General features: G+C 30.1%; 65 protein-coding genes and 1 pseudogene (1 of these 66 running past the window's edge). 23 read left to right on the plus strand and 43 right to left on the minus strand.

Annotation, left to right across the window (positions count from 1 at the left end):
* From K354_RS14200 to K354_RS0109825, 5 genes are all read right to left on the minus strand, one after another.
* On the minus strand, positions 1 to 772 hold a 772-nt coding region (locus tag K354_RS14200; RefSeq protein ID WP_037940633.1), incomplete at its 3' end, for an Ig-like domain-containing protein.
* 141 nt (positions 773 to 913) lie between these two features.
* Complete coding sequence (gene hisD, locus K354_RS0109810) at positions 914 to 2203, minus strand: histidinol dehydrogenase (RefSeq protein WP_024955321.1); 1290 nt, start codon at positions 2201 to 2203, stop codon at positions 914 to 916.
* A gap of 16 nt (positions 2204 to 2219) precedes the next feature.
* Positions 2220 to 3092 carry a 1-aminocyclopropane-1-carboxylate deaminase gene (locus tag K354_RS0109815; protein WP_024955322.1) on the minus strand — a complete coding sequence of 291 codons (873 nt, stop codon included), beginning with the start codon at positions 3090 to 3092 and terminating at the stop codon, positions 2220 to 2222.
* A gap of 38 nt (positions 3093 to 3130) precedes the next feature.
* Entirely contained in the window at positions 3131 to 4207 is a 1077-nt protein-coding gene (fbaA, locus tag K354_RS0109820; RefSeq protein WP_024955323.1) for a class II fructose-bisphosphate aldolase, read from the minus strand.
* A gap of 10 nt (positions 4208 to 4217) precedes the next feature.
* The gene (locus K354_RS0109825; protein WP_024955324.1) at positions 4218 to 5030 is read right to left on the minus strand and encodes a peptidylprolyl isomerase; all 813 of its coding nucleotides are present in this window, start codon (positions 5028 to 5030) and stop codon (positions 4218 to 4220) included.
* A gap of 113 nt (positions 5031 to 5143) precedes the next feature.
* On the opposite strand from K354_RS0109825, the gene nth reads away from it, so the two are divergent.
* Together nth and K354_RS0109835 are read left to right on the plus strand one after the other, a co-directional pair.
* Positions 5144 to 5791 carry an endonuclease III gene (gene nth, locus K354_RS0109830; RefSeq protein ID WP_024955325.1) on the plus strand — a complete coding sequence of 216 codons (648 nt, stop codon included), beginning with the start codon at positions 5144 to 5146 and terminating at the stop codon, positions 5789 to 5791.
* A complete protein-coding gene (locus K354_RS0109835) occupies positions 5784 to 6749 on the plus strand; it encodes a sensor histidine kinase (RefSeq protein WP_024955326.1) in 966 nt (321 codons plus the stop codon). Before nth ends, K354_RS0109835 begins: the two co-directional genes overlap by 8 nt.
* Positions 6750 to 6887: 138 nt before the next feature.
* Here K354_RS0109835 and K354_RS0109840 read toward each other — a convergent pair whose 3' ends face one another.
* The 3 genes from K354_RS0109840 to K354_RS0109850 are packed head-to-tail and all read right to left on the minus strand — an operon-like array spanning position 6888 to position 9413.
* Entirely contained in the window at positions 6888 to 7595 is a 708-nt protein-coding gene (locus tag K354_RS0109840; protein WP_169733430.1) for a response regulator, read from the minus strand.
* A complete protein-coding gene (locus tag K354_RS0109845; RefSeq protein WP_024955328.1) occupies positions 7571 to 8134 on the minus strand; it encodes a thioredoxin family protein in 564 nt (187 codons plus the stop codon). The genes K354_RS0109840 and K354_RS0109845 overlap by 25 nt, the downstream gene beginning before the upstream one ends.
* 1 nt (position 8135) lies before the next feature.
* On the minus strand, positions 8136 to 9413 hold the full coding sequence (locus tag K354_RS0109850) for a zinc-binding metallopeptidase family protein (RefSeq protein WP_024955329.1): 1278 nt from the start codon (positions 9411 to 9413) through the stop codon (positions 8136 to 8138).
* Between the two features lie 116 nt (positions 9414 to 9529).
* On the opposite strand from K354_RS0109850, the gene K354_RS14925 reads away from it, so the two are divergent.
* From K354_RS14925 to K354_RS0109860, 3 genes are read left to right on the plus strand one after another with little or no spacing between them, the layout of a single operon-like run.
* A complete protein-coding gene (locus tag K354_RS14925; protein WP_084607362.1) occupies positions 9530 to 9763 on the plus strand; it encodes a hypothetical protein in 234 nt (77 codons plus the stop codon).
* Between the two features lie 13 nt (positions 9764 to 9776).
* Positions 9777 to 10676 (plus strand): tRNA 5-methoxyuridine(34)/uridine 5-oxyacetic acid(34) synthase CmoB, encoded by a 900-nt coding sequence (cmoB, locus tag K354_RS0109855; protein ID WP_024955330.1) that lies wholly within the window; start codon positions 9777 to 9779, stop codon positions 10674 to 10676.
* A 42-nt stretch (positions 10677 to 10718) separates the two neighbouring features.
* Positions 10719 to 11246: a hotdog domain-containing protein gene (locus K354_RS0109860; RefSeq protein ID WP_156928228.1), complete on the plus strand. Its 528-nt coding sequence runs from the start codon at positions 10719 to 10721 to the stop codon at positions 11244 to 11246.
* 25 nt (positions 11247 to 11271) lie between these two features.
* Here the strand turns inward: K354_RS0109860 and K354_RS0109865 are convergent, their stop codons facing one another.
* The gene (locus tag K354_RS0109865) at positions 11272 to 11865 is read right to left on the minus strand and encodes an MBL fold metallo-hydrolase (RefSeq protein WP_024955332.1); all 594 of its coding nucleotides are present in this window, start codon (positions 11863 to 11865) and stop codon (positions 11272 to 11274) included.
* A gap of 160 nt (positions 11866 to 12025) precedes the next feature.
* On the opposite strand from K354_RS0109865, the gene K354_RS0109870 reads away from it, so the two are divergent.
* The 6 genes from K354_RS0109870 to kdsB all read left to right on the plus strand — a co-directional run bounded on the left by K354_RS0109870 (position 12026) and on the right by kdsB (position 18029).
* A complete protein-coding gene (locus K354_RS0109870) occupies positions 12026 to 12829 on the plus strand; it encodes an NAD+ synthase (RefSeq protein ID WP_024955333.1) in 804 nt (267 codons plus the stop codon).
* A 9-nt stretch (positions 12830 to 12838) separates the two neighbouring features.
* Positions 12839 to 13972, plus strand: a complete 1134-nt coding sequence (locus K354_RS0109875; protein WP_024955334.1) for a DegT/DnrJ/EryC1/StrS family aminotransferase — start codon at positions 12839 to 12841, stop codon at positions 13970 to 13972.
* On the plus strand, positions 13953 to 14882 hold the full coding sequence (locus K354_RS0109880; RefSeq protein WP_037940635.1) for a tetraacyldisaccharide 4'-kinase: 930 nt from the start codon (positions 13953 to 13955) through the stop codon (positions 14880 to 14882). Before K354_RS0109875 ends, K354_RS0109880 begins: the two co-directional genes overlap by 20 nt.
* A 91-nt stretch (positions 14883 to 14973) precedes the next feature.
* Positions 14974 to 15840 carry an acetylglutamate kinase gene (gene argB / locus K354_RS0109885; RefSeq protein WP_024955336.1) on the plus strand — a complete coding sequence of 289 codons (867 nt, stop codon included), beginning with the start codon at positions 14974 to 14976 and terminating at the stop codon, positions 15838 to 15840.
* Position 15841: 1 nt separating this feature from the next.
* On the plus strand, positions 15842 to 17320 hold the full coding sequence (gene thrC, locus K354_RS0109890; RefSeq protein ID WP_024955337.1) for a threonine synthase: 1479 nt from the start codon (positions 15842 to 15844) through the stop codon (positions 17318 to 17320).
* A 1-nt stretch (position 17321) separates the two neighbouring features.
* Positions 17322 to 18029, plus strand: coding sequence for a 3-deoxy-manno-octulosonate cytidylyltransferase (gene kdsB / locus K354_RS0109895; RefSeq protein WP_024955338.1), 708 nt, complete (start codon positions 17322 to 17324; stop codon positions 18027 to 18029).
* Positions 18030 to 18060: 31 nt separating this feature from the next.
* On the opposite strand, the gene K354_RS0109900 is transcribed toward kdsB, so the two are convergent.
* Both K354_RS0109900 and dsbD read right to left on the minus strand, forming a co-directional pair.
* Positions 18061 to 18354 (minus strand): hypothetical protein, encoded by a 294-nt coding sequence (locus tag K354_RS0109900; RefSeq protein ID WP_024955339.1) that lies wholly within the window; start codon positions 18352 to 18354, stop codon positions 18061 to 18063.
* Positions 18355 to 18422: 68 nt separating this feature from the next.
* The gene (gene dsbD / locus K354_RS0109905; protein WP_024955340.1) at positions 18423 to 20180 is read right to left on the minus strand and encodes a protein-disulfide reductase DsbD; all 1758 of its coding nucleotides are present in this window, start codon (positions 20178 to 20180) and stop codon (positions 18423 to 18425) included.
* Between the two features lie 104 nt (positions 20181 to 20284).
* Here dsbD and ppk2 point away from each other — a divergent pair, with 104 nt between their 5' ends.
* Positions 20285 to 21103, plus strand: a complete 819-nt coding sequence (gene ppk2, locus K354_RS0109910; protein ID WP_024955341.1) for a polyphosphate kinase 2 — start codon at positions 20285 to 20287, stop codon at positions 21101 to 21103.
* Positions 21104 to 21146: 43 nt separating this feature from the next.
* On the opposite strand, the gene dnaK is transcribed toward ppk2, so the two are convergent.
* From dnaK to rpsO, 6 genes are all read right to left on the minus strand, one after another.
* Positions 21147 to 23027: a molecular chaperone DnaK gene (dnaK, locus tag K354_RS0109915; protein ID WP_024955342.1), complete on the minus strand. Its 1881-nt coding sequence runs from the start codon at positions 23025 to 23027 to the stop codon at positions 21147 to 21149.
* Positions 23028 to 23134: 107 nt separating this feature from the next.
* Positions 23135 to 23719: a nucleotide exchange factor GrpE gene (grpE, locus tag K354_RS0109920; protein ID WP_084607360.1), complete on the minus strand. Its 585-nt coding sequence runs from the start codon at positions 23717 to 23719 to the stop codon at positions 23135 to 23137.
* 10 nt (positions 23720 to 23729) lie between these two features.
* On the minus strand, positions 23730 to 24527 hold the full coding sequence (locus K354_RS0109925) for an HrcA family transcriptional regulator (protein WP_024955344.1): 798 nt from the start codon (positions 24525 to 24527) through the stop codon (positions 23730 to 23732).
* Between the two features lie 196 nt (positions 24528 to 24723).
* Positions 24724 to 24888 carry a hypothetical protein gene (locus tag K354_RS15025; protein WP_156928229.1) on the minus strand — a complete coding sequence of 55 codons (165 nt, stop codon included), beginning with the start codon at positions 24886 to 24888 and terminating at the stop codon, positions 24724 to 24726.
* On the minus strand, positions 24885 to 25055 hold the full coding sequence (locus K354_RS0109935; RefSeq protein ID WP_425426680.1) for a hypothetical protein: 171 nt from the start codon (positions 25053 to 25055) through the stop codon (positions 24885 to 24887). The genes K354_RS15025 and K354_RS0109935 overlap by 4 nt, the downstream gene beginning before the upstream one ends.
* 342 nt (positions 25056 to 25397) lie before the next feature.
* The gene (rpsO, locus tag K354_RS0109940) at positions 25398 to 25670 is read right to left on the minus strand and encodes a 30S ribosomal protein S15 (RefSeq protein WP_024955346.1); all 273 of its coding nucleotides are present in this window, start codon (positions 25668 to 25670) and stop codon (positions 25398 to 25400) included.
* 181 nt (positions 25671 to 25851) lie between these two features.
* Between rpsO and K354_RS0109945 the strand changes: the two genes are divergently transcribed.
* The 4 genes from K354_RS0109945 to K354_RS0109960 are packed head-to-tail and all read left to right on the plus strand — an operon-like array spanning position 25852 to position 29816.
* Positions 25852 to 26253: an Rrf2 family transcriptional regulator gene (locus K354_RS0109945; protein ID WP_024955347.1), complete on the plus strand. Its 402-nt coding sequence runs from the start codon at positions 25852 to 25854 to the stop codon at positions 26251 to 26253.
* 53 nt (positions 26254 to 26306) lie between these two features.
* A complete protein-coding gene (gene flhA, locus K354_RS0109950) occupies positions 26307 to 28514 on the plus strand; it encodes a flagellar biosynthesis protein FlhA (RefSeq protein WP_024955348.1) in 2208 nt (735 codons plus the stop codon).
* 8 nt (positions 28515 to 28522) lie between these two features.
* Positions 28523 to 29563 carry a DHH family phosphoesterase gene (locus tag K354_RS0109955; RefSeq protein ID WP_024955349.1) on the plus strand — a complete coding sequence of 347 codons (1041 nt, stop codon included), beginning with the start codon at positions 28523 to 28525 and terminating at the stop codon, positions 29561 to 29563.
* Positions 29553 to 29816, plus strand: coding sequence for a hypothetical protein (locus K354_RS0109960; protein WP_024955350.1), 264 nt, complete (start codon positions 29553 to 29555; stop codon positions 29814 to 29816). The genes K354_RS0109955 and K354_RS0109960 overlap by 11 nt, the downstream gene beginning before the upstream one ends.
* Before the next feature lie 16 nt (positions 29817 to 29832).
* On the opposite strand, the gene cmoA is transcribed toward K354_RS0109960, so the two are convergent.
* The 12 genes from cmoA to K354_RS0110020 all read right to left on the minus strand — a co-directional run bounded on the left by cmoA (position 29833) and on the right by K354_RS0110020 (position 39662).
* Positions 29833 to 30534, minus strand: a complete 702-nt coding sequence (gene cmoA / locus K354_RS0109965; protein ID WP_024955351.1) for a carboxy-S-adenosyl-L-methionine synthase CmoA — start codon at positions 30532 to 30534, stop codon at positions 29833 to 29835.
* Complete coding sequence (locus K354_RS0109970; RefSeq protein WP_024955352.1) at positions 30527 to 31360, minus strand: bifunctional riboflavin kinase/FAD synthetase; 834 nt, start codon at positions 31358 to 31360, stop codon at positions 30527 to 30529. The genes cmoA and K354_RS0109970 overlap by 8 nt, the downstream gene beginning before the upstream one ends.
* Positions 31326 to 32039 (minus strand): 23S rRNA (cytidine-2'-O)-methyltransferase TlyA, encoded by a 714-nt coding sequence (gene tlyA, locus K354_RS0109975; RefSeq protein ID WP_024955353.1) that lies wholly within the window; start codon positions 32037 to 32039, stop codon positions 31326 to 31328. Before tlyA ends, K354_RS0109970 begins: the two co-directional genes overlap by 35 nt.
* Positions 32036 to 33982 carry an NAD-dependent DNA ligase LigA gene (gene ligA, locus K354_RS0109980; RefSeq protein ID WP_024955354.1) on the minus strand — a complete coding sequence of 649 codons (1947 nt, stop codon included), beginning with the start codon at positions 33980 to 33982 and terminating at the stop codon, positions 32036 to 32038. The genes tlyA and ligA overlap by 4 nt, the downstream gene beginning before the upstream one ends.
* Positions 33983 to 34044: 62 nt before the next feature.
* Positions 34045 to 34443 (minus strand): thioredoxin family protein, encoded by a 399-nt coding sequence (locus K354_RS0109985; protein WP_024955355.1) that lies wholly within the window; start codon positions 34441 to 34443, stop codon positions 34045 to 34047.
* 32 nt (positions 34444 to 34475) lie between these two features.
* Entirely contained in the window at positions 34476 to 35240 is a 765-nt protein-coding gene (locus K354_RS0109990; RefSeq protein WP_024955356.1) for a TSUP family transporter, read from the minus strand.
* Complete coding sequence (locus K354_RS0109995) at positions 35240 to 35674, minus strand: hypothetical protein (protein ID WP_024955357.1); 435 nt, start codon at positions 35672 to 35674, stop codon at positions 35240 to 35242. Before K354_RS0109995 ends, K354_RS0109990 begins: the two co-directional genes overlap by 1 nt.
* Positions 35675 to 36820 carry a dihydropteroate synthase gene (folP, locus tag K354_RS0110000; RefSeq protein WP_024955358.1) on the minus strand — a complete coding sequence of 382 codons (1146 nt, stop codon included), beginning with the start codon at positions 36818 to 36820 and terminating at the stop codon, positions 35675 to 35677.
* Positions 36820 to 37440 carry a DNA polymerase III subunit delta' gene (locus K354_RS0110005; RefSeq protein WP_024955359.1) on the minus strand — a complete coding sequence of 207 codons (621 nt, stop codon included), beginning with the start codon at positions 37438 to 37440 and terminating at the stop codon, positions 36820 to 36822. Before K354_RS0110005 ends, folP begins: the two co-directional genes overlap by 1 nt.
* Positions 37433 to 37984 (minus strand): HobA family DNA replication regulator, encoded by a 552-nt coding sequence (locus K354_RS0110010; RefSeq protein WP_024955360.1) that lies wholly within the window; start codon positions 37982 to 37984, stop codon positions 37433 to 37435. Before K354_RS0110010 ends, K354_RS0110005 begins: the two co-directional genes overlap by 8 nt.
* A gap of 3 nt (positions 37985 to 37987) precedes the next feature.
* The gene (locus K354_RS0110015) at positions 37988 to 39190 is read right to left on the minus strand and encodes an aspartate kinase (protein WP_024955361.1); all 1203 of its coding nucleotides are present in this window, start codon (positions 39188 to 39190) and stop codon (positions 37988 to 37990) included.
* A gap of 1 nt (position 39191) precedes the next feature.
* The gene (locus tag K354_RS0110020; RefSeq protein ID WP_024955362.1) at positions 39192 to 39662 is read right to left on the minus strand and encodes an RNA pyrophosphohydrolase; all 471 of its coding nucleotides are present in this window, start codon (positions 39660 to 39662) and stop codon (positions 39192 to 39194) included.
* Positions 39663 to 39723: 61 nt separating this feature from the next.
* On the opposite strand from K354_RS0110020, the gene hemW reads away from it, so the two are divergent.
* The 4 genes and pseudogenes from hemW to queA all read left to right on the plus strand — a co-directional run bounded on the left by hemW (position 39724) and on the right by queA (position 43135).
* Positions 39724 to 40764 (plus strand): radical SAM family heme chaperone HemW, encoded by a 1041-nt coding sequence (hemW, locus tag K354_RS0110025; protein WP_024955363.1) that lies wholly within the window; start codon positions 39724 to 39726, stop codon positions 40762 to 40764.
* 46 nt (positions 40765 to 40810) lie between these two features.
* Positions 40811 to 41218 (plus strand): Sec-independent protein translocase protein TatB, encoded by a 408-nt coding sequence (tatB, locus tag K354_RS0110030; protein ID WP_024955364.1) that lies wholly within the window; start codon positions 40811 to 40813, stop codon positions 41216 to 41218.
* Positions 41218 to 41967 (plus strand): annotated as a pseudogene (tatC, locus tag K354_RS0110035) (twin-arginine translocase subunit TatC); the annotation flags it as partial. The gene tatB and the pseudogene tatC, both read left to right, overlap by 1 nt.
* Positions 41968 to 42091: 124 nt before the next feature.
* A complete protein-coding gene (gene queA / locus K354_RS0110040) occupies positions 42092 to 43135 on the plus strand; it encodes a tRNA preQ1(34) S-adenosylmethionine ribosyltransferase-isomerase QueA (RefSeq protein ID WP_425426681.1) in 1044 nt (347 codons plus the stop codon).
* Here queA and K354_RS0110045 read toward each other — a convergent pair.
* A complete protein-coding gene (locus K354_RS0110045; RefSeq protein WP_024955367.1) occupies positions 43132 to 43416 on the minus strand; it encodes a hypothetical protein in 285 nt (94 codons plus the stop codon). The genes queA and K354_RS0110045 overlap by 4 nt on opposite strands.
* Positions 43417 to 43494: 78 nt before the next feature.
* Between K354_RS0110045 and K354_RS0110050 the strand changes: the two genes are divergently transcribed.
* Positions 43495 to 43833 (plus strand): arsenate reductase family protein, encoded by a 339-nt coding sequence (locus K354_RS0110050; protein WP_024955368.1) that lies wholly within the window; start codon positions 43495 to 43497, stop codon positions 43831 to 43833.
* Here the strand turns inward: K354_RS0110050 and ruvX are convergent.
* The 13 genes from ruvX to ilvC form a co-directional block, all read right to left on the minus strand.
* Positions 43826 to 44215 (minus strand): Holliday junction resolvase RuvX, encoded by a 390-nt coding sequence (ruvX, locus tag K354_RS0110055; protein WP_024955369.1) that lies wholly within the window; start codon positions 44213 to 44215, stop codon positions 43826 to 43828. The two genes, K354_RS0110050 and ruvX, sit on opposite strands and share 8 nt — an antisense overlap.
* Positions 44216 to 46099, minus strand: coding sequence for a methyl-accepting chemotaxis protein (locus tag K354_RS0110060; RefSeq protein WP_024955370.1), 1884 nt, complete (start codon positions 46097 to 46099; stop codon positions 44216 to 44218).
* A 98-nt stretch (positions 46100 to 46197) separates the two neighbouring features.
* Entirely contained in the window at positions 46198 to 47004 is an 807-nt protein-coding gene (locus tag K354_RS0110065) for a glycerophosphodiester phosphodiesterase (protein WP_024955371.1), read from the minus strand.
* A gap of 10 nt (positions 47005 to 47014) precedes the next feature.
* On the minus strand, positions 47015 to 47869 hold the full coding sequence (locus K354_RS0110070) for an ABC transporter permease (protein ID WP_024955372.1): 855 nt from the start codon (positions 47867 to 47869) through the stop codon (positions 47015 to 47017).
* The gene (locus tag K354_RS0110075; RefSeq protein WP_425426682.1) at positions 47866 to 48624 is read right to left on the minus strand and encodes an ABC transporter permease; all 759 of its coding nucleotides are present in this window, start codon (positions 48622 to 48624) and stop codon (positions 47866 to 47868) included. Before K354_RS0110075 ends, K354_RS0110070 begins: the two co-directional genes overlap by 4 nt.
* 91 nt (positions 48625 to 48715) lie before the next feature.
* Positions 48716 to 49783, minus strand: a complete 1068-nt coding sequence (locus K354_RS0110080; RefSeq protein WP_024955374.1) for an ABC transporter ATP-binding protein — start codon at positions 49781 to 49783, stop codon at positions 48716 to 48718.
* Between the two features lie 43 nt (positions 49784 to 49826).
* Positions 49827 to 50888: an extracellular solute-binding protein gene (locus K354_RS0110085; protein WP_024955375.1), complete on the minus strand. Its 1062-nt coding sequence runs from the start codon at positions 50886 to 50888 to the stop codon at positions 49827 to 49829.
* Between the two features lie 55 nt (positions 50889 to 50943).
* Entirely contained in the window at positions 50944 to 52518 is a 1575-nt protein-coding gene (locus K354_RS0110090) for a glycerol-3-phosphate dehydrogenase/oxidase (protein WP_024955376.1), read from the minus strand.
* A 33-nt stretch (positions 52519 to 52551) separates the two neighbouring features.
* Positions 52552 to 53325, minus strand: a complete 774-nt coding sequence (locus K354_RS0110095; RefSeq protein WP_024955377.1) for a DNA-processing protein DprA — start codon at positions 53323 to 53325, stop codon at positions 52552 to 52554.
* On the minus strand, positions 53325 to 54395 hold the full coding sequence (locus tag K354_RS0110100; RefSeq protein ID WP_024955378.1) for a divergent polysaccharide deacetylase family protein: 1071 nt from the start codon (positions 54393 to 54395) through the stop codon (positions 53325 to 53327). The genes K354_RS0110095 and K354_RS0110100 overlap by 1 nt, the downstream gene beginning before the upstream one ends.
* Complete coding sequence (gene minE, locus K354_RS0110105) at positions 54382 to 54624, minus strand: cell division topological specificity factor MinE (protein ID WP_024955379.1); 243 nt, start codon at positions 54622 to 54624, stop codon at positions 54382 to 54384. Before minE ends, K354_RS0110100 begins: the two co-directional genes overlap by 14 nt.
* A complete protein-coding gene (gene minD, locus K354_RS0110110) occupies positions 54621 to 55430 on the minus strand; it encodes a septum site-determining protein MinD (RefSeq protein ID WP_024955380.1) in 810 nt (269 codons plus the stop codon). The genes minE and minD overlap by 4 nt, the downstream gene beginning before the upstream one ends.
* An 81-nt stretch (positions 55431 to 55511) precedes the next feature.
* Positions 55512 to 56534, minus strand: coding sequence for a ketol-acid reductoisomerase (gene ilvC / locus K354_RS0110115; protein WP_024955381.1), 1023 nt, complete (start codon positions 56532 to 56534; stop codon positions 55512 to 55514).
* Between the two features lie 154 nt (positions 56535 to 56688).
* Here ilvC and K354_RS0110120 point away from each other — a divergent pair, with 154 nt between their 5' ends.
* Both K354_RS0110120 and K354_RS0110125 read left to right on the plus strand, forming a co-directional pair.
* On the plus strand, positions 56689 to 57501 hold the full coding sequence (locus K354_RS0110120; RefSeq protein ID WP_024955382.1) for an HDOD domain-containing protein: 813 nt from the start codon (positions 56689 to 56691) through the stop codon (positions 57499 to 57501).
* Positions 57498 to 57671, plus strand: the 5' portion of a protein-coding gene (locus K354_RS0110125; RefSeq protein WP_024955383.1) for an RNB domain-containing ribonuclease. The gene runs 1767 nt beyond the window's last position; only the first 174 of its 1941 coding nucleotides appear in the window; the start codon lies at positions 57498 to 57500; the stop codon falls past the right edge of the window. Before K354_RS0110120 ends, K354_RS0110125 begins: the two co-directional genes overlap by 4 nt.

Below are 57671 nucleotides of genomic sequence, written 5' to 3' on the forward strand. Positions count from 1 at the left end.
ATACTACTACTGTTGAAGTTGTTTGAGCTGTTGCTCCATCATCATCTGTTGTAGTAAGTGTAATTGTTGCATCACCATTAAAGTTTTCAGCTGGTGTGAATGTATATGTATTATCAGCATTTACTACTACTGTTCCTTGCTCTGCTGGTACTGTAGCTGTTGTTGATACGATTGTTCCATCTACATCTGCTGGAGTAAATGCTACTGTTACACTTGTATCTTCATCTGTTGTACTATTATCTGCAGTGATTGTTGGTCCATCATTTACATCTGATACTACTACTGTTGAAGTTGTTTGAGCTGTTGGAATTATAGTTTCTATAGGTTCATTATTGCCATCAACTAAAGGTGAAGTTCTTTGAAATTCTGTTCTATCTAATTCATATCCATCATCACCAAAATTTAATCTATCATGATAGTATGCACTTCCTAATCCACCTGCAACTGCACCTTCTTGACCTGCTGCTGTTCCTTCTTCGTCATTTGCTAATAAATCTTCTACGGCTTTTATGTCATTATCCGTACTTGTTACAGCTACTTCAGGGGTAAATGAGTTTATATATTCATCAGTTAAAACTGTTGATGTATCTCCATCAATTATAACTTCTTTTCCATTATTTAATGTTATCGTTGCCTGGCTTGAAACCATTGCATCTATTATGTCATTTTCATGGATTTGATCACCCATTGAAAGTATTTTTACTGCTCCATCTTCTGTTGTAACCTTGATAGTCCCAATTATTTCTTTTACTATTCCTATAACTTTTGACATAAAACAGCCTTTTATTAGTTTTTATAACTATTATATTACTAAAATACTACTTTATTATCTATTGTACTAAGGTACATATATGAAGAAGAAGTTGAGAATTTATCCCAACTTTTTTATAGAGGTATTAAATACTTTTTTGCCTTATTTCAATCTTTCCAAAACAGCAGCAGCATGTGCACCCAATCCCTCTGTTTTTGCAAGTAATGCACACTCTTTTCCAATGTTACTTATACCTTCTTTGCTCATACTTATTATTGAAGATTTTTTTATAAAATTTTCTACACCAAGAGGAGAATAAAACTTTGCAGTTCCTCCTGTTGGTAAAGTATGATTTGGTCCAGCTATATAATCACCTATTGGCTCAGGAGTATATCTTCCCATAAAAATTGCCCCTGCGTGTTTTATAGTAGGCAATAAATCAAAAGGATGTTCTGTCATAACTTCTAGATGTTCTGGTGCGATTTCATTCATAAGCTCAATCGCTTCATCCATATCTTTTGTCACAATGATTGCACCTCTGTCTTTTATAGAAGCCATAGCAATATCTTTTCTATTTAATTTTTCTAACCACTCATATACTTTTTTACTTGTCTCATCAGCAATACGTTGTGAAGGAGTTATCAAAATCGAACTTGCCATTTCATCGTGTTCTGCTTGACTTAACAAATCTATCGCTAAAAAGTTTGTATCAGCACTCTCATCAGCTAAAATACCAATTTCACTAGGACCTGCTATCATATCGATATGTACTTCACCAAAAACTAGTTTTTTTGCAGTTGCTACAAAAATATTACCTGGGCCTGTAATAACATCCACTTTAGGAATACTCTGTGTTCCATAAGCCATAGCTGAAATTGCACTAGCACCTCCAACTTTATAAGCTTTTTTAATGCCACAAAGATGCATAGCAGCGAGTAAAAGTGAGTTTAATTCATTATTTGGAGCCGGTGTACATACTACTATCTCTTTTACACCTGCTACTATTGCAGGAATTGCATTCATGAGTAAAGAACTAGGATATGCTGCTTTCCCTCCAGGAATATATAAACCTGCCCTATCTACAGGAGTTACTTTTTGTCCTAGAACATTACCATTTTCTTCAAAATCTAACCAAGATGTAGGTTTTTGTTTTTCATGATAAGTTTTAATTCTATCATAGGCTAGTTGCAAAGCATCTTTTAAATCTTTATCTAAATCTTCATAAGCATTTTTCATAGAAATTTGTGATATTTCTAAATCTTCATCATTTTTTGGTAACCACATATCAAACTTTTCTATATGATTTTTAAGAGCTTCATTTCCATCTTTTTTTATCTCAGAAATTATATTTAAAACTATTTTTGAGACATTATCCATGTCCATATGTCCACGTTTTAATAGTTCATTAAACTCTTCTTTAAAATTATTATTATTTGTTGCTATTTGTTTCATTTTCTTCCTTATAATCTCAAATTATACCATACTTGCGTTTATATCTCTCAAGCATAGATTCATTGCCTTTAACTCCTCCTTGATGAATAAAGATAGGAGTTCCATTTATTTGCTTTACATGTAACAAAAATTTCTTCCAGCCAACAGGGTCATACATCAAATCAAATGTTATTCCCATATCGCTTTTTAACTCACTCCAAAGTGCATATAACTCTTTGTCTAATTTACCATAATGATACTTCTTTGGACTACTTAAAATTATAGGAAATATACTCTCATCATCTTCTACCATTTTCCACTGTTCTTTTAAGTATTCATCACTTCCAACGCAGCTACATGTAAAGACTCTAAATGGCAAATGCTTTTGTAAATACAAGGCTGTTGTTCCTGTTCCTGATGGCAGATAAATATAAGGATTTGTGATGCCTTCATTTTGTATATCTTTTATAAGTTCTTCAGCCAAAATTTTCACTCCAAACTCAGCCTCTTTTTGTCTGCCACCCTCTTCTATGATAAGATCATTTTTTGAAGTATACAGGTAAGCATCATCTTTTCTGTTTTTACTCTCTAAAATTTGCATACCATTTTGCAGAGCATACTTGTAATTACCAATGGGATTTTCTTTTAAAAAGTGAGGGATATGGTCACAAAAATAGATAAATTCCCAGCCTCGAAGTTGCGCCATAACAGAAAGTGAATACATTGCATTTGATTGATTGGAACCAAAAGATATGACTCTTTTTATATTTGTAAATTCTTGATTTAAAAACCAATGAAATTTTCTTGCTTTATTACCGGAAAAATCTATATGTAAAAGATCGTCTCTTTTTATATATATTTGTTGATTTTTAAAATTATATTTTTCAAAAGGAGATGGATTGAATGTCATAAGGAGTGAAGAGCCTACATAAATAGGCTCTTTTATTTTTAATTTCTATCTAAACAGTTTAAATCAGAAAATGCACGTTTAAGTCTAGCTATAGTAGCTTCTTCACCTGCTCTTAACCATTTTCTAGGGTCATAATATTTTTTATTTGGTTTATCGTCACCCTCTGGATTTCCGATTTGACCTTGAAGATATGCATCATATTTTTCAACATATTCTTTAGTACCTTCCCAAAATGACCACTGCGTATCTGTGTCAATATTCATTTTAATAACACCATACTCAATAGCTTCTCTAATATCAGCTAATTCACTTCCACTTCCACCATGAAAAACAAAATTAACTGGTTTTTCTAAAGTTCCAAATTTTTCTTGAATATACTTTTGTGAGTTATCTAAAATCTTTGGAGTTAGATGAACATTTCCTGGTTTATATACACCATGTACATTTCCAAAAGAAGCCGCAATAGTAAAGTTAGGGCTAATTGCATTTAGTCTTTCATATGCATATGCAACATCTTCAGGTTGAGTATAAAGTGCTGAATTATCAAGATGAGTATTATCAACTCCATCTTCTTCACCACCAGTACAACCAAGTTCAATCTCTAAAGTCATACCAATTTTACTCATTCTTTTATGATACTCTACACACGTATTGATATTATCTTCTAAACTCTCTTCTGAAAGATCAATCATATGTGAGCTATAAAGAGGTTTACCAGTTTTTGCAAAATGGTCTTCACTCGCTTCTAAAAGAGCATCTATCCAAGGTAAAAGTTTTCTTGCTGCATGGTCTGTATGAAGGATTACAGGAACACCATAAGCTTCAGCTACGGTGTGTACATGTAAAGCTCCACTAATAGCTCCTAAAATACCTGATTTTATAGTATCTAATCCTTTACCTGCATAAAATTGTGCTCCACCGTTTGAGAATTGCACAATAACAGGTGAATTTACATTTTTTGCAGATTCCATAACAGCATTTACCGAGCTAGTACTTACTACATTTACTGCAGGCAAAGCAAACTTATTTGCTTTGGCTACTTCAAAAACTTTTGTAACATCATTGCCACATAAAACACCAGGTTTTACAAAATCAAATATTTTAGAACTTGTCATATAATACCTTCTACTTAATTACTATTTTAGCTTTTTTTCTTAAATCTTTTGCTTTTGCTGCAACATCTTTACGAAATTGTTCCATTTTTAGTCCATTTTCAATTTGAACTTTTGCATCTGCAAACTTCACTTTTTCTCCACCTTTTTTGTCTTCTGTTAAAATAACATGATAACCAAATTGAGTTTTTACTGGAGTTTTTGTAATTTCACCTTTCTTTTGTCCAAAAGCAGCGTCACTAAAAGGTTTTACCATCTGTTTTGCATTAAACCAACCTAAATCACCACCATTCTTACCACTAGGACCTGTTGATTTTGTTTTAGCTAACTCGATGAATTTTTTTGTTAATGCCTCACCTTTTAAGCCTTTTAACTCTTTGATAATTGCTTTTGCTTCAGCTTCACTTTTCACTAAAATATGTCTTGCTTTTGTAGTTGCTTGTTTAACAAATTTATCTTTATTTTTATCAAAATATGCTTTTGCATCTTTTTCAGAAATTTTAATCTTTTCAAAAACTCTTTTCATCCAAATTTCAAGTGCTAAATCACCTTTAATAGATGATAAAGTCTTTTTATATTCAGCATCTTTTTCAATACCACTTTTAATAGCTTCTTTTGATAAAAGTTTTCTTTCTATTGCTTGATCAATAACACGTTTTTGTTGATCTTTTTGTAGTGCCTCAAACTTTGCACCTGGCATTGCTCTTAATAAACTAGCTACATCTTTATCTGTAACTTCTGTACCATCTACAGTTGCATAAACTGCCGCATTTAGACTCATACTCATAGCAATAGTTGCTAAACTTCCAATAATAACTCTTTTCATCTGATTCCTTCGTAGTATTCATAAATTTACATTATTTTACTAATGTTTGAATTAAAGTATGATTATATATTACCAATTTAAACAATTAATTAACATTTTGATATAATGCACAAATGAAAAAAGCTACTAAAAAAGAAATTTTAGAAATAAAAGAAATTTTAATTTCAAATTATAGTGATGCCGTAACAGAATTAAATTATAATAATTTATATGAACTTCTCATATCTGTAATGCTCTCAGCACAGTGTACTGATAAAAGAGTAAATATAATTACGCCTAAATTATTTGATAAATATCCTAACGTAGAAAAATTAAGTCAAGCTAATTTGGATGATGTAAAAGAGTTAATTAAATCTTGTTCATTTTTCAATAATAAAGCAGTAAATCTTATAAAAATGGCAACAGCTGTGATGGAAAATTTTGAAGGTGAAATTCCTCTTGATGAAAAAAGTCTTGTTACACTTGCAGGTGTTGGTCAAAAAACTGCTCATGTTGTTATGATTGAGTATGCTGGTGCAAACTTGATGGCCGTTGATACACATGTATTTAGAGTTGCACATAGACTAGGAATTAGTTCTGCAAAAACTGCTATTTTAACGGAAGTAGAACTTACAAAAAAATTTAAAACAGATTTACATATACTGCATCAAGGAATGGTTCTTTTTGGTAGATATGTATGTAAGGCAATAAAACCAGAATGCGAAGAAAAATGTTTTTTAAAAGAGTATTGTAAAAGCAAAGGAAGTTTTAAAGTTGGATAATAAAAATGAAAAAACACTTTTTTGGCAAATAACTTCTTTTATACTATTCGCTATGTTTTTAGTTTTTGTAGGAGCAAATTATATTTTTAACAACTGCCATAACAGTATTTATTGTTTAGAATATAGAAATAATATACTCTATCTCATAACTTTTTGTGGATTTATGTCTATTGTTCTTTTTGTTAAGTATAAATTAAAGACCTTATCTTTTATGAAAAAAGAATTAGAACAACAATTGGAAAAACAAAAAAGAGAGTTTGAAAACCAATTTAATATAAAAAAAGACTCACTATTAAATGAAATAAAAGATAGAGAAGAAGCTGAAGAAAAACTTGAAAATTCCTTGAACGAAAAAGTTATTCTTTTAAAAGAAATTCATCATAGAGTCAAAAACAATCTTGCTATTATTACAGGTCTCATAAGAATGCAATGTAGACAGATTAAAGATGAAAATATAAAAGATATATTTAAAAGTCTTCAAAACCGTATAAAAACAATGGAACTTATACACACAAACCTTTATAGCTCAACTGACTTTACTCAAGTTAATTTCAATTCTTATATTCATTCTTTAGTTCAAAACCTAAAAAAATCATTTGACACTGAAAATAATGTCACTTTCCAAGTTTCTTGTACTGACATAAGTCTTACTATAGAACAAGCAATTGCCTGTGGGCAAATAGTAAATGAACTTATTACAAACTCTTTTAAACATGCCTATACAGATAATAAAAAAGGTACTATTACTATAGAACTTATACAAAAAGAAAATCTCTTTACACTTATTGTTGCTGATGATGGCAAAGGTGTAAAACATTTATCTCAAAAAACACAACAACCTTCTTCTTTAGGGATGACTCTTGTGTATGAACTTGTGAAATATCAATTAAAAGGAAAATTAGAAATTATAAATTTAAATGGAATTAAATATCAAATAGATTTCAAAAAAACTCAATAATGGCACAATTTTAACTAAAATGGCACAAAATGCATACTTTTTTCTTGTATAATTTTCACTAGGAAGAGGAACTTTACACTTATCCACAATCCATAATCCGCTGCCTCTTCCGAACTTCACTTACAAATATCGTTGTAATTACTTAGCTATTATCCTATACCCTTCAGAAGAAACATTTTCTATCAAATCATCATTGAGTTTATCTCTAACTCTTCGTACTAAGCTTCTAAGCGTTGAAGTAGGAACATCATCATTATCCCATAACTCTTTTATGATTTTATTATAATGAACAGCTTTATTTCTATTTGATACCATAAAAAAGAAAAACTCTCCCTCTTTTTTAGTTAAATTCACCTTTTCATTTAAATGATATAAATTTTTTTCTTTTAATGCATATTCATATTCACTGTTTAATTGTATTACTTCACCATTGTTACTGTTTTCTTCTTCTTCAAATCTTGATAAAGCTATAAGAATTGCACTATTTAACTGCTTTTCATCAACTGGTTTAACTACATAACCATACGGTTTGGTTGATTGAGCTTTTTTTAAAGTTTCATTATCGGTAAAAGAAGTTAAATATACTACTGGAATATTGAACTTTGTTTGTATTAAATCAACTATCGTTGTTCCATCAGCACTGTCATTCAATTTAATATCCATCAAAACTAAATTTGGTAAATATTTTTCTATATAAAACATTGCTTCATCTGTCGTAGTAGCTACCTCATCAACAACATAACCAAAATCCACAAGACAATGCTGTATATCCATAGCGATAATAGCTTCATCTTCTACTATAATTATATGTTTATTTTCACTCATCCTGTTACTGTATCTATCCATTTTATAGAACATCCTTGGGCATTAAATTGTTTCGTAGGAGCCTCTTGTTTGCCAAAAAGAGAAATTACTGCTTCTCTTAAATCTTCATCTTTAACACTTTTAGGATCATGCCAGTTATCATCTAAACGACCATGATAATATAATGCACCTTCACCATCAAATAAAAATATATCTGGAGTACAAACTGCACCGATTGATTTTGATACTTTTTGATCAAAATCTACTAAATAAGGAAAGCTCAAACCAAATTCGTTGATTTTATCAATCATATGTGCAGGACTATCTTCAGGATAATTTGGATGGATATTTGGATTGATTGCGACTGTATTGATATCAAGCTTTTTAGCAAATGATGCTACTTTTTCTAATCTTTCCCAAATTGCATTCGAATAAGGACAATGATTACACATTACAGCGATTATCATTCCATCTTTACCATAAGATTCTTTTGAATCAAACTTTTCGCCAAAAGAGTCTTCTAACACAAAATATTCTAATTTTGTGCCGATTTTTATATCGGCTGATTTCATTAGTGCCATACTATAATCCCTCCACTATATTTTCTACAACTTTACTAATTCGCTCCACCGAAGATAAATCGCACTCTTCTCTTAATGAGTGTGGATATTTTATAGTTGGACCAATTGCTACTGCTTCTATTTTCTTAGATTGTCTTTGCATTAGTATACCACACTCTAAACCAGCATGAATAGCACAAAAATTTGCATCATCATATACTTTTGACATCTCTTTTTTGACAATATTTGCAAACGTACCAACATCAGGAACCCAAGGCTCATGTCCATCTTTTTGAGATGTTTCGCAACCTATAAGTTGAAAAAATGACTCTGTTTCATATGCTAAATTTACTAAATCACTGTTTTTCATTGCCCTAGCAGAACAATCTATCTTTAAAACACCCTGCGTTATTCTAAGTACACCTAAGTTGATACTCGTTGAAGGTATCATATAGCTTTTATCAAAACTTCTTACTCCTTGAGCAAAAGAGTGTAAAGCTTTTATAATATTAACACCATCTTTAATATACTCTTTTTTATGCTCAATTTTCTTTACATGTAAAGCACTATTGTAAGCTTTAAACTCTTTACATGTAGCAATTACCGCCTTAGCATTTTTAGCAATAGAGTTTCTTAACTCTCCACCTTCAATATGCAAAAGTTTACAATCATGTTTTATAAGTTCTGCTGCTAATACTTTTGTTGCACAATCTATTCTCTTATCTATGTCCACACCTGAGTGTCCACCAGATAAATCAAAAATACCCACTTCATAAATAAACTCTTCATCTTTTAGAGGAAGATACTCTAAGTTGCGTGTAGAGATAACATCAATACCACCTGCACAACCAATATAAATCTCTTTTTCCTCTTCACCATCAAGGTTTAACAAACAAGATGAACTAAACTGTAAATCTAAATTAGAAGCTCCTATAAGTCCAACTTCTTCATCATTGGTAAAAAGACACTCCAAATCAGTGAATTTTTCCATACATGTAAACATAATAGACATACCCATACCATTATCTGCACCAAGTGTAGAGTTTTTTGCTTTTAGTATTCCATTGTCTTCTACTAACTCTATATTTGCAACATCACCTAAACAAACCATATCATAATGAGCTTGTAAACATACTTTTGGATTGCCTTTTTTACATAAAATATTGCCACTCTTATCAACACTGACCTCATAGCCTAACTCTTTTGAAATCTCTATAATTTTTTCTTGCATAAAATCTGTTTTAAAGCTACATCTTGGAGTTTGTGTTATAGTTTTAAAATACTCTAAAACTCGATTCATTATTTACCTTTTTATTTTTATATGATTTTACTATTAATTTACTGATATTAATATGATGTTTTTCTTCTTTAATTATATTATAAATGTTTAACAAATATAATGCTATTATGTTGCTCATGAAAAAAATATTAATCCTAATTTTACCATTTTTATTTTCTGGCTGTCTTTATGTCAATGATAGAGGCATTAGTACAAGATATTACAACGACTGTAAAGAGTACTATGATGCTGTAGGAATGTACCACAAAGTATGTGATGAAAACCTCATTGAATACCAAAAAATTAAAGATGGCACTAAAAGAATTATTAAAAAAGTAAAAGACACCACAAATAATTCCATACAAGAATAAGTAATATAATAAAATGAATTTAAATAACATCAGAAATGAACGCCAAAAATGTTTTGGCTGGAAAGATAATAAAGTTAGAAAAGCTATAGTTGATAATCTTCCTGAAATAAAAAATGTTGAATTTTCTTTAGGAGACACCCTAAATATAACAAATTCTCATATAAGCGTTGATGATAAAGAAAAAATTCATCAAGCAGCTTTAGGTTTACGCCCTTGGAGAAAAGGACCTTTTCAAGTTTTTGATACTTTTATAGATACTGAATGGAAAAGTTATATTAAATACAATCTTATAAGACCTTATTTTAATTTAAAAGATAAAATTGTTGGAGATATAGGCTGTAACAATGGCTATTATCTTTTTAGAATGTTAGAAGATAAACCTAAAAGGCTCATAGGTTTTGACCCTAGTGCCTTATGTAAAATGCAATTTGATTTTATTAATCACTTTGCAAAAACAGATATTAAATTTGAACTTTTAGGGGTTGAGCATCTTCCTTTTTATGAACATAAATTTGATATACTATTTTGTTTAGGTGTTCTCTATCATAGAAGTGATCCTGTAAATATGCTCAAAGAGTTATACAAAAGTCTTAATAAAAATGGTGAGGTAATACTTGATACTTTTATGATAGATGGTGATGAACCCCATGCTTTATGTCCTGGTCTTACATATTCAAAAATACCAAACATATATTTTGTGCCAACTATAAAAGCCTTAGAAAATTGGTCCCAAAAAGCAAAATTTAGCTCTTTTGAAGTTCTAGAAGTTAAAAAAACGGAATTAAATGAACAAAGAAGAACAGATTGGATTTTAGGTGAAAGTTTAGGTGACTTTTTAGACCCTAACAATCTAGATATTACTATTGAAGGATATCCTGCACCTAAACGAGTCTACATTAAATTAAAAAAATAATTAACCGATATATAAAGTATAAACGAAAGCAAGGAAGCTTATATGAGTGAAGAAATCACAGAAGAATTGGCAGAAATAGAAGAAGAAAATTTTGATGATGCCTTTGATGAAAATGAAGAAGAGACTTCTTTACATGCAATTGATGATAAAAAAGAAAATTTACAAACACATGGTAAAATAAAAAGCAATTTATGTGGAACTATTATAAGCTTAGAAGCAGGATATTCAAAAACTACTTTATTGACAACAAAAGAGATGATTGTAGATGAGCTCGGACTCATCCATAGTGGATTTATTTTTGGCGCTGCTGATTATGCTGCTGCGGTTGCGGTCAATGAGCCTAATGTTGTTATTATTGGCTCACGCTCAAAGTTTTTAGCTCCAGCAAAACTAGACGATCTTGTAGAGTTTGAAGCAAAAGCAAAGTTTGAAGATAGTAGAAAACGTGAAATTAAAGTAATGGGTTTTATAAATGAAATAAAAATATATGAAGGAATATTTCACGCTATAGTTTTAGAACAACATATTTTTAAAACAAAAATTAAAAATGCTGATCGTTCGTATAAATAAACCTTTACATGTAGAGGTTTACTCTTTAAATCATATTTATCCACATAGGTAAAACTTGTTTTTCTGCAAATACTGTTGTTGATTCACCATGACCTGGGTAAACAATCCAATTTTCTTCTACATGTAAAAGCTTTTGTATACTTTTTTTCATATCTTCAGGACTACTGTAAGGGAAATCTACTCTACCAATAGAGCCTTTAAAAATAAAATCCCCACTAAAAAGAGAATTTTCTATTAAAATAGCACTACATCCTGGTGTGTGACCTGGAAAATGCATATATGTAATCTTTAACCCTGCTATATCAAATTCTTGATCACCTGTTACTAAAACATCTGCTTGACTTGAAGGTGTCCCTTGCCCAAAAGGATCATCTTTTAGCATAAATGCATCATCAATAGGAACATAAATGGGAATATTTAATTTTTCTTTTAACTCTGCATTAGACCACACATGATCAAAATGCCCATGTGTATTTAAAATTGCTATTGGATTTTCAACATTCGCTAGTACCCAATTAGTAGCTTCTATGCCTGGATCTATAATAATTTCTTTACCATCATTTTCAATAATATAACAATTTGTTTGAAGCATACCCATAGGTTGGCATGTAATATTCATTTTGTCTTCCTTTAACTTACACTATCTTCACTAAGAATTTTATTCTACTTGATAGTACTTAAAAACACTTAAAACTTAAATTAAGAACTTATATATAAAAGAAATAATTAATATTTTCTTTAGTATAATTATTTAAATTAAATTTTGAAAGAAAAATACTGTGAAAAAGTACGAGCTTATAGAAAATTATCTTGTTAAATTTTTAAAAGATGAAGTCTATAAGACTGGTCTAAAAAGTTCTATTATAGGACTTAGTGGTGGTATTGATTCTGCTGTAGTTGCCGTACTTGCACAAAAAGCTTTTGGAGAAAATTTTCGCGCAGTTATGCTTCCAAGTTCTAGTTCAAGCCAAAGCAGTTTTGATGATGCAAATGAACTTTGTACAAAGTTTAATATTATAAATCAAACTGTATATATCGGTGATTTAGTCGAAATTTATTTTAAAGACAAAGAAAAAACAAATCTAAGAATAGGTAATTTTAGTGCAAGAATGAGAATGTCAGTCTTGTATGACTTATCTGCAAAATATTCTAGTTTAGTCTTAGGAACAAGTAATAAAAGTGAACTTCTTTTAGGCTATGGTACAATGTTTGGAGATTTAGCTAGTGCAATTAATCCTATTGGAGATATGTATAAAACTGAAGTATTTGAATTTGCAGAGTACTTAGGTGTACCAGATTCTATAATCAAAAAACCTCCTACAGCAGATTTATGGGAAGGCCAAAGTGATGAAGAAGATTTAGGTTTTACTTATGCACAGCTAGACCTTGCTTTAAAAGCATTTGTAGATGAGAGATTAAGTAAAGAAGAGTTGTTAGAAAATAAGTTTGATAAAGAATTAGTAGACTTGATTACTCAAAAAATTTATCAAAATCAATTTAAAAGAAAACTACCAATAATTGCGAAATTAGGGCATAGAACCATAGGTCATGATTTTTTATACCCTCGTGATATAAAAATGTAAAGGACACATATGAAAGAAATTCCGTTTTATAAACCATTGATTGACAATACTGAAAAATCACTTATTAATGAAGTATTAGATTTTGAAGACTCATCAAAAATTGAGGAACTAGAAAGTAATTTTTCAAAGTACGTAGGAGTAAAACACTCTGTATCTACATGCAATGGAACTGCTGCTATGCATCTTGCAATGTGTGCTCTTGATTTAAAACGAGGAGATAAGATTATCTGTTCTGTTAACTCTTTTCCTGCAGTTGCTGAAGTCGTAAGACACTTTGATGCAGAGCCTATCTTTGTTGATATTGATAAAGATGATTTCAATATGGACGTCAATGAGTTAGAAAAAGTATTAGAAAAAAGTAACCATAAAAAACTCAAAGCTATTTTTGTTTCACATGTAGCAGGACAAATAGCGAATTTAGATAGAATATATGAACTTGCTAATATCTATAATGTCAAAGTAGTAGAAGATGCTACTCAAGCATTAGGTGGAAATTATAACAATAAAAAAGTAGGAACTACTGGTTCTGATATTACTATTTTTAGATTTTCTCCTCAAATGAAAAATGCAATTGCAAATGCTGGTATTATGACTACTAATGATGATAATTTAATGCAAAGAGCAAGGCTCCTTAAAAATCACGCTATTGTAAGCGATGGTTGGGATAGATTTGGTAACCTTGGTTATGTATATGATGTTGTTGATATTGGATTTAAGTATGATCTTAATGAACTCAATGCGGCTTTTGCGATAGGTCAATTAAAGAAAAATGATTATTCGATAAAAAGAAGACTTGAAATTGCAACTATTTATGATAAAGAGCTAAAAGATTGCCCACATATTTCTCTTCCAGTTAAAAAAAGTAATCATACATATGACCAATATATAATTAAAGTTGATAAAAATAGAGATGGTTTTGCAAAAGAATTAAAAGAAAATGGTATTTATACCTCTCTTCATTTTATACCTCTACATCTCTTAAGCTATTATAAACAAAAATATAATTTAAGAGTAAATGACTTTCCAAATGCTCTAACAAATTACCAACAAATTCTTTCACTTCCAATATATGCAGGATTAAATGATAAAGATGTACACTATATTTGCGAACAAATAAAACAAATTGCCAAGAATCGTGTTTAAACAAAACTTTATATCTTGGGTAGAAAAGTATCTTTTCTACCCCTCCTCCAAACTTCAATTTTTTCTAGCATTTTTACTTTTTCCACTGAGTCTTATTTATTCTTTTATAGTTTTAACAAAAAGAATTACCGCAAAAAAAATAAAACTTTCGATTCCTATAGTGAGTATTGGTAACTTAACTATTGGAGGTAGTGGTAAAACTCCTTTTCTTATCTCACTTGCTAAAGATTATGAAAATATTGCTATTGTGTTAAGAGGTTATGGTAGAAAATCAAAAGGTTTACATGTAGTAACAAAAGAGACTGATATAAAAACAAGTGGTGATGAAGCTATGCTATATGCTTTAGCCCTTCCAAAAGCTACTGTAATAGTTAGTGAAGATAGAGTAGAAGCTATCGAATACGCTTATCAAATAGGCTGTAAGGCTGTTTTTTTAGATGATGGCTTTTCTAAAGCACACATAGAAAAATTTGATATCCTTTTACGTCCAATTCCTGAGCCAAAACTTAACTTTACACTACCAAGTGGAGCCTATAGAGAACCTAAGTTTTTATACAAATATGCTCATTTAGTTGTAGAAGAAAATAAAGATTTTACTAGATCTGTTACACTCTCAAATGAAACTAAAAAAATGCTTCTTGTTACTGCTATTTCAAAACCTCAAAGATTGGATGAATATCTTCCTAAAAATTTAGTAGGTAAAGTTTATTTTATAGACCATTACATGTACACAAAAGATGAATTAGAAAAGCTTCTAAAAAATTATGAAGCCACTTCAATTTTAACTACAGAAAAAGATATGGTAAAAATGCAAGATTTTAACCTCCCATTATCTATTTTACACTTAAGTGTAAACATAAATCCTGATATAAAAAAACAAGTAAACACTTTTTTAGCTGAATTTAGATAAAATTAGCCCTTAAAAAACAAAGAATTAAGAATATTCTTCCTAATACAAGAAGAATTTAACTTGGACTTTGTTCAAGTTAAAGGAGAAATATATGAAAACTAAACTTGCACAAGTAAAAACATTATTAGATGCTCTTCCTTATATAAAAAGTTTTAGAAAAAAAACTATTGTAATAAAATATGGTGGTTCAGCTCAAATAAATCCTGTCTTAAAAGATAAATTTGCTCAAGATATTATTCTCTTACATCTCATAGGATTAAAACCTGTTATTGTTCATGGTGGTGGAAATAAGATTAGCTCTTTACTAGATAAGTTAGATATAAAAAGTGAATTTGTAGATGGACTTCGTGTAACGGATGAGCAAGTTATGGAAGTGGTTGAAATGGTTCTGAGTGGAAGTATCAATAAAGAAATAACAACTTTATTAAATCATCATGGTGCAAAAGCTATAGGTATAACAGGAAAAGATGCTAACTTTATCAAAGCAGAACCTTTAGATAATGGTAAATATGGATTAGTTGGAAATATAACCAAAGTAGATAAAAAAGTTATTAAAAATCTCATAAAAGAAGGTTTTATCCCGGTGGTTGCTCCAATTGCTTCTGGTAATGACTCAACACATGCGGGATACAATATCAATGCAGATTTTTGTGCTAGTAAAATAGCTGCTGCTTTAAAAGCAGAAAAAATTATTTTCTTAACAGATACAAAAGGGATCTTAGATAAAGAAGGTAAACTTATCACAAAACTTAATAAAGAAGAAGTACAAAGACTCAAAGATAATCAAACTATTACTGGAGGAATGCTTCCTAAAGTAGATGCTTGTTTAGAAGCACTAAATAGTGGTGTCAAAAGTGCTCAAATTATAGATGGAAGAGTAGAACACTCTATATTACTCGAGCTTTTTACGAGTGAAGGTATATGTACTCTTATAGAAAATGAAATAAAGGAAAAATAATATGTTTATAGAGACAAGAGGAAATGATGGAAAAAAGAAAAGTAAAGTAGAATTTTCTTATGCTATCATGAACCCAAGTGCAAGTTTTGGAGGTCTTTATGTTCCTGAAAATTTACCGAAAATAGATTTAGAATTTTTGCAACTTGCCACTCAAAAAAGTTACAAACAAATTACACTTGATATACTAGAACTTTTCAATATTGATATTGACAAAGATGTTTTAGAAGATGCAGTAAAACTCTATGATAATTTTGATGATAAAAACAATCCTGTTCCTCTAGCACAAATTAAAAATGATCTTTTCGTAAACGAACTTTATCATGGACCTACTCGTGCTTTTAAAGATATGGCTCTTCAACCTTTTGGACATATACTCTCAGATCTTGCAAAAAAACAAAATCAAGAGTATCTAATATTAGCTGCAACAAGTGGAGATACTGGACCTGCTACACTTGATACATTTGCAAATAAAGAGAATATCAAAGTTGCTTGTTTATACCCAAGTGGTGGAACAAGTGATGTGCAACGTCTTCAAATGGTAACAGAAGCTGGTAAAAACTTAAAAGTTATAGGAATAGAAGGAAATTTTGATGATGCACAAAATGCTCTTAAAAACCTTTTAGCTTCTGCTTCTTTTAAAGAAGAATTAGTAAAAGATAACATTAAACTGAGTGCAGCAAACTCTGTAAACTTTGGACGTATAATATTTCAAATCATTTATCATGTATTTGCATATATTTCATTACTCAAACAAAATCGTATAAGTCTAGGTGAAAGCTTTTACCAAATAGTACCAAGTGGTAACTTTGGGAATGCACTTGGTGCTTATTATGCTAAAAAAATGGGTTTACCTATTGAAAAAATTCTTATTGCTTCAAATATAAACAATATTCTTACTGATTTAATTACTAAAGGTGAATATGATTTAAGAGAACGAGAACTTTTTTTAACAACAAGTCCTGCTATGGATATACTTATCTCTTCAAATGTTGAGAGAGTTTTATTTGATAAATATGGAGCTTCAAGAACAAAAGAGATGATGGAAGAGTTAAAAGAAAATAAATATTACAAACTGAGTGATGAAGAATTAAAAGAGTTACAAAAAGATTTTTCTGCTGTATATTGTGATGACAATTTTGCTAAAAATACTATTAAAGAATTTGCAAATGATGGATATATTATGGATCCTCATACTGCTACATGTATAAAAGCATACAATGAGCTAAAAGAAAAAAATATTCCTTCAGTCCTATGTTCAACCGCAGAGTGGACAAAATTCGCTCCTACTATGTTTAATGCTATCAATAATGATAACAATACTTATAGCGATAAAGAAGCACTTAAAGGGATACATAAATCTTTACATGTAAAGATTCCTGAGTCTATAAATTCACTTTTTGAAAAAGAGATTTTGCATGATAAAGTTGTTGATAAACAAGATATAGAAGAATCGATACTTGGTTTTATAAAGGGTAACTAATATGATAATTATTCCTGCTCGTATGGCATCTAATAGATTTCCAAATAAAATTTTAGCTGATATAAATGGTCTTCCTATGGTTATTGCAACAGCAAAAAGAGTTCATGAATTAGATACCGTTGTCATAGCTACAGATTCACAAGAAGTTATAGATTTAGCAAAAGAGTATGGATATAAAGCTGTTATGACAGGGACAAACCATCAAAGTGGAACAGATAGGATAAATGAGGCTGCTAGCAAGCTTGATATTGATGAAAATGAAGTTATAGTAAATGTTCAAGCTGATGAACCTTTTATTGAGCCTGAAGTAGTACAAAAAGTTATTGATAGAGTTAAAAATAGTGATGCTATGATGGTAAGCTGTTACAAACTCATAGATAAAACATTTGCAAATGATCCTAATCATGTAAAAGTTATAAATGATGCAAATGAAAATGCTATATACTTTTCAAGAAGTAAAATCCCTTATGATAGAGAAGAACACTTAGAGTACTTTGGACATCTAGGCATTTATGGATTTACTAAAAAATCATTAAAAGAGTTTTGTGCATTAAGCCCTGCCCCACTTGAAAATATAGAAAAACTAGAACAATTAAGAGCTATTTACTACGGTAAAAAAATTGCTATGGTACGAGTTGAGAGTGAAAGTTTTGGAATAGATACTGCAGAAGATTTAAAAAAAGCATTAGATTATTTTAAAGAAAAGTAAGAAGAATACCCTCTTCTTACTTATTGAAAAACTAACTTACACTTACACCACTAAAAGTGTTTTCTCTTTTGTTAAATTCATATGCTTCCATAGCATTATCTCCTACTTGAAAAATAATTTTACAAGTTTCAAAATTTGTTTTTTGAAGTCCTTTAGTTACTACCTCTACAATATATGCTTTTGTATTATTTAAATGTGTTGTAGTTTCACCTTCATAAGCAAATTCTTCATCTTCGATAGGAGAAAATCCCTCTTTTAACAAATGCTTTTCAAATAAATCTTTATCTTCTAAACCTTTTACATCTATAATTAGAATTACTTTCAAAAAAAATCCTTTAGTTATTTGTATATTAAAGTTTTAATTATACAAAAATTTTACTGATATAATAACCACTAAATATTTATTATATGTTCTAAAAATTCTTTTGCATTTTTATATCCAATGACTCTTTTATTTTTTAACTCTGTATTATTTTTAAAAAACATGATAGCAGGAGGTCCAAAAAGCCCAAACTCTTTTAAAAGCTTTTTATCTTCCTCCGTATTTTTAGTCACATCAATTTGTAAAAGAGTAAAATTTTGAAGTTTTTCTTTTACACTCTTATCTGAAAAAGTATAATGTTCAAGCTCTACACAACTCACACACCAATCAGCATAAAAATCAACCATTACTGGTTTTGTAGACTCAGCTATAAGTATTTTTAATTCTTTAAGTGTTACAACTTGTTGAAACTCTGTCTTTTTACTTACTTTTTTAAAATTAGAAGAGGTTGTCATAGTAGAAAATTTTTCTAGTGGGTTTAGAGGATTCGTTGCATTTGTCATAGAACCAATAAAAAGCATAATACCATAAATAAAAACAATCACACCAAAGCTTTTTATTAGTTTTTTCCAACCACTTGCATCTTGCTCCAAGCGTTCTAATGCACCAAGGTATACTGCGGAACTGATAACTAATGCCGTCCACATAAACATAATAATATCTGCAGCAAAAACACGAGATAGCATCCAAACAGCAAGAGCCAACATAATAACACCAAAGACAGCTTTTATAGAATCCATCCAAGCTCCTGGTTTTGGCATATATTTACCAGCTCCTGTGCCTATAATAAGAAGAGGTAATCCCATCCCCATACTCATAACAAACAAAGCAGATCCACCTAAAAGTGCGTCTCCACTTTGTCCTATATATATCAAAGCTCCCGCAAGTGGTGCAGCAACGCAAGGCCCAACTATAAGTGCTGATAAAAATCCCATAATAGCAACACCAAGAATACCTTGTCCTTGCATTTCATCTGATTTTTTTGTTAATTTAGATTGTATAAATGAAGGCATTTGAATTTCATAAAATCCAAACATAGAAAAAGCCAAAGTAACAAAAATCAAACTAAAAACACTTATAACCCAAGGGTCTTGAAGTACTGCTTGTATGTTTGAGCCAAATAATCCAGCTAATACACCTGCTATTGTATAAGCAACTGACATTGCTAAAATATAAACTAATGAAAGAATAAAAGCTCGTTTTGTTGACATGTTTTCATTTGATTGTGAAACAATAATGGAAGAGAGTATTGGTATCATAGGGAAAATACAAGGTGTAAGTGAAAGTAAAATTCCAAAACCAAAAAAAGTTAGTAAAACTATCCAAATACTACTATTAGTTAAACTTTGAGCTATTGAATCTTGTTCTGAAAGATCTCCTTTAGTATTGCCATTTATATCGACTCCACCCAAATCAAACTCAAAATGACTTTTTAATGGCTGATAACATATACCTGAAGTTGCACATCCTTGATATTGCACTTCTAATTTAAACTTACCACTTTGTACATATTTTTTAATAATAGAAATAGGAATGAGAAGTTTTATAGGTTTATTATATATTTTATGATCATCATCCTCTATTGGTTTTGGCTTTTTAATATCGTTATCTAAAGAAATTTTTATTGGATGAATTATATTAATTTTTAATTTATCAGCATAAATATAAATATCTTTACCAAGTTCAATATTAATAAAAACTACATCACCACTACGTTTTGCACTTATTTGAAATGCTTCTTCAGGAGATAAAACCTTTTTTTGTGTGATAGCTTCCATAGAACTTACAAAAATTAATATCAATAAAATTAACTTAAAAAAATACTTCACTTATAAACCTTAATAATAATTTGACTAATTGTATCAAATAACTCTAAACATTTCATTAATATAAACGATGTATAATATACTATCTTCTAAAAAAAGGACTACTAATGGGTGAAAATAGAGAAAATAAAGTACAAATTTGGGTAAAAAAAGAAACTTTGGAATACGAGGAAGAATTAAGAAGTCTACAAGTAGAACTTTTAAAATTCCAAAATCATGTAAAAGCAGAAGGACTTAAAATACTCATGATTTTTGAAGGAAGAGATGCTGCTGGAAAAGGCGGAACAATCAAAAGAATAACTGAGCATCTAAATCCAAGAGGTGCAAGAGTAGTAGCCCTTGAAAAACCTAGTGACACAGAAAGAACTCAATGGTATTTTCAAAGATATGTTGAACATTTACCTAGTGCTGGTGAAATTGTATTATTTGATAGAAGTTGGTATAACAGAGCAATGGTTGAACCTGTTATGGGATTTTGTACAGAAAGACAACACCATAAATTTTTAAAAGATGCTCCAAAATTCGAAGTTATGATTAAAGATGAAGATATTCAAATCTTTAAATTTTATTTTTCTGTTTCAAAAGAAGAACAAAAAAGAAGGTTTAAAGCAAGAGAAACAGATCCACTCAAACAGCATAAACTTTCTCCTGTAGACAAAGAATCTCAAAAGTATTGGGACAAATATACACTAGCTAAATTTATGATGTTAAGTGCAACTCATACAGAAGCAGCCCCTTGGACTGTTGTTAAAAGCGATAATAAGAAAAAAGCTAGACTCAATGCTATAAAACATATTTTAAATCATGTTGATTATCCAAATAAAATATCTTCTAAAAAAATAACTGTAGATCGAAAAATAGTGGTCTATGGAAGAGATGAATCAATAAAAATGGAAAAACAATTCCAATTTACAATAAAATCATAAAATATAGTATGAGCTAGATTTTCTAGCTCATACTTTTATAAAATTATTCTACTTCTGCGTCAATTACGTCTTCGTCTTTTTTTGCACCTTTAGGTTCAGCACCTTCAGCACCACCTTCGTCTTTTTTATACATAGCTTCTGCTAATTTATGACTTGCTTCTGTAAGAGCTTTAACTTTTTCATCAATTTGCTCTTTTGAAGAGTTTTCATCAGCTAAAGTATCTTTTAAATCTTTTAAAGCACTTTCGATTTTTTCTTTATCTTCAGCACTTATTGAATCACCCATTTCAGAAAGAGACTTTTCTGTTTGGTGAGCAAGAGCATCAGCTTGATTTCTAGCATCTACTGCTTCTTTACGCTTATTATCTTCTTCTTTATGAAGTTCAGCATCTTTTACCATTTTTTCTATTTCTGCTTCATCAAGTCCAGATGAACCAGAAATTTTAATTTCTTGAGCTTTTCCTGTTGCTTTATCAGTTGCACTTACAGTTAAAATACCATTTGCATCAATATCAAATGCAACTTCAATTTGAGGAACACCACGAGGAGCTGGTGGAATACTTTCTAGATTGAATTGACCTAATGATTTGTTATCTCTAGAAAATTCACGCTCACCTTGTAGTGCATGAATAGTAACAGCTGGTTGATTATCTTCAGCAGTTGAGAAAGTTTGAGTTTTCTTAACAGGTATAGTTGTACCTTTTTCAATTAACTTAGTCATAACTCCACCAAGAGTTTCAATTCCAAGACTTAAAGGAGTAACGTCAAGTAAAAGTACATCTTTTACATCACCTTTGATAACAGCACCTTGAATAGCAGCACCAATAGCAACAACTTCATCAGGGTTTACAGATTTATTTAATTCTTTTCCAAAAAATGCTTTAATTTTTTCTTGAACTAAAGGAACACGAGTTGAACCACCAACCATAATGATTTCTTTAATTTCATCTTTACTTAAATCACTATCTTTAACAACTGTAGCAATTTTTTTGATAGTTTCATCTACTAAATCCTCAATCATAGATTCAAATTTAGAACGAGTTAATTTTTTAACTAAATGCTTAGGTCCACTTGCATCTGCAGTAATAAATGGTAAGTTAACTTCTGTTTCTGTTGATGAAGATAACTCTTTCTTTGCATTTTCTGCTGCTTCTTTTAGTCTTTGAAGAGCCATTACATCATTTTTTAAATCAATTGAATTATCAGCTTTAAATTCACTTGCTAACCAATCAATTAAACGGTTGTCAAAATCATCACCACCTAAAAATGCATTACCACCAGTTGCTAAAACTTCAACAACGTTATCACCAGTTTCTAAAACAGTAACATCAAATGTACCACCACCTAAATCATAAACAACGATTTTTTCAGCATCTTTTTTATCAAGACCATATGAAAGTGCTGCTGAAGTAGGCTCATTAATAATTCTTAAAACATTAAGACCAGCGATTGTACCAGCTTCTTTTGTTGCTTTTCTTTGAGAATCATTAAAATAAGCAGGAACTGTAATAACTGCGTCAGTTACTTCTTCACCTAAAAAGCTTTCAGCATCTTCTTTTAGTTTCATAAGTACTTTTGCAGAAATTTCTTGAGGAGTATACACTTTACCTTCAATATCAATTGCACAAGCACCATTTCTATCTACGATAGCATATGGTAATCTTTTTTTCGCTTCAAGTGTATTTTCTTCATCACTCATAAGACCCATAATTCTTTTAATAGAATAAATTGTTCTTTTAGGATTAGTTACCGCTTGTCTTTTTGCAGTTTCACCAACTAAAACTTCATCTTTATCTGTAAAAGCTACAATTGAAGGAGTTGTATTTCTTCCTTCTTTATTAGCAATAACTTTACTTTCACCACGCTCATATATTGCAACACAAGAGTTTGTTGTTCCTAAATCAATTCCAATTACTTTTCCCATTTTTTATCCTTTGTTATCATTTTATTGTTTTCTTTTTAAAGAAATAATCCTTTAAAAATTTATTGCACTAAAGCACAACTTTGCAGTCGTCTTTATTTTTATCTCGCTTACTTAACTATACTAACCATTGCTGGTCTTAATACTCTATCTTTTATTTTGTATCCCTTTTGGAATACTTGTAGAATCTCCCCAGAATTTTTCTCTTCACTTTCAACTTGCATAACAGCTTCATGAAAGTTAGGATCAAATTCACCACTAATATCAACTAACTCTATACCATGTTTTTCAAAAGATTTTTTAAACTGATCTACTGTTAAATCAATACCTTCTTTTACTTTTTCAAACAACTCTTCTGGTTTTATATCTTCACTATTTTTAAGTGCAGAAGCAGAATCAAGTGCATCAATAATAGTAAGCATATCTCTTGCAAAAAGCTCATTTGCATAAGAAACTGCATTAAATTTTTCTTTTTCTAATCTTTTTTTCATATTTTCAAATTCAGCATTAGCTCTTAGATACTGATCTTCAAGCTCTGCAACTTTGGCTTTTAATACCTCAATTTCATCTTCTTCAGTAATTTCCTCTTCAGTCGTTACTTCTTCTTCTACCTCTATATTATCTTCTTCAAGAGGTTCTTTATTTTCAACATCTTCACTCATATATTGCTCCTCATTTTCAACTTCTTTTTTCATAAAACTATACCTACTTACATGTATAGTTCATAAAACTTTCAAAATCACTATCTATTTTGCCAAAACAAAAAAGATTTGCATCATTTTCTTCTATAGTAGCTAACTGTTTTATTGCCATACATCCATTTGGAACAAAACCATCAAAATATACACCTTCTTTTAAACCAAAAGAAAATTCATAATTTAAAAATTGGTTAATAAAACTTCTATCTTCTTGTTCTTTTGCAATTTCATATAACTGACTTTCACCAGCTAATAAAATAGGAAAAGAGCTCAATATCTGATGTAATTTATCATGGAGTTCATACAAACCTACCTGAGCAGAGATATTTTTTAACTCTCTTATCTCACATCCTATTAAATTAGATAGAAACCTTTTAACTTGTTCACTATATTTTAAGACTACCTCTTGTGTATCAAAAGATAAAATAAGAAATCTATCACTTACTTCGATAATTTCTCTAAAAAACTCACGCGTACTTTTTTGAGCAATACAAAAGAGTCCATGTTCATTTACTGAATCTTCCATATTTTCTATACTACTTATTTCTAAAGTTTTTGTGGGATTTAATCTATCTTTCCAATAATTAATCAAGGCATCATTTGTAGGAACACGTCCACTACTAACGTGCAATTGAACTAAAGCGCCCTCTTCAGAGAGTTTTTTAAGATAAATTCTTATTGTAGAAGGAGATATTTCCATATCAATTTTCATTTGAAGCTCATTAGAACCAATAGGCTCTCCTGAATTCAAATACTCTTGAATAATAGCTTCTAAAATAATGTCTCTTTTAGATATTCTCTTCATATTAGCACTCTTTATGTTTAATTGCTGATAGCATTATACAACATTGAGTGTATTGTTGTCAAGTAAGATAGTTTAGTCTATTTGACTAAAGTATATTTAGTTACAATAATATTTCTATAAAGTACGATAAAAAGCCATTGATGTGTATATAAAAAATAATAGGGAAATTTTAGAAGTGTAATTTGTATGTAGAAATTTAATAATGTTTTTGATTTAACTTTTGGTTTTTTAGGATTGTTTTAAAAATACGTATCATTTCTTTTCTAGAATTACGTAATTTTGTAAGAAAGTCTCTTTTTTCATTCATCGTTATAAATAACTCATCCAATGCTTGTCTTTCTGTTTTTGTCAATGTGCTCATTTAGTTTCCTCCAAAAAACCACGACGAATTCTTCTTACAACATGTAAGACATCTTCATCATCCAGTTCTGTTAACATTTTAAAAATAGCAACGGCTGATTGTGGCTGTGAATTACCAAGCTTCCAATCTTGATATGTTCGCATAGATACATCTAATCTATTTGCCATTTCTCGCTGACTAATTTTTTTACCAAGGAATTTTGATTCAACTGCATTGTGAAGCAGATTAAATATATCTTTTGTCTTCATGCAAATGATTTTAACCAAAATTGTTTTAATTACACCTAAATATAAATAAAACATGATAAATTATACCAAAAATAATTACTTTTATAGCTATTTAAAACATTTTTTTTTGTTTTTTATACGTTTTTTGATATTTTATAGTAAAAATTATATATATTTATACGGTTTTTCGTATATTTATTGCTGGGTCGAAAAATAAATTATTAAATGAAGAAATTTTAGTGGGATGGAAACTGGAGATGGGACTCAAATGAGTCCCTAAGATTATTTAACTCTTATAGAAAGCTTTGTAGCTATTTCATTATACTTAGTATAATCTTTTCTTTTAAGATATTTCATCAATCTTTTTCTTTGACTAACAAGTTTTAATAGACCTAGTCTAGAAGAGTGATCTTTCTTGTTAATTTTTAAATGCTCAGTTAACTCAACAATTCTAAATGTAAGTAGAGCAATTTGCACTGCTGGTGAACCTGTATCAGTTTCACTAGCACCATATTCTTTTGCGATTTCTAATTTTTTCGCCGAATCCAAAGCCATAATGACCTCCAAATTGGTATAATCTCCCTAAAAAAAGGGGAGATGAATTATATCTAAACAAACAAAATCTATCTTTAAACGAGATAACTAAACTCAAAAGTCTATATTTTCTACATAAAGTTAAAACAAGTAAATATTTAGTACAATAATTATCCGATTTAAAACAGCAAGGATTATATGTATGCTATTGACTAAGGCAAGTGAATATGCTCTTTTATCATTAATAATGATTTCACAAAAAGACACCCCACAAGATGTTGATACTTTATCGACACAACTTGGCATATCAAAAAGTTTTTTAGCAAAAATACTTCAATCACTAGCAAAAGAAGGTATCCTAAAATCTTTTAAAGGTGCTCATGGTGGTTTTCAATTAGCCTGCGATCCTAGTGAATTTAGTCTCAAACAAATTGTGGCATGTGCAGAAAAAAAACCTACTATGGTATTAGAATGCACAACTGAGTTTGGACGTTGCCCTAATAATAGAGCAGATTTTTGCAAAATTTTGCCATTTTTAAACAAACTTCAATCTAAAATTGATGATTTTTTAGATAATATGTCACTTAAAGATATAATTACTTAATGTAATAGACTTTTATACAAGTTTATTACTATCAAAATGTTTAAAAGGCTACCATGGCAACCAATAAAAAAAGTATGCTAGTTCGTATTGCTCCTTTTTTAGAAACAATTGTTAAAGCAAAAGACTTAACGATAGTTGCTTTTATAGTAGCTATTATGGCTATTATTATTGTTCCATTGCCTAGTGGTGTTTTAGATTTTTTTCTTACAATTTCTTTGGCTACTTCAGTTCTTATTATTCTTATATCACTTTATATACCTAAACCGACTGATTTAACCACTTTTCCAACTTTAATTTTGATTATAACTCTTTATAGACTTTCATTAAATATTGCAACAACAAGAATGATTTTAAGTAAAGGTCATTTAGGAACTGATGCAGTAAGTGATATCATCTCTAGTTTTGGTCAATTTGTTGTTGGTGGTAACTATGTTATAGGTGTTATTGTCTTTTCTATTTTGGTTTTAATTAACTTTATGGTCATTACAAAAGGTTCTACTAGAGTTGCAGAGGTTGCTGCTCGTTTTACACTTGATGCAATGCCAGGTAAACAAATGGCAATCGATGCAGATTTAAATGCTGGACTTATCGATGAAAAATCAGCACGTGAACGTCGTGAAGCTATTATTCAAGAAGCTAACTTTTATGGAGCAATGGATGGTTCTAGTAAGTTTGTTAAAGGTGATGCCGTTGCTGGTATAATTATTACTATTATTAACATTATTGGTGGTTTTTTAATTGGTGCATTTCAATATGACTTAGATGCTGCTGTTAGTGCACAAACTTATACAATACTTACTATTGGAGATGGTTTAGTTTCTCAACTTCCTGCACTTATTAGTTCAACTGCAACTGGTATTATTATTACACGTGCAAGTAAAGGTAATGATGGTCAAAACTTTTCTGAAGGTGCAATTGAACAGCTATTTAGTGAGTATAAAACACTTCTTATTGTTGGTTTTATTCTTATGATGTTTGCTTTAGTACCAGGCTTACCAACACTCTCTTTGGGTTTTGTTGGTCTTATCTTTTTAGGGCTGGGTTATCTTGTTAAAGTTACCCACGATGGAACATTTTCTTTAGATAAATTCTTTTTAAAACATATAGAAACAAAAGAGCCAAAAGCAGGAACAAGATTAAACCAAGCAGCAGAAGGGCAAACTCCACAATCAGCACCAAGAAAAAGTCCAGAAGAAGAGAAAAAAGAAGAAGAAACTGCACTTAATGATATATTAAAACTAGAAATTCTAGAGTTAGATTTAGGTTACCAACTCATTAAATTAGCAGACCCTGCTCAAGGTGGTGATTTACTAGAACGTATTAAAAGTATGCGTCGTAAAATAGCTGGTGACTTTGGTTACCTTATCCCACAAGTAAGAATAAGAGATAACCTACATCTCAATCCTAACCAATACCAACTACTTTTAAAAGGTATTTCTATAGGTGAAGGTGAGATATATCCTGATAAATATTTAGCAATGGATAGTGGACTAGTTTCTGAAGAAGTCGAAGGTATGCCTACTAAAGAGCCTGCCTTTGGTTTAGATGCTCTTTGGATTGATCCAAAAATAAAAGAGGATGCTATTATAAAGGGATATACTGCTGTTGATCCAGCTACTGTTATATCTACACATATGAGCGAACTTATTAAGAAACATTCGGAAGAATTACTCACTCGTCAAGAAGTTCAAAGTCTTGTTGACAAACTCAAAGAGACTTATCCTGTAATTGTAGAAGATTGTCTAAAAGTTGCTACAATTGGTCTTATTCAAAAAGTACTAAAAGCCCTTCTACATGAAAAAATACCAGTAAAAGACTTATTAACCATTCTTGAGACCATAAGTGATGTAGCAGAGATAACAAAAAATATAGATATAATTGTAGAACAAGTACGTTCTAAACTATCCCGTATGATAACAAGACAGTATAAAGATGAAGATGGGATATTGAAACTTCTTACTTTTAATGCTGCTACTGAGCAAAAACTATTAGATTCATTACATGAGCGTGATGGAATTAGAGAATTACTCCTGAATATTGGGCAAATAAATACTTTAGTTCAAAGTGTAAGTGATGAAGCAACAAAACTACTTCAAAGAGGAATTGCACCTGTTGTTATTATAGTTGATCCAATGCTAAGGAAATCTCTTACTGATATTTTTGAAAAATTTGGACTTGATATAGTAGTACTTTCACATGCAGAAGTTGACTCAAGTGCTAATTTTGAAGTCATGAGTAGTATAGAAATAGAAAATTTATAAGGAAAAAAATGAACTACAAAATATACCATCTATCCCATACAGACTTGGATGGTTACGGTTGCCAAATGGTAACAAATTACTTTTTTAAAAATATTGAGTTTTTTAACTCTAATTATGGAAAAGAAATTAATGAAAGAATGAACCAAATAACTCAAGCAATAGCAAATAGTGATATTGAGAACAATCTTGTATTAATAACGGATTTAAATCTTACTTTAGAACAAGCAAAAGATTTAGAAGGCAAAATAAAAATAAATCAAAAAGATGTCAAACTTTTACTTTTAGACCACCACAAAAGTGGACAAGATTGTGCAAATGAATATGACTGGTATTTTTTAGATGCTACAAGAAGTGCAACTAAAATAACGTACGACTTTTTTAGCTCAATTCTCAATGAAAATAAAGACCTTTCAAAACTAACCGATGTTATAAATGCTGTTGATATATGGCTAGATGATGATAAGGAATTTGAACTAGGAAAAGTTTGCCTAGGAGTTATTAGTGCGGCTAGAGAAATAAATAGAGTTATGTTTCCAAAAGAAAATTCTCAGTATATGTTTGCAATTTTAGAAAAAATTCAACCATTTTTTAATAAAGAAAATCCTCATATAATTTTAGATGAAGCTATCCATAGTATAAAAAAATCTTTTTTTCAACTAGATAAAAATGATACATTAAGTAACCTAGTATCAACATATAATGTTAATATGCTAACAAAAAATAAAGAAAAAATGCAAATCAACTATGGTGAATATAAAGGGATATTAACATATAACATAGGAAATGTTTCTATTATTGGAAATGATTTTTTAAAGAAAAATCCTGACTTTGATTTTTTCATGGATATTACTTCTCGAAAAACTATTAGCCTAAGAGCTGATGGTAAGATAGATGTAAGTAAAATGGCAGCACGTTTAGGAAATGGTGGTGGTCATCCAAATGCAAGTGGTGGTTTGTTAAATAGCTTTAAAGATAGTTTTGTATATGATAATGTAAGAAAACAGGTTATGGATATAATTGCAACTAAAGGGGTAAACAATGGCAAATAAAAATTTAAAAGATGAATTAGAAGAAGCAGAATTTGAGATAGAAGAGATTGCAATGCAACTAGCTGATATGTTAGGAGCTGCTTTACACTTTGCAGGAGTTAAAGATGATAAAATTCCTGATGCTGTTGATGCATATCTTAAAGGCTTAGATGAAGTTTTTGAAGATGATGAAGCAGTAGCAGAAATGGGATATGAAGAAGTTATTCAGGTAATAGAGTCTTTAAAAAATTCTCATAAACATCTTTTTAAGTAGTAGGGATTTCCCCCTTCTACTTTTTAGCTAAAAATGTCACAAAATTTCCATATTTAAAAAGTGACTCTACAGATTTAAAACCAGCATTTAAAATCATTTTTTTATTTTCTTCTTCTGTATAAGGAACAAGCACGTTTTCTAAAGCTTCTCTTTTTTGAGAAATTTCAAATTCACTATATCCTTGCTTTTTCTTAAATTCATAATACATATCTATCATCTGTTTATTTAAAGTTTTATCTTCAAAAATTATTTTTTCACTAAAGATAAAAACACCATCAACTTCTAAAGAGTCATATATCTTTTTTACAAAAGTATCTCTTACTAAAGGACGTATAAATTGAAGCATATAATTAGCTATGATAACATCAGAGCCATTTAAATCTACTTTTGTAATATCTCCATTAATAAGTTCAATATTTGCTCCATAAGCGTTTATTTTTTTACTAGCATTTTCTAGCATTGCTTCAGAATTATCTATTCCTATAAGATTATAATCATGTGATTTTTTATAAAGATTTAAAAGAGTATTTGCAGTAGAGCACCCCAAATCTATAACTTTAGCATCATCTTTACAGTGAAGTTCCACTAAATCACAAACTAAAGCGATAACATCTTTATAAAAAGGAATAGAACGCTCAAGCATATCGTCAAAAACAGTTGCTACACTTTCGTCAAACTCAAATTGCTTTTTTATTGGTTTTGAAAAAACTTTATCCATTTAAAACACTTCTTGCACTATTTATATCTATTTCAATCTGTTTTTTTAAAATTGATAAATCATCAAATTTTTTATTTTCTCTTAAATACTTTACAAAATATATCTCTATTTCATCTTCAACTACAATATTTTTATCTAAAATATGTGTTTCTATAGAAAAGTTTCCATCTGTACTTACTCTATTTCCTATAAAAGAGACAGAATCATATATTTTTTCTCCTACTTTTGTTCTTGAAGCGTATACCCCATCACTTGGTAGAAGATAATCTTGTATTTTTATATTTATTGTAGGAAAAAGTTCTTTTTTTCCAAGTCCTTGACCTTTTACTACTTTTCCACAAACAGAGTATTCTCTTCCAAAAAAAACATTTGCTTCATCAACTTTTTTTGTTGTTAATAATTCTCTGATTATAGAAGAATGAACAGAAACTCCTTTATAGAAAAACTCTTCGACTATTTCTATTTCACCATCATATAGAGTTAATAAATCATTTGCTGTACAAGATCGTTTTCTCCCAAATTGAAAATCATAACCAACTATTATCTTTTTTAGATTTGAAAACTCTTTTTTTATTATCTGTATAAACTCTTCACCACTTAAATTTTTAACTTTCAAAAAATGATAAAACATACAAGGGACTTTTGAATATTCTGTTCTTTTTAATCCAGGGGTTAGATTTGAATGATCTTTATCTATTACTAATAAAGCTCCATTTTCCCCAAGTCTATTAATAAGTTGCATGTGTCCCAAATGGATACCATCAAAACTACCAATAGCTATAGTGTCTATTTTATCTTTTATTAAAATAGTAGAAGGTCTCTGCATTTCCCTCTTTTCCTTTCAAAATTGACTCTTGTTTTTCTATTAATTCCCATCCGAGAGTAAAACATGTTGCTACAAAATTTTCTTGAACACGTTTTATAGCTAAAGCATCCTTAACGACTCCCTTTGAAGTTCTTTTTATACCTAATCCAACTTCAAACTGTGGTTTAAAAAGTACTAAAATCTTATCATTTGATAACCTATCAATATCACTCAAAATCTGTTCAATTCCTATAAATGATACGTCACAAGTAACCAAATCAAATTTTTCATCACTCACAAAATCTCTTATGTCTGTTTGTTCATACAGTTTTACTCTTGGGTTATCTCTTAAGCTAACATGTAATTGCTCACTTCCAACATCCACAGCACTCACACTTTTAGCACCACTTTCAAGTAGTACCTGAACAAATCCACCAGTACTACTTCCAATATCTAAACAATTTAAATCTTTTACATGTAAAGCTTTATATTCTTGTAAAAAACCTTTTAATTTAAATCCTGCACGTCCAACATATTGTGTTTTTTCTTCTACTTCTACTTTATTACTCTCTTCTACTTTAAAAGATGTTTTTGTTATAACATTACCATCTACTAAAACTTCACGGTTTTTTATCATCTCAGCAGCTTTATTTCTACTATTACATAAACCTTTTTCAAACAGATATACATCTAATCTCATATAATCTCTTTCATTTCTTCTTCACTCAATGTTCTAACACCCAAACTTTGTGCTTTATCATATTTACTTCCTGCATCTTCTCCAAAAATAACAAAGTCGGTCTTTTTAGATACGCTTCCTACTACTTTGGCACCATATCTTTCTAAAAGTGCTTTAATCTCTGTTCTACTTTGGCTCATAGTTCCTGTAACTACTACTGTTTTTCCATTAAAAATTGATTCTATGACTTCTAGTTGTTCTAATTCTACAGGTTTGACTGTTTGAGTTAAAGCTATTATCTTCTCTTTGTTTACATGTAAAAACTCTTCAAGACTCGCACTCATTTCACTTCCAAAACCATCAATCTTGACAAGATCTTCTGCTTGCACATTAATCCACTCAAAACCAAAATTTAGAGCAATAGCTTTTGCTGCAACTTCACCTATATGCTCAATACCAAGTGCGTATATAAATCTATCTAAATTTACACCTTTGCTCGATTCAATAGAAGCTAAAAGTTTCTGTGCTTTTTTCTCTTTAAATCCATCTAAACCTAAAAGTGTATCCAAATCTAAATCATACAAATCTTTTACGCTATGAATGAGCTTTTCTCGATGCAACTGTTCTACTATTTTATCACCCAATCCATCTATATACAAAGCTTTTTTTGAAGCATAATGTATAATAGAATTAACCACTCTGTCATCACAAGCAAGATTTTGACACTTGATAAGTGCTCCTTCATCAAGTAATTCACTCTTACATGTAGGACACTCTCTCACTCTTATTATCTCTTTTTCACTACCATCACGTCTCTCTTCAATGACTTTAATAATCTTAGGTATAACATCACCACTTCTTATGATAATGACATAATCATTAATTTTTATATCTTTTCTTTGTATCTCATCAAAATTATGAAGTGTTGCTCTCTCAACCGTAACACCATCAATATCTACAGGTTCAACTTCAGCAACAGGCGTTATAACGCCTGTTCTTCCTACTTGAAAAGTCACAGCATTAATACGTGTAATCTTTTCAACAGCAGGAAACTTATAAGCACACATCCATTTAGGATACTTCACTGTATAGCCTAAATCTTCTTGTAACTCAATGTTATCAACTTTTATAACCATACCATCCATCATCATAGGAATATTACTACGGGACGTTAAAACCTTTGTATAAAATGCTTCTATATTTTCAATTGTCGAACAATTTTCTCTCATTGGTGGTTTCAAAAATCCTAAAGAATAGACAAAATCCATCTTTTGGCTTAAAAGTGGTTGTTCAAGTAAATTGAATCCTACTCCCCAAGGTTGAAAAACTAATCTTCTTTTTGCTGTTATGCTAGAATCAAGTTGTCTTAAACTTCCTGCTGCTGCATTTCTAGGATTAGCAAAAAGTGTTTCACCTGCTTCTAATCGTTGATTATTGATGATTTCAAAATCTGCTGTTTTTATAACAACTTCACCACGAATTTCTATTTTTTCTTTGTAATCTATTTCGATAGGAACTGAGTGAATTGTTTTCACATTTGTTGTGACATCCTCACCTATTTTCCCATCCCCTCTAGTAATCGCTTGGATTAATTTACCATCTTCATAAATAAGATTTAAACTTGCCCCATCAAATTTTGGCTCACAAAAAAACTTTGCTCCATCTACATTTTTATGGATTCTATCAAACCAAGTTTGCAACCCATGAATATCAAAAATATCTTCCATACTCCACATTTGAGCAATATGCGTCGCTTTAGAAAATGAATCTCTTATCACACCACCTACTCTTAAAGTGGGTGAGTTTTTATCTACATGTAAAGGATTTTGTTTTTCATAAGCTTCAATTGCACGATAAAGAGTATCATACTCTTCATCTGTTGCAATAGGATTATCATTTACATAATAAGCATAAGCCCATTTTTTTAAAATTTCAATTTGTTTTTTATAGTTATCTTTTATCATATCTTAGGATATCAAAATAATGTTTAAAACTTAATTTGCATCATTACTTACTATATTTAATGCTATTGAATTTGAAATTCTTGTTTGTATACTAAATCCAACAAGCCAATAAAATCTGTAGCTGGCATATAACCAGTAAATTCATCAACTATTTCCATTTTTTTAGGATCTACTATGACATTAGTAGGAAAATATTTTATTTGTAAAGTACGAGGCAAACTTGTCTCTTCTACATAAATTATTTTTTGTACATAATTTTTAGCAATTTGTGCTGCATAAATATTAGAGCTAAAAATTTCTTTATTCATCTTAACACAATAACCACAATTCCTACTTTCAACACTTAGAAGTACTAACTTATTTTCACTTATTGCTTTTTTTGACTCTTCACTTATATCTAAAGCATATAAAGAACTAAAAAATCCTAAAAGTAAAACAATCAAACTGATTTTTTTCCACATATGTCCACCCCACAATTTTATTTTAAGTAATATTAATTTGCTAAATAACTATCATATAAAAGTTTCAGTATAGTAATCCCTACGATACTTAGAAAAAATACTCTTATAAATGTCACATCTTTTTTAACGACTAAGGTTGAACCAGTATAAGCCCCAAGTATTTGACCTATTCCCATAAGAATACCTACTGTCCACAATACTTGTCCACCTATAATAAAAACTCCTAAAGAGACTACATTACTAGTAAAATTCATAATTTTTGTTTGGGCCGTTGCACTTTTTAAATTAAGTCCTAAAAGCATTACAATAGCAATAGTCCAAAATGAACCTGTTCCTGGCCCAAAAAAACCATCATAAAAACCAAGGCTAATACCAAATATAAAATAAAAAAGATTTGGTTTTAAAATATGGTGTCTATCTTCTTTACCAATTTTTGGAGTAAAAAAAGTGTATAAAAAAATCAAAACTAACATGATTGGTATAATTTTACTCAATAAATCTGCATTTAAAAGTAATATGCTATATGTTCCTAAACATGCACCTATAAAAGTAAATATAATTCCCATATAAACATCTTTTATACTCACTAATCCTTTTTTTATATAATTAGCAGATGCTGTAAAACTTCCAAATGAACTTTGAAGTTTATTTGTAGCAAGTGCAATATGAGGTGGCATACCAGAAGCTAAAAGAACAGGAACAGAGATAATTCCACCACCACCAGCAATACTATCTACAAAACCAGATAAAAAACCAGCCCCTAAAAATATAAAGTAATAATAAGTTTCAAATTCCACTAAACTTCCTTATAAATATCATAAGTATTTAGTCTTATATTTGCAAGTATTGCACGTCTTATTACACTCAATGCATATTTTCTATCACCCCCAACAATACGACCAACTTCTCTTTCATCGCATTTATCACAAACAAAAAATGTTATTTTATCACCTAAGTTTTGTGTTGTTCTACAGTTTTCATCATCTACATGTAACATTGATTTACAAACAGGACAATAACACCATAATTCAACAATATTTTCGCCCTTATATTTCCACTGCCAAACCATATTATGAAAAATATCTTTTTTATATAATTTGTATTTTGGTTCTAATATTTTAACTACTAAAACAATTATAAAAATTATCATAAAAAAAAGCGATATTGGAGTTACTATAATTACCCATTCTGGGAAATTATACTTTTGGGCTAATTCTGTTATGTATTGCATCTAAATTAATGCCTCTTGTATTGATTTTTGCACTTCTATTGCTTGAACATGTTCTTTTACATCATGGACTCTTACAATACTTGCACCCTCTTCTATTGTTTTTAAATGTATTGCTAATGTGCCTGGTAATCTCTCATTAACTTCACTTTTACAAATCTTATCTATCATAGACTTTCTGCTAGCTCCTATAAGAAGTTCATAACCAAAATGTAAAAAATGTGCGTGGTGTTTGATTAAAAGTAGATTATGCTCTAAAGTTTTTCCAAAACCAATACCAACATCTAATATTATCTTTTTTATTCCAAAACTTTGAGCTTTTTGTATTCTTTCTTCAAAAAATGCATCTACTTCAAGTATAACATTGTTATATTGTGGATTTTTTTGCATTTCATGAGTATCTCCAATCTTATGCATTAAAACCACTGTAGCATCATATTTTGCTACTAATCTTGCCACATCATCATTTTCTAAAGCTGTTATATCATTTATTATACTAAAGCCTTTTTGTAAAGCATACTCCACACATAAAGGAGAATAACTATCTAATGAAAATTCTGCTTTTTGATAAAGTTTTTCTTCATATATAGCATCGATAACAGGTTTTACACGACTTAACTCTTCTTCATCACTAACACCAATGCTTCCTGGCCTTGAAGATACGCCACCAAGGTCTATAATCTTCGCTCCATCTTCTATCATTTCTTTTACATGTAAAAGCGCCTGATCTCCATCAAATCTACTTCCTTGATAAAAACTATCTTCATTGGTATTTAATATACCCATAACTTTGACATCACGATTACTCTTTATCAAAAAATCAGTTAATTGATTTGCTAACTTTTTTAAACCAAAAGGTTGGGCTAACTCTTTTTTACTGAGTATTTTCATTTGTGCATCATTTGCAATAAGAATAGCATCAGTAAATTCATCTTTACATGTAATAGTATCACGGCTTACAGCTAAATCTGCCCCAATAGACAAGGCATCTTGTTTAAGTATATTTGCTGCTGGTGTTTTTATATCTTTTATATATATTAAATTTAAATTTGCTTTATCTTTTAAAATAGCATTGCCCATATTTGTGGAGCCTACTTTTTTAAATAGTTCTTCTTTACATGTAGAACTATCTAACTTATAAAACTCCATTAGTCTCTCTTTCTTTTCATAATAGAAATTAAAAGAGTAAAAAGAAGATTTTGAGGGCGAGAATTAAGTTGTGCTAATTCTAATAAAGTTTGAAAATGGCTTAATTCTTCGTGTGTAAAAGATATACTATGTTCTAAAACAGCCTCACTCACTATGTTTTGAAGAGTATCTTTTAATTGGTTTTTATCTATACGAGAATTTGCTTGAACAAATTCGAATATATCTTTTTCACAAAGGTTTTTTAAATTTAAACCGCTATGAAGAACTGTTTTTTCTATTTTTAACTCTTTAAGACTAAGTCTAGAGCGAATAGTTGGTAAAAGAACTGTTTTTATTGGAACAATTACAATAAAAATTATATTTCTAGGAGGCTCTTCTAAAATCTTAAGAAGTGAATTTTGAGTTTCAACTCTATAACCTTTTGCACCTAAAACCAATATCTTTGGCTTTATTTCTGCTATATAAGCTTCTTTCACAACCGCTTTTGCATCTTCTAAAAGAAAATCATCTTTCTCTTTAATAAAAGGACAAATTCTAAATTCACTATATTGTTCTTGTACATATTCATAAGCTTTTTCTATATCAGGACATACTAAGATATGACTTGGTATATCATTCATCTTCTAAGCTTACCTCAGCAAAAAGCACTGCATCAATACTCTTATCTAAAAGTCTAAAAAGTTGAATGAGTTTTATATCCAACAAATCATCACCACTTGAAAGATAAAAACTATTTTGTAAATGCTCATCCAAAACCCATGAAAAACTTTCATCATTTCTTTTTGCTAATTGCATTTTAATATCATTACTTTTCCCAATATAAAAAAATGTATACCCATTTAAAAAAGATTGTGAAAGCATATCTTCTAATAGTTCAATATCCTCTTTATTTTTAAGCTGATGGATATTTGGAAAAAATGTCTTTATTGAGACAAAAGGTAAAAGTGGACGATTTTTATTTCCTAAATTGACAGTTTTTAAAATATATTCACCAAACCAATCTCTATCATCATCGGTAATTACAATAATAGATTGCCCTGCTAAAAGTTTTTGTAGCATAGAGGAAGCAAGAGGTACCCACTCAAACCTCTTCTCTTCCATCCAACTCATCATAGAACCATCTTTTCTTATGGTTTTTAATGTCCACTTTAAGAATCTTTGCATATATTATTTATCCAGCTCATAAGCAGCATGAAGTGCACGTACAGCTAACTCGCCATATTTTGCAGCAATAACCATTGAAATCTTAATTTCACTTGTACTAATCATCTCTAAATTGATTCCTTCTGCTGAGAGTGTATCAAATGCTTTACAAGCTACACCACTATGGCTCTTCATTCCAACACCAACAATAGATACTTTTACAATATCACTATCATATTCAACACTTTGTGAAGCATTTAAATTTAACATAGCATCTTTAGTCATTTCTAATTCATTTTGAGGAACTGTAAATCCTAAGTTTGTTGTTCCATCATGCCCAACATTTTGAATTATCATATCAACATTAATATTTTCACTTGCTAGTTTTCTAAAAATTTCAGCTGCAATACCTGGTTTATCTGTTACACCTCTTAGTGTTACTCTCGCTTGATTTCTATCCAATGCTACACCACTTACTACTGGTTGTTCCATAATATTCTCTTCCTTTGTTATCAATGTACCTTCATTGTCATTAAAACTACTTCTTGTTACAAGATTTACATTTAATTTTTTTGCCATTTCAACTGAACGAGTTTGTAGTACTTTTGCTCCAAGACTTGCTAACTCTAACATTTCATCATAAGAAATTTTTTCCAATTTTTGAGCTTTTGGCTCAATCCTAGGATCTGTTGTATATACACCATCAACATCTGTATATATTTCACATAAATCTGCTTCTAAAGCTCCTGCAATTGCTACCGCACTCAAATCACTTCCACCACGTCCAAGAGTTGAAACTTCGCCAAGTTCCGTTATGCCTTGAAAACCAGCTACTACAACAATCTTTCCTTCGGCAAGTTTTTTTTCGATACATTTTCTATCAATATTTTCAATTCTTGCTTTCGTATGAGACTTATCAGTTCTTATACCAGCTTGTCGTCCTGTCATACCAATGGCAGGGTATCCTAATTCAGAAAGAGCAATAGCTAAAAGAGCACTCGTTACTCTTTCACCAGAACTCAATAACATATCCATCTCTCTTTGCTGAGGAGATTTACTAAAATGCTCCGCATAGCTTATTAGTTTATTTGTTTCCCCACTCATAGCAGAAACTACAACAACTACATCATTGCCTTCTTTTCTTGTTTTGGCAACTCTTTTTGCAACGGCTTCTATTCTCTCAAGTGTACCAACACTTGTACCACCGTACTTTTGTACAACCAACATTTTAAATGTATCCCTCTTTTCTAAAATATTCTAAAACTTTTTTATAAACCGGTCTTTTAAAATATGTAATAAATTTAAAAGCCTCTTTAAATTTAACAAATTTATATTCACTAAATTCTGGTTCTTTTGTATCTAAGTTTATCTTCGCATCATCTTTTAATCTTACTAAAAAATACTTTTGCGTCTGCCCATCAAATGGGTACATCTTTTTTGCAACAGTCCCAGGAAAATCATAACTCAACCACTCAGGATACTCAGCTAAAATTTCGACTTCATCGGTTCCTATTTCTTCTTCAAGCTCTCTTAGAAGTGCTTCTTTAGGAGTTTCTCCCTTATCAATCCCACCTTGCGGAAATTGCCAAGCATCTTCTATATCATTGCGTAACGCAACAAACAATTCACACTCAAATGGATATTTAGAAGAGACTATAACTGCTGCAACATTTGGACGATAACGTTTATTATTATGCAACCTCTCTCCTTTTTTGATAGAATGGTATCCAAAAAGTCATTAAATAATCATAAGGAATATCTTGTTAATATACTTACATATACCATTTTGTGATTCAAAATGCCACTATTGCGCATTTAATTCATATGTTGATAAATTTTCATTAAGAGAAAATTATATGAAAGCAATCACTGTACAACTCAAAAAAGAAATAAAAAAATTTGCACCAAAAGCTCACTCTATAAAATCACTTTTTATTGGAGGAGGAACACCTTCAACCATAAGTCCATACATGTATGAAGAATTTTTTGATATATTACGTCCTTATTTAAAAAAAGATGCAGAAATAACAACCGAAGCCAATCCTAATTCAGCTTCATTAGAATGGCTTGCAGGGATGAAACAATTAGGCGTTAATCGTGTCAGTTTTGGAGTGCAAAGTTTTGATGAAAAAAAATTACAAATTTTAGGAAGAAATCATTCTGCTAAACAAGCTATAGAAGCCATCAACAACGCACATCAAATAGGTATACAAAACATATCATGCGATTTAATCTATGCCACCTCATTTGATGTAGAAGAAGATATAAAAAAAGCTCTAAACTTACCTATTAATCACATAAGTTCATATGCTTTAACACTTGAAGAAAATACACCATTTTATGGCAAAGAAACTCTTATAAATAATAGTAGTACCCTAGCACAAAATTTTATAAACCAAATAGCACAAAAATTTGAGCAATATGAAATTTCAAATTTTGGTAATTACCAAAGTGTTCATAATCTTGGTTATTGGAGTGGTGATGATTATATAGGTATTGGTGCTGGAGCTGTAGGTTTTTTGAAAGATGAAAGATATTATCCACATAAAGACATTGAAGAATATATAAAAAATCCTTTACATGTAGAAGTAGAAAAACTAACAAAAGAAGAATTAAATACAGAAAAAATCTTTTTAGGTTTACGAAGTAAAATTGGTATTAGTATTGATACTCTAACTCCCCAACAAAAAATAAAAACTGATATTTTAATAAAAGAAAAAAAACTTATATGTAAACATAATAGACTCTACAATACAAACTTTTTGCTCTCTGATGAGATAGCTCTTTACATAATTTCTTAAGCATATTTTAGCTAAAATTCAAACCTTATTATGTAAAGGATAATGTATGTTTGGAATGAGTTTCGCAGAAATAATGATCATAGCTGTAATAGCTATACTATTTTTAGGACCAGATAAACTTCCATCAACTATGGTACAAATAGCAAAATTTTTTAAATCATTCAAAAGCAGTGTAAATGATGCAAAAACTTCATTTGAACAAGAAATAAAACTTCAAGAATTAAAAGAAGAGACTGTTGAATATAAAAAGAAATTAGATGATGCTGCTACAAGTGTTAGAAAAACTGTTTCATTTGATGAACTAGAAGAGATAAAAAAATCAACAACTGGTGTAACAGATACTTTTAATGATATAAAAAACAGTATGGATAAAGTAAACGATATGAAAAATGATCCTCTTGGTGTAAAAAAAACATTTGATAGTACTAGTACAAAAGAAAAAGGTGAAGATTAATGTTTGACGAGTTAAAACCTCATTTAGTTGAGTTAAGAAAGCGTTTAGGTATTTCTGTTGCTGTTCTTTTTGTTATGTTTTTTGCATGTTTTTCTTTTTGGGAACCAATCCTTGCATTTATGATAGCTCCTCTTGAAAGTGTACTTCCTACTGGTTCAGAAGTTATTTTTACTAAAGTACAAGAGCCTTTTTTCACTGCGTTAAAAGTTGCATTTTTTTCTGGCTTTATAATTTCTTTACCTGTTATATTTTGGCAATTTTGGCTTTTTATAGCTCCAGGTCTTTATGAAAACGAGAAAAGATTAGTTATTCCTTTTGTTCTTTTTGCAACAATTATGTTTCTCTCTGGAGCGACATTTTGTTATTATATAGTCGTACCTTTAGGTTTTGATTTTCTTGTAAACTTTGGTTCTCAACTATTTAAAGCATTGCCAAGTATAGGTGAATATGTTAGCTTTTTTACAAAATTACTTTTTGGTTTTGGTTTAGCGTTTGAACTTCCTGTTATTACTTTCTTTTTTGCAAAACTTGGTTTTGTGACAGATAGAAGTTTAATAGAATTTTTCAGATATGCAATTGTTATTATATTTTTAGTAGCAGCACTCCTTACACCTCCTGATTTATTGACTCAGTTTTTGATGGCTGGTCCTCTTATCATCCTTTATGGTGTTTCAATTTTAGTTGCACGCGCAGTTAACCCTGCAGGCGAAGAAGATGATGACGACGATGATGGTTCTGATGAAGAAAAAACTGATGCCAATGAAGAAAAAAACGAAGATGCTAAACAAGATGATAATACAAATGAAACAAATAACGATGACATAGACGATGATGACTACGATGACTATGATGATGAAGATGACGACGACATAGATGATGACTGGCCAAAAGATACAAATAGACCAATCCTTGATTTCTAATTACGATTATACATTACCGGAATCTCTCATAGCAGAGTTTCCGGCAAATCCAAGAGATAGTGCAAAACTGCTTGTATACAATAGAAATGAAGACTCTATAACACATACGACATTTAATAAACTTTTTGATTTTTTAGATTCAAAGACAGCTGTACTTTTAAACAATACAAAAGTCATTAAAGCAAGAATATTTGGGCAAAAAATAAGTGGAGGAAAAATTGAGCTTTTATTAAACTCTCCATTACAAAATGAAAAATTTTCTGTTTATATTAGAGGAAAAGTAAAAATAGATACAAAACTTGAATTTGACCAAGGATTAAGTGCTCAAGTTATTTCACTTCAAGAAGATGGAACCCGTGTTGTCTCTTTTTACCATCAGGATAAAAAAATCAATACTGATGAACTATTTGATATTTTAGATAAAATCGGACATATTCCACTTCCTCCATATATAAAAAGAGAAGATAATGAAGAAGACTCCGTAGAATATCAAACAGTTTTTTCTAAAGAAAAAGGAGCAGTAGCAGCTCCAACTGCTTCCCTACATTTTACTAATACTATGTTTGAAGAATTAAAAAAACAATACGATACACATTTTTTAACTTTACATGTAGGGGCTGGAACCTTTAAACCCGTTGATGTTGAAGAGATAAAAGATCATATTATGCATTCAGAGTTTTACAATATACCTCAATCCACTTGTGATATTATTGATTCAAAAAAACCTATACTTGCTGTTGGAACAACCGTAACGAGAACAGTAGAATATTATGTAAGAGAACATCAAAGTGTTGGTAAAAGTAATCTATTTTTACATCCTAAGAATAAACCTCAAAGAGTAACTCATCTTCTAACAAATTTTCATCTGCCAAAATCTACGCTTATCATGCTAGTTGCTTCATTCATTGGTATAGAAAAAACATTAGAAATATATAAAATTGCTGTAGAAAAAAAGTATAGATTCTTTTCTTATGGTGATGCTATGTTAATTATCTAAATAGATAAATCTAAAAGAGAACCTATCATATCATCATAAGATTTAATAGCTTTTGTTTGTGCTTCACTCCCTTTTTCAATAGGAATCTGTTCAGTAAGTTCACGAGCCAAGTTTGTACTTGCTTGCGTATCAGAAGATACAGCTTGAACACTCCCTTCACTAGGGTTTTGTAATGTTGTCTGAGTAGCACTAAAGTCCTCTGTATTAACATTTGCCACATTATGAGAGTTATTTGCCATCCAATTTGAGTGAGCCGCCATAGAATTTGCATTTATTTGCATAATAACTCCTTTTTAAAGTATTTATATGTATACTATACTCTTCTTAAATTAAAATATATATAAAATGTTAGGATTACTATGAAAATATATGGTATAAAAACTTGTGGTAGTGTCAAAAAAGCTATTAAATTTTTTAATGAAAACAGTATAGAATTTGATTTTATTGATTTTAAAAAAACATCCGTTGAGGAAAAAACTATAAATTCTTGGTTAAAAAAAGTTTCTATTGATACACTTTTTAACAATCGAGGGACAAAGTATAGAACGCTAAAACTAAAAGATTTGAATCTTGATGATGCAGGTAAAAAAGAGTGGCTTATAAAAGAAAATATGCTTATTAAAAGACCTGTTATTGAATTTCAAAACGATGTTATAGTTGCTTTTGATGAAGAAAAATACAAAGAAATTTTTAGCTAGACAACCATCTTTCTAGAATTACTTTTGCAGCCATGGAGTCCACTTTACCATCTCTTTTTTGTTTTGTGACTCCTTTCATCATCTCTTTTGCTTCACTACTTGATCCATACTCATCACAGTACTCAACAGAGCCAGTAAATTCTAATAATGAAACAAAATGCTCTATTCTTCGCTTCATTTCTTCTTCACTCGATCCTCCTTTAGGAAGTCCAACAATAAGAGTGTCTATTTCCCACTCTTTTAAAAAACTATCTACATCATGTGCTGCTTGATTTCTATTTTTACGAAGTATTGCATTTTGAGGGCTCACGATATCTTTTCCCAAAGATATCGCAACCCCTATACGTTTTAAACCTATATCAATTGATGCTATTTTTTTCATCTATGATTTAAACTTACCGAGTTCATTATTTAGCTTTTCAGTCATTGAGTGTAAATGATCTGAAGCAGTTGAAACATTTTGAACACTCTCTACATTACTTGCTGATATATTACTTACTTCGTTCACTTCATCAACCATAGATTGAACTTTTATAGATGTATCTGCAAAATCATCAACAGTTTTACTTGCATCACTTATTGTTTGATGAATTACAGTTGAAATCTCTACCATTTGTTCTTGAAGTTTCACTGAATCATTTGCCAGTTCATGTACTTCATTGGCATTTTCTGAAATTTCTGTATTTGCTTCCATGATTGATTGTACTACAATATTGATAGTTGCATCAATTTCTACAAGACTTTTTTGAGTACGTTCCGCTAGTTTTCTTACTTCGTCAGCAACAACAGCAAATCCACGTCCATGCTCACCTGCACGAGCTGCTTCAATCGCAGCATTTAGTGCTAGTAAATTAGTTTGATCTGCAATATCTTTGATTATATTTAAAACTTCTTTAACTTCATTTGCATTTTGACTTACTTGATTAAGTTTTTCTGCGAGCGCTTGTTCTTTTTGAGAAGTAGTTTGCATAGTATTTTCTAACTCTTCAACTTTTCCTTTTACCTCATTTACACTCGTATATGTTTTTTCAAGTTCTACTTGAGAAGATTTAGCTTTTTCTACAGATGTATTAAGATAAGAGTTTAACTCTTCACCTTTTTCCCTTGTTTTTGAAACAATTAAAGACTCTTTTTCTACATTTTTTCCTACTTCTACAGCAGTACTAGATAATTCTTCCGAAATAGCAGAATTTTCTCCACTAATCTCTTTAGAAGCTTGAACAATTCTTTGTAATTTTTCTATAAAAAGATTTATATTTGTTGAAACTTCTCCAAACTCATCTTGATTTTTTATTTCTAATCTTTGTCTTAAATCCCCATCAGATGTTCCTAACTCTTTTGCAAGTTTATTTAAATTATCCAACGGCTTCATCATTACTTTTGTACCAAATATAACTATAATTAAAGCAATTACTAAAATAATTCCACCAAGCATAAAAAGCTTTGCTGTAAGAGAATTTAAAAAAGCATATGCTACTTTTTTATCAAAAGTAACTGCTATTGTCCATGGAGTCTCTTTTGATTTAAGATATACAAGTATTTTACCATCATCGTTATATACATATTCAATTAAACCAGAATCTGAACTTTTCATTTTCTCTTTTGATCCAGGTATAAGCTCATAAACTTCTTTTCCTAAAAATTCTTTGTTAGGATGTGCTATTAAAACACCTTTCCCATCAAGTAAAAGTCCATATCCACCTTTAAAACTAACCTCTTTCACAGCTTTCATTAAATCATCTAATCCAAGATCAATCCCATATACACCAATGAAAACATTGTCTTTATTAAATACAGGTGCTGCTATAGAAACTATATATTTTTTTGTAAATGAATCAACATATGCATCTGTAATATTTACTTTTTTATTTGCTTTTGTTTCTTTATACCATGGACGAACACGAGGATCATACCCTTCAGGAAGCTTAGTTTCTGACGCAAGAAGCATTCTACCATCTTCTAAACCAACATACCCTTCCATACCACCTGCAACTAGAAGATGTTTTATTAATTGATTGTGAACGTCATTTTCTACCATATCTGCTGAATTTTTCATCTCTTTTGCACTGGTGAAGACTATATGTTTTTTTGATTTTATCCAAACATCTATATACTTCGTTAATCCTTTGGTTTGAGCATTTAAGTAAGCTTCAACTTGTAAAATACTTTTCGCTTTTACTTCTATATAACTAAACCCACCAAATATTCCTAATCCTAACAACATCATTACTGAAATTGCAAGGGCTACTTTAGTTTTGAAGCTCATTATTTATCCTTTAATTTAATTTGTGACATAATACCCAACCTAAGATAAAAGTACTATCTATTTTAACTTTTATCGTCAATAAATATAAAATTATTTTCTTAAAAATCCGTAAATATTGACTTTGCCCCATTATTCCATAGTTTTTCCATATCTTTTTTATCATTCACAGTAAAAATATTCACAAAAATACCTGCATTGCTAAGATTTTGTATCAAATCTGTATCTGCTATATTAAACTCTGGATGATAACTTCTCACCCTTAAACGCTTTAAACGCTTTACCAAATCTTTTGGATGTTCATTCTCTTGTAGTGCAGCTATGTCTATATTGTTATTGAGTTTATGTACTTGTCTTAAGTATTTATGATTAAAAGATGAAAGTAGCACATAATTTACCATAACATTATCTTCAATAATATCTACAATTGTTTTTGCAGCCGTTTTATCAAATGGTGTTCTAACAGCATCTTTTATTTCTACATTTACAGGAAAATTATGTTTTCTAAGAAATCTTAATACTTCATCTAATGTTAAAATTCTTTGAGTTTTTAATGCTTTTAACTCTTCAATATCAACGGTACCATCTTTAATAGTTCCAAAAGGATCATCCCTTAAAAACCAAGAGCCAAAATCTAATTTTCTTAATTGTTTATAAGTATAATCAATAACCTTATAAGGTTTTTTAAACTCAGCAAAATCCTTCACATTTGAAGTTCTTTCTAATGTATTATCATGAATAATAACAGCAACACCATCTTTTGTAAATCCGACATCTAATTCTATAAAATCACTTTTTTTTATAGCTTCTTTAAAAGCAGACATTGTATTTTCAGGTCTTATAGCTCTAGCTCCTCTATGAGCAACTATAAGTTTTTTATCTTTTTTAAAATTTTCCCAAAATCCCATTATATTCTCTCTATTGTTCTTTTTTTGTAAATATTAAATTTATAATTGCCATTAAAGACGTAGAGACTATAAGTAAAAATGAAATTGCATTGATGATTGGAGTACTACCATCTCTTACTTGTAAATATAAATTTATAGGTAACGTTGTATCTGAGCCTATTAAAAACAGTGTTGTATTAAAGTTTTCAAAACTCATTAAAAAAGCGACTGCTCCGGCTCCAATAAGTGCTGGTTTTAAGTAAGGCAAAGTAATCAACCTTATAACTTCAAATCTTGTTGCACCCAAATTTAGAGCTGCTTCTTCTAATGATTTATCAAACTTTTTTAACCTAGCACTTACAACAAGTAATACAAATGTAGAGATAAAAGCAAACTGTCCAATGACAACTAACCAAAAACTTGGTCTAAAAAATTCCACATCTATACCAAAAGTATTCTCCATATATGTCCCTGCTGTATTTGTAGAGAGTAAAAGAGATATACCTAAAATAACACCAGGAATAACTAAAGGAGTCAATGCTAAAAAATAAAACCCTTGTTTAAATTTAAAATTTTCTTGTTCAAATAAAAATGCCCCCATTGTTCCTAGTGTTAATGAAAAAATAGAAACAAAAAATGCCGTTTTTATACTTATCCAAATGCTTGTTAAATTTGAGCTATCATTAAATATCCCAACTCTATCATTCGTATTGGAAAAGAACCAATCCAAAGAGAATCCATTCCAAGGCAAAGTAGGAAACTCTGAATCATTAAAAGCTAACACACAAGTAACAACTAAAGGTGCAAATAAAAATGTATAAAACAAAACCATATAAATTATAAAGGAGATATCATAACCTTTTGATTTAGGAAGTGATCTTATCATGATAACGCCTTTGCAAGATTTTGTTTTGTGAGTTTTAAACCAATCCAAATTATCAATGAAGATAAAAGAAGAAGTAAAAATCCAAATGCAGCACCTTGGTTCCAATTAAAACTTGCTATAAATTGATTATAAATTTGTTCTGTAAACCAAAGTGAATTTTTCCCACCCATAAGATTTGGTGTAAGATAATTTCCAAGTGTTAACATAAAAACAACGATAGAACCAGAAACTATGCCAGGAGCCGTATAAGGAATCACTATTTTAAAAAATATAATAAATTTTGAAGCACCCAAATCATGGGCAGCTTCTATATAACTATCATCCATACCATCAAGTGAAGATATAAGAGGAACTACCATAAAAAGCATAGAAGTATAAACCAATCCCATTATCATACTCACATCATTATAAAGCATCTCTATTGGCTTATCTAGTATATGTAAGCTTACTAAAAAATAATTGATTACACCACTTTCACGAAGAAGTATCATCCATCCATATACACGCACAAGTTCACTCACCCAAAAAGGCATTAAAAGTAAAATAATGAGAAAACCTTTATATTTTGGTGACACTACTTTTGTAATATAAAAAGCGATAGGAAAAGTAACTACAAAAGTCAAGAATGTAACTAAAATAGCATACAAAGCAACACGTAAAAAAGTAAGCCAATATATCTCTTCAGAAAAAAATTCTTTATAATTTTGTAAAGACCAAACCATCTCACCCATATCATTTTCATACTTTAAAGACATAAATAAAAGTTCTATATGAGGTAAAACTATAAGCAAAAATAACCACAAAAATACAGGAATAAAAAAGATATAAAATCCGAATTTAGTATGTTTATTCATAGCACTTACAATCACTTACATGTACACCAGCTCTGACTACTTCACCCTCTTTTATATGTGCAAACCTTCTATTTTGAGGTAAAGAAACCATTATTTCATGATCACTTTTATCTACATTAGCTAATACTTTCGTATTGGACCCATCAAACAAAATAGTTTTTATAGTCAAATCAAAATAATTCATATCTTCCATACCATCATCTACCAATAAAACAACAGCTTCAGGTCTGATAAAAAGTTTACAAAAAGTTTGTATTTTTTCATCTACTAAAAAAACTTTAAAATTCATACCCTCTTTTGTTAATACTGATTTTCTATCTTCATTAAGACGTGCCTCAAATATATTTGTTTCTCCAACAAAACTTGCTACAAAACTAGTTTTTGGGTTTGCATATAAATTTTCAGGAGTGTCAATTTGTTCAAACTTTCCATTATTCATTACTGCTACTTTATCACTCATAACAAGAGCTTCACTTTGATCATGCGTGATATATATAAAAGTTGTACCAAACTCATGTTGCAATTTTTTAAGCTCTATCTTCATCTGTTCACGAAGTTTTAAATCAAGTGCTCCAAGAGGCTCATCTAAAAGTAATATTGAAGGTTCAAGTACAAGTGAGCGTGCAATCGCTACTCTTTGTTTTTGTCCACCAGATAAGTCAGAAACATTTTTGCGCTCATACCCACCTAAATGAACTTTTTCCAATATATTTTTTACTTTTTCTTCTATTTCACTTTTGCTACAATTTTGTCTTTTAAGTCCAAATGCAATATTTTCACCCACATCCATCATAGGAAAAAGCGCAAGATTTTGAAAAACAAGATTCACAGGTCTTTTGTTGGGAGATATACCTATCATCTCATCTCCACGTATTTTAATTGACCCAGAAGTTGGTTCTAAAAATCCAGCTATCATTCTTAAAAGTGTTGTTTTACCACATCCAGAAGGTCCTAATATAGAGAAAAACTTTCCCTCTTCAACATAAAAATCAACTCCATCTACCGCTTTAAAGTCTTGAAAACTTTTTTTTAACTCTTTAATCTCTAAACTATGATTCATCTTATCCCTTGAAAAAGGAGGGAAAACCCCTCCTTAATATATTTTATTTTGCAGATTTAATTTTATCTAAAATCTTGCCTTCTATCTTTTCTAACACTGCTGGTACTGGTGGATACCATTTTATATTGTCAATATCAGCTTTAGAAAAACTTCTTTGAAAATTAGCTTTTTTCTCAGCATCTAAAAGTGCTGTTGCTCCCTTTGAAGCAGTACCATACGCTTGGTCATTTGTAAAATATGCTGCATTTTCAGGTTTTAGCATAAAGTTAATCCACTTATATGCACCTGCAACATTTTTAGCTTTTGCAGGAATTGCAAAAGTATCAATCCAACCTAATGCCCCACTTTTTGGTGCAACAAAGTCTAAATCAGGATTTTCTTTGTGGAGTTTCCAACCACCATTATCCCAACCCATAGCAACTGTTACTTCACCACTTCTTAACATACTTAAAAGTGCATCACCATTTGCATAATAATTTTTAGCTAAAGGTTTTGCTTTAATCAAATCAGCTTGAACAGAATCCATAAGTGCTTTATATGCTTTTGTATCACCATATTTTGCAAATGGGTCATCACCTTTAGCAAAAGCAACACCTATAAGAGTAGGACGCTTCAATCTATAAGAGATTTTTCCTTTATACTCAGGATTTAGTAAGTCACTATAATCTTTTGCATTTGGCGCTAATTTTTTATTTACAATCAAGCCTGAAGTTCCATAACAAAAAGGAACACCAAATGAATCTTCCCCTACTTTTGTGTTTTTCTTCACAGCATCTAACATTGATGTAATAATTTGTTTAGAGTCAATTTTAGAATAATCAAGTGCTTTATATATTTTATATTTTGCTTGAACTGAACTTATTCTATCTTGTGAAGGTTGTGCTACATCAAATCCAGCACCTCTTGTTGCACGAAGTTTTGATATCATCTCTTCATTATTTGAGTAAGTAAGCTCTACTTTAATACCTGTTTGCTTTTCAAACTTTTCCACTAATGCCTTTGGAGCATAACCTTTCCATGTTAATATCTTCAAAGTATCTGCGTTTAAAACACTTCCAGATAATAATGCAACTGCTGCAACTGATGTGATAGCCAATTTCTTCATATTTCTCTCCTTAAATTTATTGATTTCATTCTAGTTTTTAATTATTACAGTTTTATTACAAATTTTTATCTAAAATATTTTTTGCTTCTTTTACATGTAAAGTATATTCTTCTTCATTCCAACTAAATTTATCTTTGAATATCTCTGTAGTACTTTCTAAACACTCTTTAGCACCTTTTTTATCAATGAAGCCCAATCCTATACGCCTTACTAAAAAATCCAAAGGTTTACATGTAAACTCATGATCAATACTATAATACACTTCTGCTTCAACATAAGGATACTCTTCATGAAGTTTCTTGGTTCCAAACTTTTCTATATATTTTACGACGTCTAAAGAACAATCTCCATAAGAAGAAATCAAATGTTTAACTAATTTATTATTATAATTTAATCCATTTAATTTTTCTTGAATATTTATAATATTTTTATTATTTCCAACAAGTTTATACTCTTTTGTACCACAATCTTGAAGGTTTCTTTTATCTTTAAATGAAAAATCAAGTATCTCTTCTGCCATTTTTCTGTAAGTCGTCCATTTACCACCTACAATACTAATAAGCCCAGATTCTGCTTTACTTATAACATGTTCTCTTACTAACTCTTTTGTACTTTGCACATTTTCATTAATAACAAGAGGACGAAGACCAGACCAAGAAGATAAAATATCACTCTTAGAAACTTTGACATCAAAATATTTATCTATATGTCTTAATAAATACTCAATATCATCGTTGCTTACACAAGGATGTTCTTCTACTTTTGATTCTTCATCTGTAGTTCCTACAAGGCATTTTCCAAGATAAGGTAGCATAAAAAGAACTCTACCATCTTCTGTCTTAGGAATCATTATACCTTCATTATTAGGTAAAAACTTTTTATCTAAAACAATATGTATACCTGAACTCACTTTTAGCATCTCTTTACTATTTTTATCATCAAGTTTTCTTACTTGATCACTAAATACTCCTGTTGCATTAATTATACAGTCTGATGTTAGCTCATACTCTATGTTTTTCAATTTATCAAAAAGCCTTACACCCCTTAGTTTTGTATCTTCATATAAAAAATCTATAACTTCTGTGTAGTTTTTAACTTCACAACCTTTCTCTTTTGCACTTTGTAGCAATGATATTATCATTTTAGCGTCATTAAAAGCACCATCATAATACCTCACACCACCTTTGAGATTTTTCTTTTTTACAGCTGGAAAAATATCCATAATCTCTTTTTTACCTACTATTTTACTTGTGCCAAGTCTTCTATTTCCTGATATTAAATCATAAAGAACAAGACCAATATACATGTAAGGAATTTCATACCATTTGTAGAGTGGAGTTACTAAAGTAATAGGAGAAGCTAAATGAGAAGCATTTTTCAAAAGTCTGTAACGCTCTTTAAGAGCTTCTTTAACTAAATTATATTGAGAAGAATCAAGTTTTTTAACAGCACCTTCAAGATATCTTACGCCACCATGAACAAGTTTTGTACTTCTACTACTTGTTCCTTCCCCAAAATCATTTTTTTCAACTATTAAGGTTTTTAAACCCCTTAATGTTGCATCAAGTGCAATGCCACTACCTGTAGCACCGCCTCCAATTATAATCAAATCAAAGTGTGTCTGTTCCAAAACTTTCCTTTGTTTTTTTTAAAGTATACTCACTTAAAATAAAACTATAATGAAATTATTTTCTATTGCTATTTTACCCTCTAATTCATACTCATAGACTATATTACCAAACTTCAATAAAGCCTCATTCAAAGTTGGTTTTTTTCTGCAATACTCTAAAAAATCATCATTACAAATATCAGTTTTAGTTCCAAATCCACATAGGAATTCATCTATATCATAAATTGCTGTAGCCAATGAATTTTTTAAAAGATAATTTGTCCCTTCACTTTCACCAAGTCTATGCGGCAATACAAAAATTTCTTTATTCATTTTTAAAGCAAACTCAACACTTCTCATACTTCCACTTTTTAAGTCTGCTTCACTTACTATAAGTTTATCACCTAAGGACACTACCACTTCATTTCTTACTACAAAACTCCAAGGAGTAGCTTTAAAACCAGATTCAAATTGGCTTAGAGTTAAACCTTCCTGTTCAATCTTTTCTATAATAGATTTATTAACACTTGGATACTTTATATCTAAACCATTAGCCATAACAGCAATAGTATTTTGACTCCCAGCATTTTGATGGGCTATACTATCTATTCCCATAGCAGCACCACTAACGATACAAATACCTCGATTAGAGAGTCCTGCTGCTATTTTAGCTGTGAGTTGTTTTGTGTAAGTAAGAGGCCTACGAGTTCCGATGATAGATATTTTAGGCTTTTTTAAAAGTTCCAAATTACCTTTATAAAAAAGCTCTTTAGGATACTTTTTCATTGAATTTAACTCATCTATATTAAACTCAATTTTTTGTATCATTACAAATCTTTTAAATAAACTAAATCAACATCTTTTAAAATGTTTTTTGCATTTATGAGTACTTTAAGAGTATTCTCATGAGGATGTCCAATTGCAACTGCAATACCATGCCGTTTTGCTATAGCTATTGCTTTTTTTAATTGCTTTTTTATCAACTTTTTATCTATTGAGTTATCTAAAAATATATCCCTTTGATAAAGATGTACATTATACTTTTTAGCTACTACAGGACCTTTTGTCTGTGCTGTTGTTCTACTATCTACAAAATGAAGTTTTTCCTCTTTCATAACTTTTATCAATTTATCCATAGACTTATAATCTGCAGTAAATTTACTTCCTGTATGATTATTATAATATGTTATAAAAGGGAACCAATTTTTTATTTGTCTAATTCTTTTTCTTATAGTTTCAATTGAATCACGGACCATAAGAGTATCAGGTTCTGGTCTACCAAAATGTAATGCTTCTGTTGGTAAATGAATCATTGAAAATTTAAACTCTTTTGCTAAGTTTATTGTATTAGGATGTAATTTGGTTGGAGGAAAAAATGATGGGGATACTTTAAATGGTATCTTCTTTATCAGTCTAGTTTGATGAGCAAAAGCAACATCATCTATAATAATAGCTAGTTTTGCTTTCCCCTTAAAAATAATTTTCTTTTTATTTACATGTGAAGGTTTTTTGATTTTTTTATCTACATTTTGTAGACTTTTTTTATAATCTTCTATTTCTGAAAGATGTGTTTCTTTTGGTGGTTTTTTCTCTTTTATCACTTCTTGTTGTTTTGTTACAGGAGGAAGTTTTTTTGCTTCTTTTATATAGGGATAAGAATCTATTCGATTTTTTTCATCATCAAGCATTTTCTTCATTTTATCCATTAAAATTTCTGTTGATTTATCATTATTCTCTTGTTTTTTCTCTTTAAACGTTTTAAAAAGTTGAAAATAATTCACTGCATACACAACTGCAAAAGAAGTAAAAAAAATCAATAAAATTATAGCTATTTTCTTTTTAGAGAAGAACCCTTGTGACTTACTTGGTTTTCTCTTTTTACGACTACTTTTTGCCAAGGAGTATCTCTACTTCTAGCATATCTACACTTTGATTATTATGTGTTGTTATCTTGACATCATCAACGGAAGTATATTTTTTAATAACCTCAATCAAATCATTTCTTAAATCATCAAGATAAGGTAACTTACAATCAACTCTTTCATGAGCTAGCATAATAGTAAGTCTATCTTTTGCAACACTTGCACTACTCTGTTTCTTCCCAAATAATTTACTTAAAAGACTCATTTGAACATACTTTTTAATGTTTTAAACAATCCCTTTTTTGCACGAATATCTAAAAACTCAACTTCTTCTCCAAGTATTCTTTTTGATATTCTTCTATAACTCTCTGCAGAAAGTGATTTTTCTTTGTTGATAATTGGGATACCAATGTTCGTTGAACCAATAATATCTTCATCATCAGGGACTACACCAATCAAAGGAAGTGCTAAAATACTTAAGACATCTTCGGTACTAAGCATATTACCCAAATCAACCATTTCTGGTTTAATACGGTTTATAATCACATGTTTTTCAACTTCTTTACCCTCTTTTGCTTTTTCGCTTTTAGCATCTATAATACCAATAACACGATCAGCATCACGAACAGAACTCACATCAGGAGTAGAAACAATTAAAGCACGATCGGCTAAAAATATTGAGTGTTCAAAACCACTCTCAATTCCAGCAGGAGAATCTATAAGTATTATGTCAAAATCTTCTTTAAGTGTATTTAGTAATTTTTTTACTTTATCACGTTCAAGTATATCTTTATCTTTCGTTTGACTTGCAGGTAAAAAATATAAATTTTTTGCTTTTTTATCATTTATAAGAGCTTGTGAAAGGTTACAACGCTCTTCCATAACATCTACTACATCATAAACAATACGGTTTTCAAGTCCTAAAATCATATCTAAATTTCGTAGACCTATATCAAAGTCGATTGCTACTACTTTTTTTCCAAGATTTGCCAATCCAACTGCTATATTTGCAGTTGTTGTAGATTTACCAACACCACCTTTTCCTGATGTTACAGTAATAATAGTACCCATTAATTCTCCATTGATTTATAATTGTAGAAATAGAACTTTACATGTAGAGAATAATCCCTACATGTAAAGATTAATATTATATTAATTCTCGTCTTTATTAATAATTTTTTTAGAAGTAATCCAAGGCATCATTGCTCTTAGTTTTTTACCAGTTTGCTCGATTTCACTTCTCTCAGCATTAGCACGCTCTGCATTCATACGAGCATATCCTGCTTTTCTTTCAAGAATAAAATCTTTTGCAAATCTACCATCTTGAATTTCTTTTAAGATCTCTTTCATAGCTTTTTTAGATTCATCTGTAATAACTCTTTTTCCACTTACATAATCACCATATTCAGCTGTATTACTAATTGAATATCTCATATCAGCAATTCCACCTTGGTACATCAAATCAACAATAAGTTTAAGCTCATGTAAACACTCAAAATATGCCATTTCTGGCTCATAACCAGCTTCTGTTAGAGTTTCAAAACCAGCTTGAACTAAAGATACTGCACCACCACAAAGAACAGCTTGCTCACCAAAAAGGTCAGTTTCTGTTTCATCTTTAAAAGTTGTTTCAATAATACCTGTACGTCCACCACCAATTGCACTTGCATAAGAAAGAGCGATTGATTTAGCATTTCCACTCGCATCTTGATCAACTGCGATAAGATCTGGGATACCACCACCATTTACAAACTCATTTCTTACTGTATGTCCTGGAGCTTTAGGAGCAACCATGATACAATCTATACCTTTTGGTGTTTTAATTTGACCATAATGGATATTAAAACCATGACCAAAAGCAATAACATTTCCCTCACTCAAGTTTGGTTGAATATCTGCATAAAATATATCTGATTGTAACTCATCTGGAGTTAATATCATTATAACATCAGCTTCTTTTGTTGCATCAGCAACACTTAAAACTTTAAAACCTTTTGCCTCAGCTTTTTTCCAAGAACTACCTTCTGGTCTTAAACCAACTATTACTTCAACTCCACTATCGCGAAGATTTTCAGCATGTGCATGTCCTTGAGAACCAAAACCAATCATTGCCACTTTTTTTGAACGAATGATACTTAAATCACAATCAATATCATAATGTACAGTTATTGCCATAGTCTAAACCCTTTTATATTTAATTAAATTGCGATATATTACCCAAAATATACTTAGTTACCTATAAAGGAAATTATTAAATAAGTGATAAAGGAAACTATAAAGTGAGTACTGATAAAATGAACTTAAAATTTAAAGATAATAGGAAAAAGTTATGGATAGTAACATACTAAAAAAAATAAAAGCTCTTCCACCCCTTGATGATACTATTACTAAAATACAAAGAATTTGTACTGATAAAGATAGTTCTTTAAATGATTTGGTAAAGGTTGTAGAAGGTGATCCTATGCTTACTGCAAACATACTAAAATCTTCAAACTCTCCTCTTTATGGGTTTAGCCGTGAAATAAAAAACATATCTCATGCAATATCACTTTTTGGTATGGCTACGATAAGAGGTTTTGCACTCTCAAGTGCAATAAAACAAAATATTAAAATTGATCTTTCCCCATATGATTTAACAAACCACAAATTTTTAGAAATTAGTATTGCACAAAGTGCATTAACTTTTAACTGGTTTTCAAAAGTTGATAGAGAAATGCTTGACATATTGGTACCTGCTTCATTTATGATGGAAGTAGGAAAAATAGTTATTGCACATGAACTTATTGAAAAAAATCTTACTGAAAAATTTCAAGCAAAACTAAAAACACTTTCTTCTCCTGATGAAGTCTCACAACTTGAAAAAGAATTTATAGGTTTTGACAATGAAGAGATCACTGCAAAAATATTTGAACAATGGAATTTAGAAGAAGAGTTGGTAGAAACTATTAGATACTCTAATACCCCATCAGAGGCTGATGAACATATACAACCATATGCAACAGCATTACAAATAATCAAAAAATGTATCAATATATTTGGTCAATTACAAGATAATAATATCGCTTCATCTTTAGAAGTTCTTGCACAACATAACCTTAACCAAGAAGTTTTTTTAAATGCAATAGAAAAAGTTAAACAGTGAAAAAATTTCTCCTCGCATTAAGCCAAGGAGTGGCATACGAGGAGGTTCCTTCTGATTTTACCTCTCTCGTGAATGACTTAGTAAGACTTAAAGCTATCAAACTTAAAAATGGTACCTACATAATGGACTCTCGATATAGAGCAGGAACTATTGATATCTCTTTTAGTGGA

It is taken from the genome of Sulfurospirillum arcachonense DSM 9755 (assembly GCF_000597725.1).
In the GTDB taxonomy this organism is placed as follows: domain Bacteria; phylum Campylobacterota; class Campylobacteria; order Campylobacterales; family Sulfurospirillaceae; genus Sulfurospirillum_A; species Sulfurospirillum_A arcachonense.

Bases quoted from the DNA above. Each gene is read 5' to 3' on its own strand.
- K354_RS0109960 (WP_024955350.1), top strand. From the start codon at position 29,553: ATGGCAAATAAAAATTTAAAAGATGAATTAGAAGAAGCAGAATTTGAG.
- K354_RS0110085 (WP_024955375.1), bottom strand. From the start codon at position 50,888: ATGAAGAAATTGGCTATCACATCAGTTGCAGCAGTTGCATTATTATCT.
- K354_RS0109815 (WP_024955322.1), bottom strand. From the start codon at position 3,092: ATGACATTCAATCCATCTCCTTTTGAAAAATATAATTTTAAAAATCAA.
- K354_RS0109860 (WP_156928228.1), top strand. From the start codon at position 10,719: ATGAGTGAAGAAATCACAGAAGAATTGGCAGAAATAGAAGAAGAAAAT.
- argB (WP_024955336.1), top strand. From the start codon at position 14,974: ATGAAAACTAAACTTGCACAAGTAAAAACATTATTAGATGCTCTTCCT.
- K354_RS0109955 (WP_024955349.1), top strand. From the start codon at position 28,523: ATGAACTACAAAATATACCATCTATCCCATACAGACTTGGATGGTTAC.
- K354_RS0110045 (WP_024955367.1), bottom strand. From the start codon at position 43,416: ATGCAAATAAATGCAAATTCTATGGCGGCTCACTCAAATTGGATGGCA.
- minD (WP_024955380.1), bottom strand. From the start codon at position 55,430: ATGGGTACTATTATTACTGTAACATCAGGAAAAGGTGGTGTTGGTAAA.
- K354_RS15025 (WP_156928229.1), bottom strand. From the start codon at position 24,888: ATGAGCACATTGACAAAAACAGAAAGACAAGCATTGGATGAGTTATTT.
- K354_RS0109840 (WP_169733430.1), bottom strand. From the start codon at position 7,595: ATGGATAGATACAGTAACAGGATGAGTGAAAATAAACATATAATTATA.
- cmoB (WP_024955330.1), top strand. From the start codon at position 9,777: ATGAATTTAAATAACATCAGAAATGAACGCCAAAAATGTTTTGGCTGG.
- rpsO (WP_024955346.1), bottom strand. From the start codon at position 25,670: ATGGCTTTGGATTCGGCGAAAAAATTAGAAATCGCAAAAGAATATGGT.
- grpE (WP_084607360.1), bottom strand. From the start codon at position 23,719: ATGAAAAAAGAAGTTGAAAATGAGGAGCAATATATGAGTGAAGATGTT.
- K354_RS0109995 (WP_024955357.1), bottom strand. From the start codon at position 35,674: ATGCAATACATAACAGAATTAGCCCAAAAGTATAATTTCCCAGAATGG.
- K354_RS0110060 (WP_024955370.1), bottom strand. From the start codon at position 46,099: ATGAGCTTCAAAACTAAAGTAGCCCTTGCAATTTCAGTAATGATGTTG.
- ruvX (WP_024955369.1), bottom strand. From the start codon at position 44,215: ATGAAAAAAATAGCATCAATTGATATAGGTTTAAAACGTATAGGGGTT.
- ilvC (WP_024955381.1), bottom strand. From the start codon at position 56,534: ATGGCAATAACTGTACATTATGATATTGATTGTGATTTAAGTATCATT.
- minE (WP_024955379.1), bottom strand. From the start codon at position 54,624: ATGAGTCTTTTAAGTAAATTATTTGGGAAGAAACAGAGTAGTGCAAGT.
- K354_RS0110080 (WP_024955374.1), bottom strand. From the start codon at position 49,783: ATGAATCATAGTTTAGAGATTAAAGAGTTAAAAAAAAGTTTTCAAGAC.
- K354_RS0109875 (WP_024955334.1), top strand. From the start codon at position 12,839: ATGAAAGAAATTCCGTTTTATAAACCATTGATTGACAATACTGAAAAA.
- K354_RS0110065 (WP_024955371.1), bottom strand. From the start codon at position 47,004: ATGGGATTTTGGGAAAATTTTAAAAAAGATAAAAAACTTATAGTTGCT.
- nth (WP_024955325.1), top strand. From the start codon at position 5,144: ATGAAAAAAGCTACTAAAAAAGAAATTTTAGAAATAAAAGAAATTTTA.
- ppk2 (WP_024955341.1), top strand. From the start codon at position 20,285: ATGGGTGAAAATAGAGAAAATAAAGTACAAATTTGGGTAAAAAAAGAA.
- K354_RS0109935 (WP_425426680.1), bottom strand. From the start codon at position 25,055: ATGGCAAATAGATTAGATGTATCTATGCGAACATATCAAGATTGGAAG.
- K354_RS0109970 (WP_024955352.1), bottom strand. From the start codon at position 31,360: ATGCAGAGACCTTCTACTATTTTAATAAAAGATAAAATAGACACTATA.
- tatB (WP_024955364.1), top strand. From the start codon at position 40,811: ATGTTTGGAATGAGTTTCGCAGAAATAATGATCATAGCTGTAATAGCT.
- dnaK (WP_024955342.1), bottom strand. From the start codon at position 23,027: ATGGGAAAAGTAATTGGAATTGATTTAGGAACAACAAACTCTTGTGTT.
- K354_RS0109925 (WP_024955344.1), bottom strand. From the start codon at position 24,527: ATGAAGAGAATATCTAAAAGAGACATTATTTTAGAAGCTATTATTCAA.
- queA (WP_425426681.1), top strand. From the start codon at position 42,092: ATGATGACTGGCCAAAAGATACAAATAGACCAATCCTTGATTTCTAAT.
- flhA (WP_024955348.1), top strand. From the start codon at position 26,307: ATGGCAACCAATAAAAAAAGTATGCTAGTTCGTATTGCTCCTTTTTTA.
- K354_RS0110095 (WP_024955377.1), bottom strand. From the start codon at position 53,325: ATGATACAAAAAATTGAGTTTAATATAGATGAGTTAAATTCAATGAAA.
- fbaA (WP_024955323.1), bottom strand. From the start codon at position 4,207: ATGACAAGTTCTAAAATATTTGATTTTGTAAAACCTGGTGTTTTATGT.
- K354_RS0109945 (WP_024955347.1), top strand. From the start codon at position 25,852: ATGCTATTGACTAAGGCAAGTGAATATGCTCTTTTATCATTAATAATG.
- K354_RS0109850 (WP_024955329.1), bottom strand. From the start codon at position 9,413: ATGAATCGAGTTTTAGAGTATTTTAAAACTATAACACAAACTCCAAGA.
- kdsB (WP_024955338.1), top strand. From the start codon at position 17,322: ATGATAATTATTCCTGCTCGTATGGCATCTAATAGATTTCCAAATAAA.
- K354_RS0109845 (WP_024955328.1), bottom strand. From the start codon at position 8,134: ATGGCACTAATGAAATCAGCCGATATAAAAATCGGCACAAAATTAGAA.
- K354_RS0110075 (WP_425426682.1), bottom strand. From the start codon at position 48,624: ATGTCTTTAAAGTATGAAAATGATATGGGTGAGATGGTTTGGTCTTTA.
- K354_RS0110010 (WP_024955360.1), bottom strand. From the start codon at position 37,984: ATGCAAAGATTCTTAAAGTGGACATTAAAAACCATAAGAAAAGATGGT.
- K354_RS0110070 (WP_024955372.1), bottom strand. From the start codon at position 47,869: ATGATAAGATCACTTCCTAAATCAAAAGGTTATGATATCTCCTTTATA.
- thrC (WP_024955337.1), top strand. From the start codon at position 15,842: ATGTTTATAGAGACAAGAGGAAATGATGGAAAAAAGAAAAGTAAAGTA.
- K354_RS0109825 (WP_024955324.1), bottom strand. From the start codon at position 5,030: ATGAAAAGAGTTATTATTGGAAGTTTAGCAACTATTGCTATGAGTATG.
- K354_RS0109985 (WP_024955355.1), bottom strand. From the start codon at position 34,443: ATGTGGAAAAAAATCAGTTTGATTGTTTTACTTTTAGGATTTTTTAGT.
- ligA (WP_024955354.1), bottom strand. From the start codon at position 33,982: ATGATAAAAGATAACTATAAAAAACAAATTGAAATTTTAAAAAAATGG.
- K354_RS0110005 (WP_024955359.1), bottom strand. From the start codon at position 37,440: ATGAATGATATACCAAGTCATATCTTAGTATGTCCTGATATAGAAAAA.
- K354_RS0110050 (WP_024955368.1), top strand. From the start codon at position 43,495: ATGAAAATATATGGTATAAAAACTTGTGGTAGTGTCAAAAAAGCTATT.
- K354_RS0110120 (WP_024955382.1), top strand. From the start codon at position 56,689: ATGGATAGTAACATACTAAAAAAAATAAAAGCTCTTCCACCCCTTGAT.
- K354_RS0110015 (WP_024955361.1), bottom strand. From the start codon at position 39,190: ATGTTGGTTGTACAAAAGTACGGTGGTACAAGTGTTGGTACACTTGAG.
- tlyA (WP_024955353.1), bottom strand. From the start codon at position 32,039: ATGAGATTAGATGTATATCTGTTTGAAAAAGGTTTATGTAATAGTAGA.
- K354_RS0109865 (WP_024955332.1), bottom strand. From the start codon at position 11,865: ATGAATATTACATGCCAACCTATGGGTATGCTTCAAACAAATTGTTAT.
- hisD (WP_024955321.1), bottom strand. From the start codon at position 2,203: ATGAAACAAATAGCAACAAATAATAATAATTTTAAAGAAGAGTTTAAT.
- K354_RS14925 (WP_084607362.1), top strand. From the start codon at position 9,530: ATGAAAAAAATATTAATCCTAATTTTACCATTTTTATTTTCTGGCTGT.
- folP (WP_024955358.1), bottom strand. From the start codon at position 36,820: ATGGAGTTTTATAAGTTAGATAGTTCTACATGTAAAGAAGAACTATTT.
- cmoA (WP_024955351.1), bottom strand. From the start codon at position 30,534: ATGGATAAAGTTTTTTCAAAACCAATAAAAAAGCAATTTGAGTTTGAC.